The 57,671-nt window shown below is 45.1% G+C and carries 44 protein-coding genes, 1 other RNA gene and 3 other annotated features (1 of these 48 cut by a window edge); of the genes, 36 read left to right on the top strand and 9 right to left on the bottom strand.

Going from position 1 to position 57,671, the window contains the following annotated elements:
- From BLHYD_RS10725 to BLHYD_RS10710, 4 genes are all read left to right on the top strand, one after another.
- Positions 1 to 747 carry the 3' end of an N-acyl-D-amino-acid deacylase family protein gene (locus tag BLHYD_RS10725; RefSeq protein ID WP_005948471.1) on the top strand. Its footprint begins 819 nt before the window's first position, so only the last 747 of its 1,566 coding nucleotides appear in the window; its start codon lies off the left edge, out of view; it ends in the stop codon at positions 745 to 747.
- Between the two features lie 130 nt (positions 748 to 877).
- Positions 878 to 1,621, top strand: a complete 744-nt coding sequence (locus BLHYD_RS10720) for a GntR family transcriptional regulator (protein WP_172676801.1) — start codon at positions 878 to 880, stop codon at positions 1,619 to 1,621.
- Between the two features lie 69 nt (positions 1,622 to 1,690).
- Positions 1,691 to 2,422 carry a sugar isomerase domain-containing protein gene (locus tag BLHYD_RS10715; protein WP_005948480.1) on the top strand — a complete coding sequence of 244 codons (732 nt, stop codon included), beginning with the start codon at positions 1,691 to 1,693 and terminating at the stop codon, positions 2,420 to 2,422.
- Between the two features lie 16 nt (positions 2,423 to 2,438).
- Positions 2,439 to 3,374 (top strand): ribokinase, encoded by a 936-nt coding sequence (locus BLHYD_RS10710; RefSeq protein WP_005948481.1) that lies wholly within the window; start codon positions 2,439 to 2,441, stop codon positions 3,372 to 3,374.
- A gap of 210 nt (positions 3,375 to 3,584) precedes the next feature.
- Here BLHYD_RS10710 and BLHYD_RS10705 read toward each other — a convergent pair whose 3' ends face one another.
- The 5 genes from BLHYD_RS10705 to BLHYD_RS10685 all read right to left on the bottom strand — a co-directional run bounded on the left by BLHYD_RS10705 (position 3,585) and on the right by BLHYD_RS10685 (position 11,056).
- Positions 3,585 to 4,886 carry a putative ABC transporter permease gene (locus BLHYD_RS10705; RefSeq protein ID WP_005948482.1) on the bottom strand — a complete coding sequence of 434 codons (1,302 nt, stop codon included), beginning with the start codon at positions 4,884 to 4,886 and terminating at the stop codon, positions 3,585 to 3,587.
- Positions 4,887 to 4,985: 99 nt separating this feature from the next.
- Positions 4,986 to 6,089: a ComEC/Rec2 family competence protein gene (locus tag BLHYD_RS10700; protein ID WP_005948483.1), complete on the bottom strand. Its 1,104-nt coding sequence runs from the start codon at positions 6,087 to 6,089 to the stop codon at positions 4,986 to 4,988.
- A 76-nt stretch (positions 6,090 to 6,165) separates the two neighbouring features.
- Positions 6,166 to 8,352 carry a YhgE/Pip domain-containing protein gene (locus BLHYD_RS10695; RefSeq protein WP_005948484.1) on the bottom strand — a complete coding sequence of 729 codons (2,187 nt, stop codon included), beginning with the start codon at positions 8,350 to 8,352 and terminating at the stop codon, positions 6,166 to 6,168.
- Positions 8,336 to 8,860, bottom strand: coding sequence for a hypothetical protein (locus BLHYD_RS10690; protein ID WP_005948485.1), 525 nt, complete (start codon positions 8,858 to 8,860; stop codon positions 8,336 to 8,338). Before BLHYD_RS10690 ends, BLHYD_RS10695 begins: the two co-directional genes overlap by 17 nt.
- Before the next feature lie 30 nt (positions 8,861 to 8,890).
- Positions 8,891 to 11,056: a YhgE/Pip domain-containing protein gene (locus tag BLHYD_RS10685; protein ID WP_005948486.1), complete on the bottom strand. Its 2,166-nt coding sequence runs from the start codon at positions 11,054 to 11,056 to the stop codon at positions 8,891 to 8,893.
- A 159-nt stretch (positions 11,057 to 11,215) separates the two neighbouring features.
- Positions 11,216 to 11,473: a binding site (T-box leader), on the top strand.
- Positions 11,474 to 11,746: 273 nt separating this feature from the next.
- On the opposite strand from BLHYD_RS10685, the gene BLHYD_RS10680 reads away from it, so the two are divergent.
- The 22 genes from BLHYD_RS10680 (at position 11,747) to BLHYD_RS10575 (ending at position 41,167) form a co-directional block, all read left to right on the top strand.
- Entirely contained in the window at positions 11,747 to 13,402 is a 1,656-nt protein-coding gene (locus tag BLHYD_RS10680) for a 2-isopropylmalate synthase (protein WP_005948488.1), read from the top strand.
- A gap of 166 nt (positions 13,403 to 13,568) precedes the next feature.
- Positions 13,569 to 14,444 carry a cell wall hydrolase gene (locus BLHYD_RS10675; RefSeq protein WP_005948492.1) on the top strand — a complete coding sequence of 292 codons (876 nt, stop codon included), beginning with the start codon at positions 13,569 to 13,571 and terminating at the stop codon, positions 14,442 to 14,444.
- A gap of 375 nt (positions 14,445 to 14,819) precedes the next feature.
- Positions 14,820 to 16,316, top strand: a complete 1,497-nt coding sequence (gene thrC, locus BLHYD_RS10670) for a threonine synthase (protein ID WP_040350593.1) — start codon at positions 14,820 to 14,822, stop codon at positions 16,314 to 16,316.
- Between the two features lie 86 nt (positions 16,317 to 16,402).
- Positions 16,403 to 17,848, top strand: a complete 1,446-nt coding sequence (locus BLHYD_RS10665) for a deoxyguanosinetriphosphate triphosphohydrolase (RefSeq protein WP_005948639.1) — start codon at positions 16,403 to 16,405, stop codon at positions 17,846 to 17,848.
- A 96-nt stretch (positions 17,849 to 17,944) separates the two neighbouring features.
- The gene (locus BLHYD_RS10660; RefSeq protein ID WP_021844810.1) at positions 17,945 to 19,642 is read left to right on the top strand and encodes a phosphoenolpyruvate carboxykinase (ATP); all 1,698 of its coding nucleotides are present in this window, start codon (positions 17,945 to 17,947) and stop codon (positions 19,640 to 19,642) included.
- Between the two features lie 190 nt (positions 19,643 to 19,832).
- A non-coding RNA gene (ssrS, locus tag BLHYD_RS10655) (6S RNA) lies at positions 19,833 to 20,010 on the top strand.
- A 415-nt stretch (positions 20,011 to 20,425) separates the two neighbouring features.
- Positions 20,426 to 21,397: a YihY/virulence factor BrkB family protein gene (locus BLHYD_RS10650; protein WP_005948642.1), complete on the top strand. Its 972-nt coding sequence runs from the start codon at positions 20,426 to 20,428 to the stop codon at positions 21,395 to 21,397.
- 46 nt (positions 21,398 to 21,443) lie between these two features.
- Positions 21,444 to 21,662: a binding site (T-box leader), on the top strand.
- A 140-nt stretch (positions 21,663 to 21,802) separates the two neighbouring features.
- Complete coding sequence (gene pheS / locus BLHYD_RS10645; RefSeq protein ID WP_040350596.1) at positions 21,803 to 22,822, top strand: phenylalanine--tRNA ligase subunit alpha; 1,020 nt, start codon at positions 21,803 to 21,805, stop codon at positions 22,820 to 22,822.
- A 77-nt stretch (positions 22,823 to 22,899) separates the two neighbouring features.
- Positions 22,900 to 25,314 carry a phenylalanine--tRNA ligase subunit beta gene (gene pheT / locus BLHYD_RS10640; protein WP_040350566.1) on the top strand — a complete coding sequence of 805 codons (2,415 nt, stop codon included), beginning with the start codon at positions 22,900 to 22,902 and terminating at the stop codon, positions 25,312 to 25,314.
- 1 nt (position 25,315) lies between these two features.
- Complete coding sequence (locus tag BLHYD_RS10635; protein ID WP_005948645.1) at positions 25,316 to 25,921, top strand: histidine phosphatase family protein; 606 nt, start codon at positions 25,316 to 25,318, stop codon at positions 25,919 to 25,921.
- 12 nt (positions 25,922 to 25,933) lie between these two features.
- Positions 25,934 to 26,959, top strand: coding sequence for a tRNA preQ1(34) S-adenosylmethionine ribosyltransferase-isomerase QueA (gene queA, locus BLHYD_RS10630; protein WP_005948646.1), 1,026 nt, complete (start codon positions 25,934 to 25,936; stop codon positions 26,957 to 26,959).
- Between the two features lie 309 nt (positions 26,960 to 27,268).
- Positions 27,269 to 28,756, top strand: coding sequence for a TIGR02677 family protein (locus BLHYD_RS10625; RefSeq protein WP_040350567.1), 1,488 nt, complete (start codon positions 27,269 to 27,271; stop codon positions 28,754 to 28,756).
- On the top strand, positions 28,743 to 29,879 hold the full coding sequence (locus tag BLHYD_RS10620) for a TIGR02678 family protein (protein ID WP_005948648.1): 1,137 nt from the start codon (positions 28,743 to 28,745) through the stop codon (positions 29,877 to 29,879). Before BLHYD_RS10625 ends, BLHYD_RS10620 begins: the two co-directional genes overlap by 14 nt.
- On the top strand, positions 29,872 to 33,336 hold the full coding sequence (locus tag BLHYD_RS10615; protein ID WP_260784843.1) for a hypothetical protein: 3,465 nt from the start codon (positions 29,872 to 29,874) through the stop codon (positions 33,334 to 33,336). Before BLHYD_RS10620 ends, BLHYD_RS10615 begins: the two co-directional genes overlap by 8 nt.
- Entirely contained in the window at positions 33,231 to 33,923 is a 693-nt protein-coding gene (locus tag BLHYD_RS10610) for an SbcC/MukB-like Walker B domain-containing protein (protein ID WP_005948650.1), read from the top strand. Before BLHYD_RS10615 ends, BLHYD_RS10610 begins: the two co-directional genes overlap by 106 nt.
- Before the next feature lie 801 nt (positions 33,924 to 34,724).
- Positions 34,725 to 35,888 (top strand): ABC transporter substrate-binding protein, encoded by a 1,164-nt coding sequence (locus BLHYD_RS10605; protein ID WP_005948652.1) that lies wholly within the window; start codon positions 34,725 to 34,727, stop codon positions 35,886 to 35,888.
- Positions 35,889 to 36,074: 186 nt separating this feature from the next.
- Positions 36,075 to 36,959 carry a branched-chain amino acid ABC transporter permease gene (locus BLHYD_RS10600; RefSeq protein ID WP_040350568.1) on the top strand — a complete coding sequence of 295 codons (885 nt, stop codon included), beginning with the start codon at positions 36,075 to 36,077 and terminating at the stop codon, positions 36,957 to 36,959.
- Positions 36,960 to 36,968: 9 nt separating this feature from the next.
- Entirely contained in the window at positions 36,969 to 38,033 is a 1,065-nt protein-coding gene (locus BLHYD_RS10595) for a branched-chain amino acid ABC transporter permease (RefSeq protein ID WP_005948654.1), read from the top strand.
- Positions 38,030 to 38,791: an ABC transporter ATP-binding protein gene (locus BLHYD_RS10590; RefSeq protein WP_021844481.1), complete on the top strand. Its 762-nt coding sequence runs from the start codon at positions 38,030 to 38,032 to the stop codon at positions 38,789 to 38,791. Before BLHYD_RS10595 ends, BLHYD_RS10590 begins: the two co-directional genes overlap by 4 nt.
- A gap of 12 nt (positions 38,792 to 38,803) precedes the next feature.
- Positions 38,804 to 39,514, top strand: a complete 711-nt coding sequence (locus BLHYD_RS10585) for an ABC transporter ATP-binding protein (RefSeq protein WP_005948656.1) — start codon at positions 38,804 to 38,806, stop codon at positions 39,512 to 39,514.
- 11 nt (positions 39,515 to 39,525) lie between these two features.
- Positions 39,526 to 40,149 carry a cytidylate kinase-like family protein gene (locus tag BLHYD_RS10580; RefSeq protein WP_005948657.1) on the top strand — a complete coding sequence of 208 codons (624 nt, stop codon included), beginning with the start codon at positions 39,526 to 39,528 and terminating at the stop codon, positions 40,147 to 40,149.
- A gap of 283 nt (positions 40,150 to 40,432) precedes the next feature.
- The gene (locus tag BLHYD_RS10575) at positions 40,433 to 41,167 is read left to right on the top strand and encodes an alpha/beta fold hydrolase (protein WP_172676800.1); all 735 of its coding nucleotides are present in this window, start codon (positions 40,433 to 40,435) and stop codon (positions 41,165 to 41,167) included.
- Between the two features lie 21 nt (positions 41,168 to 41,188).
- Here BLHYD_RS10575 and BLHYD_RS10570 read toward each other — a convergent pair whose 3' ends face one another.
- Positions 41,189 to 42,379 carry a CapA family protein gene (locus BLHYD_RS10570; protein WP_005948660.1) on the bottom strand — a complete coding sequence of 397 codons (1,191 nt, stop codon included), beginning with the start codon at positions 42,377 to 42,379 and terminating at the stop codon, positions 41,189 to 41,191.
- 242 nt (positions 42,380 to 42,621) lie between these two features.
- Between BLHYD_RS10570 and BLHYD_RS10565 the strand changes: the two genes are divergently transcribed.
- A complete protein-coding gene (locus tag BLHYD_RS10565; RefSeq protein WP_005948661.1) occupies positions 42,622 to 42,906 on the top strand; it encodes a barstar family protein in 285 nt (94 codons plus the stop codon).
- Positions 42,907 to 42,984: 78 nt separating this feature from the next.
- Here the strand turns inward: BLHYD_RS10565 and BLHYD_RS10560 are convergent, their stop codons facing one another.
- Positions 42,985 to 43,821 (bottom strand): prephenate dehydrogenase, encoded by an 837-nt coding sequence (locus BLHYD_RS10560; RefSeq protein ID WP_021844485.1) that lies wholly within the window; start codon positions 43,819 to 43,821, stop codon positions 42,985 to 42,987.
- 301 nt (positions 43,822 to 44,122) lie between these two features.
- On the opposite strand from BLHYD_RS10560, the gene BLHYD_RS10555 reads away from it, so the two are divergent.
- The 3 genes from BLHYD_RS10555 (at position 44,123) to leuS (ending at position 51,351) form a co-directional block, all read left to right on the top strand.
- Positions 44,123 to 46,210 (top strand): elongation factor G, encoded by a 2,088-nt coding sequence (locus tag BLHYD_RS10555; protein ID WP_021844486.1) that lies wholly within the window; start codon positions 44,123 to 44,125, stop codon positions 46,208 to 46,210.
- A gap of 340 nt (positions 46,211 to 46,550) precedes the next feature.
- Positions 46,551 to 48,197 carry a hypothetical protein gene (locus BLHYD_RS10550; RefSeq protein ID WP_005948666.1) on the top strand — a complete coding sequence of 549 codons (1,647 nt, stop codon included), beginning with the start codon at positions 46,551 to 46,553 and terminating at the stop codon, positions 48,195 to 48,197.
- Between the two features lie 56 nt (positions 48,198 to 48,253).
- Positions 48,254 to 48,483: a binding site (T-box leader), on the top strand.
- A 453-nt stretch (positions 48,484 to 48,936) separates the two neighbouring features.
- A complete protein-coding gene (leuS, locus tag BLHYD_RS10545; RefSeq protein WP_021845601.1) occupies positions 48,937 to 51,351 on the top strand; it encodes a leucine--tRNA ligase in 2,415 nt (804 codons plus the stop codon).
- A 163-nt stretch (positions 51,352 to 51,514) separates the two neighbouring features.
- On the opposite strand, the gene BLHYD_RS10540 is transcribed toward leuS, so the two are convergent.
- Positions 51,515 to 51,985 (bottom strand): pyridoxamine 5'-phosphate oxidase family protein, encoded by a 471-nt coding sequence (locus tag BLHYD_RS10540; protein ID WP_005948669.1) that lies wholly within the window; start codon positions 51,983 to 51,985, stop codon positions 51,515 to 51,517.
- A gap of 356 nt (positions 51,986 to 52,341) precedes the next feature.
- On the opposite strand from BLHYD_RS10540, the gene BLHYD_RS10535 reads away from it, so the two are divergent.
- Together BLHYD_RS10535 and BLHYD_RS10530 are read left to right on the top strand one after the other, a co-directional pair.
- Positions 52,342 to 52,698, top strand: a complete 357-nt coding sequence (locus BLHYD_RS10535) for an arsenate reductase family protein (protein WP_021845602.1) — start codon at positions 52,342 to 52,344, stop codon at positions 52,696 to 52,698.
- A gap of 62 nt (positions 52,699 to 52,760) precedes the next feature.
- The gene (locus BLHYD_RS10530) at positions 52,761 to 53,342 is read left to right on the top strand and encodes a hydrolase (RefSeq protein ID WP_040350570.1); all 582 of its coding nucleotides are present in this window, start codon (positions 52,761 to 52,763) and stop codon (positions 53,340 to 53,342) included.
- A 68-nt stretch (positions 53,343 to 53,410) separates the two neighbouring features.
- On the opposite strand, the gene BLHYD_RS10525 is transcribed toward BLHYD_RS10530, so the two are convergent.
- On the bottom strand, positions 53,411 to 55,156 hold the full coding sequence (locus tag BLHYD_RS10525) for an Rqc2 family fibronectin-binding protein (protein ID WP_005948672.1): 1,746 nt from the start codon (positions 55,154 to 55,156) through the stop codon (positions 53,411 to 53,413).
- A 336-nt stretch (positions 55,157 to 55,492) separates the two neighbouring features.
- Between BLHYD_RS10525 and BLHYD_RS10520 the strand changes: the two genes are divergently transcribed.
- From BLHYD_RS10520 to rpoZ, 4 genes are read left to right on the top strand one after another with little or no spacing between them, the layout of a single operon-like run.
- Positions 55,493 to 56,377, top strand: coding sequence for a YicC/YloC family endoribonuclease (locus BLHYD_RS10520; RefSeq protein ID WP_040350571.1), 885 nt, complete (start codon positions 55,493 to 55,495; stop codon positions 56,375 to 56,377).
- A gap of 14 nt (positions 56,378 to 56,391) precedes the next feature.
- Complete coding sequence (locus BLHYD_RS10515) at positions 56,392 to 56,664, top strand: DUF370 domain-containing protein (protein WP_021845605.1); 273 nt, start codon at positions 56,392 to 56,394, stop codon at positions 56,662 to 56,664.
- Entirely contained in the window at positions 56,657 to 57,292 is a 636-nt protein-coding gene (gene gmk / locus BLHYD_RS10510) for a guanylate kinase (RefSeq protein WP_005948675.1), read from the top strand. The genes BLHYD_RS10515 and gmk overlap by 8 nt, the downstream gene beginning before the upstream one ends.
- Positions 57,289 to 57,543, top strand: coding sequence for a DNA-directed RNA polymerase subunit omega (gene rpoZ / locus BLHYD_RS10505; RefSeq protein ID WP_005948676.1), 255 nt, complete (start codon positions 57,289 to 57,291; stop codon positions 57,541 to 57,543). The genes gmk and rpoZ overlap by 4 nt, the downstream gene beginning before the upstream one ends.
- The last annotated feature ends 128 nt before the right edge of the window (positions 57,544 to 57,671 follow it).

Raw genomic sequence — 57,671 nt, 5'->3', positions numbered from 1 at the left:
CGGGTGTTTTTGGATGTCTATCCCTATACTGCGGCCTGCTCCACGGCGATGGTTTTACTGCCGCCCTGGGTGCTGGAACACGGAACGCAGGAGGCGATGGAGATTTTGCAGCAGGAGGCGGCATACGAAAGGATTGCAGGAGATCTCCAGGATGGGATTCTTGGCTGGGAAAATCTGGTGAAATCCTGTGGCTACGATCGGTTGGTTGTGGTGAGGACTGGTTCGAGAGATGGGACTGTCCAGGGAAAGACGCTCCGTCAGGTCGCTAAGGAGAGAGGAACCGAGCCGCTGAGAAGTCTACTAGAGCTGCTGGTCCGGGAACAAGGGGAAGTGAATGTGAAGATCATGGGTATGTGTGCGCAAGATGTGCAGCGAATTCTGCTAGACGAGGCCGCGGTGATCGGTTCCGACGGCTTGTACGCGCCGGGAGCCACACATCCCAGGAAAAATGGGACTTTCGGGAGAATCATCCGGGATTTCGTGGGAGAACAAAAGCTTCTTCCGATGGAAAAAGCGATCTGGAAGATGACGGGCAGGACGGCGGAAATTTTCGGAATTTCCCACAGAGGCGTGCTGAAAACGGGAAATTTCGCGGATGTCCTGGCCTTTCATCCGGAAAAATTCCGGGACCGGGCAGATTATGAACATCCAGAACGGTTTGCCGTGGGGATGGACGAGGTTATCCTGAATGGGAAACTGGCAATCCGGGAGGGCATTTTATCGAATAACAAGTATGGTTGTGTATAAAATTCGCGATCTCACAGGAAAGAGAATCTGAAATCCTTGTTTTCTATTATTTGAGAAAGTATAATAAGACAAAATGGAAAAATATAGATCTCAAATATCGAGTAGAGAAAGCAAGCGTTTAGGAGGAGTTGTGGGAGAGGAAATGGCAAATGGGAGAAAAATGTTGAAATACCAGACGTTAAAGGAAAATCTGAGAGAGAGAATCGAGAGCGGCCGGTACCTGGAAAATAACTGTCTGCCGGCGGAACGGGAGTTATGCGAGGAGTTTTCCGCAAGTCGGATGACGGTGCGCAAAGCTGTGAATGAGCTGGAACAGGAGGGGATTCTGTACAAGGTCCGGGGAAAGGGAACCTTTGTGAAAAATACTGGGAAGATCAACCAGAATTTATCCAAGCTCACCAGTTTTTCCGAGGATATGCGCACAAGGGGAATGGTTCCGGGGGCAAAGATTCTGCTGCTGGACGTGCTCATGGCCAACGAGGTGGTTGCGGACAAGCTGGGAATTCCAGTGGGAGATGATGTAATCATGCTTCGGAGACTTCGTCTGGCGGACGGGGAGCCGATCGCCATCGAGACCACCTATCTGAGATACGCCCTGTTTTCCGGTGTCTTTGACAAGCTGGCGGACGGTAATTCTCTCTACCAGTTTATGAAAGAAGAGCTGGGGATTTTTCCTAAGAAGGCCATTCAGAGTGTAGAGGTGTCCTCTTTGATGGAGTGGGAGGCCAGCCTGCTGGGAAATGAATCGCTGAATGTCTCTTTGCTGATACACAGACAGACCTTTGACGCAGATGGAATGCCGCTGGAATATGTCGAGTCCAAATATCGCAGTGACAAGTACAAATTTTACATTGAACTGTATGACAACGAATAGAAGACAGAGACGGGGGAGACGGCGGTGAAAGCCGCCGGCAGACTCCGAGACGGTATTTGAGGTGATGAGTTGTTTGTCAGAGAATATTATAAGAGCGTACGGGACCTTCTTGAGACAGTCTATGTGAGAGAGTTTGACAAGATTCAGACGGCTGGCCGGATGCTTGCAGAGGTCATGGAGCAGGATGGACTCATCCATGTCTTTGGGTGCGGTCATTCACATATGATTGCGGAGGAGATGTTTTACCGGGCAGGAGGTCTGGTGGCCATTGACCCAATCTTTGAGGAGAGCACAATGTTGCACGACGGGGCTTATAAGAGCAGCCAGATCGAACGGATGTCAGGCTACGCGCCGAAGGTTCTGGAACGGTATCCGTTGGAGAAGGGCGATGTTCTGATCATATCTTCCAGCTCCGGGATTAATCCGTTTCCCATCGAGATGGCGGAGTGCGCCAGGAAAAAAGGAGTGAAGGTGATCGGAATCACGTCCGGGAACTATAAGGATAAGCCTAGCCGGGATAGAAGAGGGCTGCATCTGGAGGACGTGTGTGATCTGTACATTGATAACTATGTACCCCATGGAGATGCGGTGGTAGAGATTGAGGACGGTGGTGTGAAGGCCGGCCCAGTCTCTAGTATCGCAGCCTTTTTTATCGCCAATTCCATGACATTGGCTGCCTGTGAACATATGAGGGCACGGGGGGAACAGCCGCCGGTATATAAGAGTGGAAATGTAGACGGAGGAGACGGTTATAACGAGGACATTGTAAAGAAGTATATCTGTCGTATCAAGCATCTGTGAAAATGGAGAATGTGCGATGGGTAAAGTAGTAGTTGCTGGTTTGTATGGGATGTCGGCCCTGTTTCAGGTCAGGCGCTTTCCGAAAGAGGGGGAGACGGTATCTGCGGTCGGGCTGATCTATGAGCCGGGAGGAAAAGGATATAATCAGGCAGTCGCGGCGAAGCGTGCAGGGGTAGAGGTGTATTTTGCCACAGCAGTGGGCAGGGATTTTTACGGAGAGCAGGCGGCTGGGAGTATGAAACGGGATGGACTTGAACGGTTCGGACTCTTTTCAGATGAAAGGTGGACGACAGCGTTTGCCGCAGTCATCACTGATGAAGAAGGGGAAAATGAAGTTATTGTCCATTCGGGAGCATGTTCAGCCATAGGCGAGGAATTTGCCAATGCCATAGAAGAGGAGATTGCTGAGGCAAATGTGTTGCTGCTTCAGCTGGAGGTGCCGTTGGCTGTGACTGCCAGACTGCTGAAAGCCGCAAAAGCCGCGGGGACGTACACGATTCTGAACCCGGCCCCTGCCTGCTCGCTGCCCCGGGAGATTTTACAAAACGTAAATCTGCTCACCCCCAACTGCGGGGAGGCGCGGATGATCGCGGGGGCGGCAAAAGGAGCGCCGGTGACCGAAATCAGCCAGAGACTCCAGGAGCTGGGATGTGGTGATTTGGTGATCACCATGGGCAGTCAGGGGGCTTTTCTCAGAGAACGCACAGGAGCGTGCAGTCACCAGAAGCCCTTTCCGGTCCAAAGCGTGAATTCGGCTGGAGCAGGAGATACCTTTAACGGTGCTCTGGCAGCCAGGATTGCAGAAGGAATCGGACTTCGGGAGAGCGTGAGATACGCAGCTGCGGCCAGTGCGTTGGCAGTCAGCCGGGACGGGGTGGTCGCTGCCATCCCAAAGAAATGGGAAGTGGAACAGTTTTTGAGAGAGTGGGAGGAATCACCGTGGAGGCGGTGATTCCTTTTTTATATTCCGGGAAAGACATTGTCACGCTAATGCGTGAAAGTTCTTTCCTGGACATAAACGCTCCGTTAAGGATGCGCACACCACAATGAGGAATTTCACCGCAAAGCGGTGTTGTGGCGGTGCGCAAAGTGGGACGCGCCCCTTAAAGATGAAGGGAAAAGGGGAGTTGAAACGGGCATGCCCACTTTGTTTCTAGCATTTCTATCTTTCTATTGCATTTGGATAGATTTTCTCCATCCGGTTGTCGTCAAAATGTTCATCCATGATTCGTTCCCAGGCGCTATCAGCCAGATCGCCGGCTGCCCTTCTCTCATAGCGCACTAAAGCCATCACGGATACAGCCATGTTTACGGCCAGGAATACTGCCAGAGTCCATGTGAGAACATATCCCCATAAGACTGGTATTTTTTCAATCCATCGGGAAAAGTGCGGATAGAGTAGCTTTATCCATAGGACTGCGGCTATTCCCCAGAAAAAGCAGTATAAGAGGTTAATTCTGCCTCCAAGGTTAAAAGGAATTTTGCTGTAATCCCAAAACACTTTACCGAATGCGATCTCCGTGAAAACGCTGCATATGTATTCATAGGCGCCGCCGAGAAGTGTTCCAGCGATAAAGATATGTCTGTCAGGTTTTTCTCGGTCCTTATATAGCAGCACTGTGGCGAAGACGAGCGCCAGCCCCCAGACAATGCTGAAAGGCCCCCAGACAAGGCTGCTGCGGCTCATCCATTCTCCTGCCGTTATCCGACAAAAAATAGTTTCTGTGAAATCGCCTAGAACAGCTCCGATGAAGAATAGCCAGAATAACTTATAAAAACAGCATCCTTCGGCGAAAGTCCCCTGCTTTGCGATTTGCTCCGTCGCTTCAAAAATGACTGGGTATGCCTTTTCCATACGCCGTTCTACTCGGCTTATAATCCATCTGGAAAACCGTTGTGTCCAGACCGCGACACGGTGATTCCACTGCCTTGTCGCAGCCGGTATCTGCCGGCGAATATTGAAAACCGCTGCCAATGACACCGACAGGTCCAATGCCATCAAGACCAACAGAGAAGTCATCAGGATGGTACGAAAGAGTTCTGGAATCCAATCATAAATTTGTACCAGCCATCGGTCTGCAAAACGAACAGTCAGCACACCTAAAATTCCCCACAGGATAGAATATTGTAAACATATGTAGCCGTCGAAATTCCATTTTTTTTCAGAGTAATCCCACCATTTATGTTGGTTTAATCGCTCTAGCAGTTTTCCAGCAAACCATTCGATTATAGTGGCTAGGATTGCACATCCTAGGAACAGGAAAAAAGGGTATTCGATTAATTCCTGCATTGTGGTGGTCATCATCACCGCAGCGATACCATAGATCAGACAAAAGGGACCACTGGAAAAACCACGGTTGACGAATTTTTTCTTTTTTATTGTTCCGGCAATGGTCTCGATGACCCAACCGAAAAACGAATAGGCCAGCAGTAGCCAGACCAGTTCCATTCCTGCGTACTTCATGACATCCTCCTATGAATTCAGGTACTGTGTGACCGTTTCTGCTTTAACAGAATATCGCTCAGTCATCCGAATAGATGGTTGAGCGATATTTGTATGAGATCAGAAACATTTTTTACACGCCTCGTATCCCTGTGTCTGAGCCTCCGTCTGGGAGATCTGTCTTGCGGTGTCTGGATTCATGTTTCCGCAGTCAGGGACACGATGGTATTTTGATCCGGTTGCAGACAGCCAGACGTTGTTTGACTGTGCGGGTGCTTCTGTGACTACAGGAGCGGTAGCGTTTGGAGATGCTGTCTGAGGCTGAGTTCCAGTATCCTGCGAGTCGCCCGGGGTGTAATCGTTGCAGGGCTTGGTATTCCAGTCAATTTTTGTTCCGTCTGAGACGGCAATGACCGTTCCTTGTTTGTCTGTGCGGAAAACTTCGATATCCATATTCTGAAGCTTATCCATGGTGTCCTTGTCAGGATGTCCATATTGGTTCTCCTCGCCGCAGGATATGACTGCATACTCTGGGACGGTTTCTTTTAGAAATTCCCAGCTAGTGGCAGTTGCAGAGCCGTGATGTCCAGGTACTAAGACATCACAGTCCAAGGTGACATCCAAGGCACACATATCGGACTCACTCCCATGTTCGGCATCTCCTGTAAAAATAAAAGAGTTGTCACCGTTGTCGAGTTTGATTGCCACAGAGTTGTCATTGCTGTTGTCCTCGTCAGTAGTCTCCGGCGAGAGAATTGTGAAATCTCCGGTGCCGAAGCTAAATTCAGTCCCGACTTTTGGATGCTGGACAGTCAGTTCCTGAGCAGAAACCGCGTCCATGAAAGAGCGATAGAGTTTTGAATTGTGTTCATAGTCGGAACCGATTACGTTTTTTACATCAAAGGCATTCAGACATCCGATCAGACCGGCTAAGTGGTCAGAGTCGTAATGGGATGAGATTAAGTAGTCGATGGACTCCACCTTTTGCTTTTTGAGATAAGAGACGACATAGCTGGAGGTCTCCTTATCGCCGCCGTCGTAGACCAGGTTTTTTCCACCTGATTGGACGAGGATGGACAGACCTTGTCCCACATCCATGAAGTGGACGGCCATTTCTTTGGCAGTGGATTTGCCAGCTGCTGAGTGTGGAAAAGCGAAGGCTTCTCCGGTGAAAATAAGTGCCCAGATAAGGAGGCAAGTAAAAATACATTTTGTTTTTCTCATTAGTGGTCCCCTTTTCTTAATTTACCATTCATTATACCATGTCTGTCTCTTAAAAGACAACAGGAAAAGGGAGTCCTTACATAACCTGAGTGCTCTCCAATTTTTGATTAAACTTTGCCATAGCTTTGATCAGAGGGCGGCGGAAGATAAGTCCCAAGGCCAGAGCGAGAAGATAGTAGATCATTAGCTTGCCAAGGTCGAGCCAATAGCTGTTTTGGTAAATTCCGGCCACACATTCACGCAGTGCGTTGACACTGTAAGTAAATGGTAGGGCAGGGTAGACGTTCTGAAAGAATGCAGGCTCCACCTCGATGGGAAAAAGACCGCCCGAGGCGGCAATCTGGATGACAAGGAGGATGACGCAGATCGCCTTGCCGATATCGCCGAAGGATACGGTGAGAGTGTAGATGATGTTGACGTAGACAAAGCTGGAAATCCAACCTGCCAACAGAAAATAGAAGGGATGAAGGCATTGAATTTCCAGGAACCAGAGGTCGCCCATACAGATGATGGTTGCTTGAAGTAGGCCTGCCAGTAAAAATATCAGGTAGCGGCCTAGGTATTTCTGAAAAGGCTTTAGATTTTTCAGAGTCTCGTCCTCGTCCACCTCCACTTTCAGGAGGGCGACCATGACGACGCCACCTACCCAGAATGCCAGGCTGGAATAAAAACAGGCCATGGCAGAGCCGTAGTTTTCTATGGGATAGAGCCGGTGGGTATCTAGCTGAACCGGAGAAGCCAAAAAAGTACCCATTGTGGAAGGACTTGTCTTTAACAGCTCTGAGACTGTCGAATCAGGGTTTTCGTTCTGTGCCCTTTGAAGCTTGGTCAGTGTGTTTTCGATCTGTTCTTGGGTATGGGACAGGAGTGAGCCAGTCTGTTCTAGAGCAGCCTGGGCATCGGACAGGGAGGAATCGGCATTGACCAGCAGGTCACTTAGTTGAGTGAAATTTTCACCAGTGCGGTTTAGGATGGAAGACAGATTATCAGAGGCAGTCTGGATAGAGGTTGAAAGCTCGTCCAACTGGGGCTGAATGGTGTTGTGATAGTCTTCTTTCACATCGCTTAGATCGCTGTTGGTATTTTGTATTAGCGCCTGAAGATCTTTTCTGGTCTGGGAAGAGATTTCAGCTCCGTCTAAGACAGAAGTTGAGAGATCAGTCAGCCTCTGAGACAGAGAATTTTCCCTGTCGATTGCCTGCTGAAGCTTTGCGATCATAGAGTCAATCAGAGAAGTATCCGGAGGCAGAGGCAAGGCTTCCAATTCAACTTTCAATTGTCTTAAGGCGGTCTGATATTCTGCCAGCTTTTCGGTATCTGCCTGGATATCCTCAGAGATATCGCTGAAATGTTCGGCGGCCAGGCTGCTGTCAGAATCTATGGTATCCAATGCGGTGTTGACAGCGGTCAGAACAGAATCAGAGAAGTGACCACTTTGCTCTGCCACGCTAGAGAGGGTGTCTGAGACCAGCTCCATAGAGGCCTGGGCACTGTCCAGGAAAGAGGCATTTTCCAGAGCTGCCTTTCCTTCTTCGCTGACTTGCCCGATGGTAGGGAGCGTTGTCTGGGCAGAGACTAAGAGAGAATCTAACGTTCCAGCCATATGGGAGAAAGCAGTCACTGTGCTTTGGAGGGTTTCTAGATCGCCGGCAGCAGTGTCCAGGGAATCGGTTAGTTTAGAGAGGAATTCCTTACTTGTCTCACCATCCAGATTTTCAGTTAAGATTTCCAATGCTCCTGAGGCAGCTTTTGCAACTGTCTGGGTGAAAGTTTCGTTGATTTGTTGTTGGACGGCGTCTGCACCTTTGTCCGTGATTTTCGGAGCAATTGCATTTTCTTTTTCATTTATGTAATATTCCAATTTTGCGTTGTTGGCGTCCTTAGTAAAGACGCTGAGTAGTTTTTGAGAAAAATCTTCTGGTATGACAATGGCAGCATAGTATTTGCCGGATTTCACCCCATTTTTGGCGTTTTTTACAGAAGTGAATTTCCAGCCGATCTGATCATTTTCTTTTAAAGAGTGAACGATCTGTTCACCGAGATTGAGATTTAGCTGGACGATATTGCTGTCATATCCAGCATCAGCGTTGGCGACTGCTACAGTTAATCCTTCCGTGTTACCGTAGGGGTCCCAGTTTGCAGCGATATTAAACCAGGCATAGCAGGCAGGGACTATGATAATGCCGACCATCACGATGATGGCAATCACATTTTTTCGGATGCGTTTTAGATCTCTGATGAATATTTTAAATATGGTCCGCATGATGGGGTTCCTCCTCAGAAGTAGCAGTTTCTACAATGTTGTTCGTATGCTGGGGTCCAGCATTAGGGCCGCTTGAATTTAGCCGGTCGTGAATGTAGTCGATTACGATCAGAAAGGCGGCGATGAGTATGATGGATATAATCCATAAGGTCAGGTAGACAAGCTTAGAATTCATGCTGAACATCAGACAGAGAAAAACCAGTGGAATAAGAAAAATGGCCCACAGTCCGATTCGAATCAGCTTAGGGTAATATCTCTCAAATTTTAGGGCCTTCCGGTTTAGGGTATAGTTCCATGTTTCGTTTTCCACCAGTTGGTTCATACCAATCCTGATCAGTGCGTGACAGGCGGCTTCTTCGTGGGAGTGGCCTTCTAGTAGCTCTTTGCGGTACAGGCAGTCCAGGCGTTCTAACAGAGCGTTTTTGGATTCCTGAAATCCGGGTAAGCGGGTATCTCCACTGTAAGTACGTTCAAAATAGTCATTTACATAATTTATGAAATCCTTCATTTTAGTTCCTCCAAAACGTAGTATGACAATTTACATAAGATGAGTCTCAGAGAGCCTGCGGTCGAAAAAACTGTTCAGTGACAGCAGTGGTTTTCTCAAGATTAGTCCGATAAAAAGGGCTATGGGGAGAAAACAAAGCAGGTGCAGCAGGTTTTGCGCGTAAGCGTTTTGGTAGATACCGCCGATGGTCTCGCGCATGGCGTTGACCCCATAGGTAAACGGCAAAAATGGATGCAGATACTGGAAAAAAGCCGGAGTGACTTCGATAGGGTATGAACCGGCTGAGCCGGGAATCTGAATTACGAGCAGCAGTACAGCCATTGCTTTGCCGATATGCTTCCAGGTGATGGACAGCGCGTATATGATGTTTACGTAGATGAAGGAGCATACGAGCCCCGCAAAGACGAACAGGACAGGGGCCTGGCATTGAATATGGATGAGATATAAGTCTCCCAAACAGATGATAAAAGCTTGTAAAAGGCCTATCGCCATAAAAAGCAGATATCTTCCGAAGTATGCAGCTGTGGGAGAAATGCGAGGCTGTCCTTTTTCGGGCTTTACTTCGAATTTGAGGATGGCGATCAGTACAATGCCGCCGACCCAGATAGCCAGGTTGGTATAAAAAGCAGCCATTGCTGAACCATAAGTGTCTATTTCGTAGTAAGTTTTCTTCTCCAGCTGGACCGGAGAGGACATAAAAGCGCTTGTCTGTTCCGGGTCGGAAGTGAGTGCTGACAAAAGTTTCTGGTAAAGTTCGCTGCTGCTAGCAGTAGTAATTTCAGTCTCGATTTTTTCCAAGTGTTCTTTTGCCGAGGCGAGAACTTGGGAGGTATCAGCCATTGCTTCACTGATACTGGCAAGGCTGTCCTGCATCTCATCCAGAACAGCGGGCAGGCTGTTCAGAGAAGTTTCGGAGGCTGTCAAAATTCCAGTCAGATTTCCGGCAGTCAGATTAAAATTGTCCAAAGTATTGTTTAGTTGAGGGCTGAGGTTTTCCTGAAGGGTGGAATGCAGTTCTTCTATTTTGCTTTGGCCTTCGCTGGCAAGAGAAGAAAGCTTTTCCCGTGTCTCCTTGGAAGTCTGGGCAGTTGTCTCGACTGCCAGACAGGTCTCTGTGAGATTGTCTAAGATACCTTGTTGACGTTCAGCCTGGGCGGAGAATTCCTCCAGAAGAGTGTCGATAGAATCCAGAGGGATAGGAAGACTGCTGTTTAGCTGTTCTAGTAGGTTGATACATTCTTGATTGATATCCAGGAGGCTTTGAACGGAAGCTAGAATATTCTCGGCCTTTCCGGCAGCAGACATGGAGCCGCTTTCCAACTGGGAGAGTGCAGAGGAGGAGGTCTGGGACAGCCTTCCGAGCAATGAGCTGCTTTGTTCCACGGAAGCGCCAAGGGTTCCGGTAAGAGAAGCGGTAGCGCTGCGGCTGTCTTTCAAAAGGCTCTGTGTATTTGAGACAGCTTCTTTTCCAGAGGAAAGGACTGTTCTAGCTTCGACCAGAACCTGTCTTTGACTATCAACATTCTCGTTTGCATTTTCACAGAGAAGCTGAAAATCTTGAATCGCTGTCTGGTAATCCAGGAGATTTTGTTGCGTTTCCTGTAAAGCAGTAGTGATTGAACCGGAGAGGGAGCCTGTGTTCCTAGACAGGTTGTCTGCTGTAGAATTTAAAGTATCGGATACTGTGCGGGCGACAATTTCTGAGAAGGTGCTGTTTACCTGGGTTTGTAGGGTATCTGCTCCTGTGTTTGTGATCTTAGGTGCAATCGCATTTTTCTTTTCGTTGACGTAGTATTGTATCTTGGGGCTTTGAATTTCTCCAGAGAGAATGGATGCCATATTACTGCTAAAATCTTCCGGAATGATAATGGCAGAATAGTATTTTCCTGAGCGAACTCCATTTATGGCTGTATTTTCATCTGTGAAAGTCCAGCCTAATTGGCTGTCTTTCTGCAAGTTTTGAATGATTTCTTCTCCGGCGTTCAAGGTTATGAAGCTACTGTTGTAACCTTTGTCTTTATTTGAGACAGCCACTTTGATGCCGCTGGTATTGCTGTATGGATCGAAATTGGCAGCAATGTTAAACCAGGCGTAGAGAGCTGGAATAATGCTGATTCCAATGATGACGATGACGGCAACAAAATTGTGTGATAAGCGTTTGACATCCCTTGAAAAGATTTGAAAAATCGTTTTCATTTGGACTGTGAACCTCCTTTGAATTTTGATCAAATACTATCACATTTCTATAATAGACACAATAAACAATAATGAATACTGTGTCTATTAATATGAGAGGAGGAAAAAAGGATTGACAAAAATATTTGAGAATGGTAAGCTTATTCTCAACAATATAAGTAAAATGCGTTGATGAGGAAGAGTACATATGATTTCGGAGCACAGAGAGCTGCTGGTCGGTGGAAAGCAGCGGAAGAGATGTGTGGAACTGCCCTCGGAGCGGCTGCCTGAAATCTCAATGGGAGAGTAGGCGCAGACGGGGTCCCGCCGTTAAAAGGGAAGGATATAAGGTTCTTTTAGAATCCGTATCCCTGAGTGTATGAATAAATTCATAAACAAGAGTGGTACCGCGCAGGCTGTTTGCCTTTCGTCTCTTGCAGTGTAAGCTGTGATAGAGTCGAAAGGTTTTTTTATTTATTGAGAAATTTCTTTGGATTTCCTAGTAAATAAAAAACCTCCGGGCAAGATGCACACGCTGCAATAAGGAATTTTACCGCAAAGTAGTTTAGCAGCGGCGTGCAAAGTGGGACGCACCCCTCAAGGATTGAGGGGATGAGAAGTTGAAGTGAGATTGCCCATTTTGTTCTGTTAAAGGAGATTTATGCCAAGGCAGCTTAATAAAAACTATTTAAAATTAGGAGGATTGGGAAGATGATGAATGCAGGCAAATATCGGCGTCAGTATTTTATGCCGCCGGAAAGATGTATGGATTGGACAGAGAAAGAGTATGTGGATAAAGCTCCGATCTGGTGCAGCGTGGATTTAAGAGATGGCAACCAGGCTTTGGTAATTCCGATGAGTTTAGAACAAAAAGTAGAGTTTTTCAAACTGCTGGTGAAAATTGGCTTTAAGGAGATAGAAGTTGGTTTTCCAGCGGCATCGGAGACAGAGTATAATTTTTTGCGCACATTGATTGATCAGAATCTAATTCCTGAGGATGTGACCATTCAAGTATTGACTCAGGCGAGAGAGCATATTATTAAGAAGACTTTTGAGGCGGTGAAGGGTGCTCCAAGGGCAATCATCCATCTGTATAATTCTACTTCCCTGTCACAGCGGGAGCAGGTATTTCAGAAATCAAAAGAAGAGATCAAACAGCTGGCCGTGGATGGCGCAATTCTTTTAAAACGGTTGGCCTCGGAGACGGAGGGGAATTTTCTGTTTGAGTACAGTCCGGAGAGTTTCACTGGGACAGAGCCCGAGTACGCTTTGGAGGTGTGTAATGCCGTTTTAGATGTGTGGAATCCGACAGAAGATAAGAAGGCGATTATCAACCTGCCGGTTACGGTACAGCATTCGATGCCCCATGTCTATGCGAGTCAGATAGAGTACATGTGTAAACATATGCGGTATAGAGAGAATGTTTTGGTCTCTCTTCATCCTCACAATGACCGGGGCTGCGGCGTAGCAGACGCAGAGATGGGAATTTTGGCGGGAGCTGACCGTATCGAGGGTACTTTGTTTGGAAATGGAGAGCGCACAGGAAATGTGGATATTGTAACTCTGGCCATGAATATGTATTCCCAGGGAGTGGATCCTGAATTGGATTTCTCGGATATGCCGGAAATCTGTGAAAAATATGAAGAGTATACAGGAATGAATATAGATGAGAGAAGTCCATACAGCGGTGCGCTGGTATTTGCAGCTTTTTCTGGTTCTCATCAGGATGCGATCGCGAAGGGGATGCATTATCGGGATGAGCGTGACCCGGATCATTGGACGGTTCCTTATCTTCCCATTGATCCGACGGATATCGGAAGAAATTACGACGCGGATGTCATCCGAATCAACAGTCAGTCTGGAAAAGGTGGCGTAGGCTACATCCTGGAGACCAAGTATGGCTTGAATCTGCCTGCAAAGATGAGAGAAGCGATGGGATATGTGGCAAAGGGTGTATCAGATCATGTGCATAAAGAACTGATGCCGGAAGAGATCTTTGAACTGTTCAAGAAGAATTTTGAGAATGTGGTGAAGCCTCTGAGCATCAATGAAGTACACTTCCAACAGACTGGTGAGGGTATCACGACTCAGGTGACTTCCACATTTAAAGGAAAGAAAATTGTGACAGAGGCAAAAGGAAATGGTCGTCTCAATGCAGTCAGCAATGCTCTGAAAAAAGCGTATGGCATGAAATACGATCTAATTACTTACCAGGAGCACGCATTGGAACAGAGCTCTAGTTCAAGAGCGATTGCTTATGTGGGAATCCGCAAGCCAGACGGGGGCCTGTCCTGGGGAGCAGGTGTAGATCAGGATATTATCCGTGCCTCTATTGACGCGCTGGTTACAGCGATTAACAATCGTTGATTTTCGGTTAATTGTTACAAAAAGTTACAGGGTGTGTCGAGAAAAAAATAGGAAATCCAACTAAAAAAAGCGAAAATCGCTTGACGAATCCTCAAATATTGAATATAATTTTCTTATATGTTTCAGAAATGTTACAGAAACTTTAAGCATAAGAAAGGATTTCATTATGAAGGGGAAGAGAAGTCAGCGAAAGCGAAAAATTTGCCTTTTCAAAAGAGCAGTTAGAATTTTGCTGAATGAGCTGTACTGCTTTTTGCGGAAATGGAAAAGAAGATATCCTCACGGATTTGCGGTCATATGTAGTTGTGTGATTGTGGCTTTGGCTGTAGTTGCAGGATGCAGGATTTTTATGGGGGTGAACCACAGTAAGGTTTATGCGGCCGAGGAGAGACAGGCTGTGAATGTCCAGCAGAATGTGATGCCCAGTGGTCTGGCAGGTGTGATCAGTGGAGTCTGGGAGTCAGAATATCAGCCGGACGCAGTTGCCAGAATTGGCACATCCTGTGAAGAAGTAATTGTTGGGCAAAGGCTAAGTAAAATTCACAATGAAACTCAGAAAGTGGACATGAGTGCGTTTGCACAGAGTGCTGCGGAGAATTTGAACAGTCAGTCCATGACAATGGCAGCGGCTCCGAAAATGATGAGCGACACGGATTATGATACGCTGCTTCACATTGTGGAGGCAGAGGCAGGAGGAGAAGACATCAAGGGCAGAATTATGGTGGCAAATGTGATTATGAACCGTGTGGAGAGCCCGCAATTTCCAGATAGCGTGACAGAGGTGGTCTGGGATACAGAGGGCGGATACCAGTTTTCACCAACTTATGACGGCAGAATCGGGACTGTAGAGATATCGCCGGAGACAGAGGATGCTGTGCGGCAGGCTTTGGAAGGAACCGATTACTCCCAGGGAGCATTGTTCTTTGTGGCAAAAGATCAAGCTGCGAAAGAGAATGTAGACTGGTTTGAACGAGATCTGAAAAAATTATTTGAACATGGTGTACACACTTTTTACACTTATCCTGACGGAGCGAAAGAGTGATAGAGAAGACCTGAGAGCAAAAGAGTGGCTTTCAGGTCTTTTTTACTGCATAGGAAACTTCGTTCCCTATGCAGTAAAAAAGACCTTCAGGCAGGATGCACACGCCGCAATCAGGTAGTACACCGCTAGGCGGTGTTGCGGCGACGCGCAAAGTGGGACTGCGCCCCTCAAGATTGAGGGGCAGGGGAGCTGAAGTGGGCGTGCCCACTTTGTTCTGTAATAGGAAAGACCTTGTCACGCTAATGCGCGAAAGCTTTTTCCGATAACATAAGTGCTCTGCTATGGACTTATATGTTTTTTTATGCTATCATGATATTTGGCAAAATATATGGGAAGAGTCTTCCCAGAAAATATATAAAAGAGAGGAATAAGACCATGGAGATCTTATATAAAAGTACGCGGGGTGACAGCACTCCGGTGACAGCGTCAATGGCTATTTTAAAAGGGCTTTCCGAAGACGGGGGATTATTTGTGCCTACTCAGATTCCTGCTTTGGATATCGACTATGCCAAGCTGGCGAAGATGAGTTATCAGGAAGTGGCTTATGTAGTGATGAGCAAATTCTTGACGGATTTTTCTGAAGAGGAGTTGAAAACTTGCATTGCGAGGGCCTATGATTCCAAATTTGATACAGAAAAGATAGCGCCAGTAAAAGAAGTGAACGGCATTTATTATCTGGAACTGTTTCATGGAGCTACGATTGCATTTAAAGATATGGCGTTGTCTATTCTGCCCCATTTGATGACGACAGCAGCAAAGAAAAACCAGGTTAAAAATGAGATTGTAATTTTGACGGCTACTTCCGGAGATACTGGCAAAGCTGCGATGGCAGGATTTGCGGATGTGCCAGGCACAAAAATTATTGTCTTTTATCCTAAACATGGAGTCAGCGCGATTCAAGAAAAACAGATGGTGACTCAGAGAGGGGAGAATACCTATGTAGTAGGTATCACTGGTAACTTTGACGACGCGCAGACTGCTGTGAAAAAGATGTTTAACGACAAAGAGATGGCGGCTGAATTGGATAGTGCTGGTTATCAGTTTTCTTCAGCGAATTCCATCAACATAGGACGTCTGGTTCCTCAGATTGTGTATTACGTATATGCCTACGCAACTTTGTTGGGCGAAGGAAAAATAAAAGAAGGAGAGAAGATGAATGTGGTGGTGCCGACAGGAAACTTCGGCAATATCTTAGCCGCCTACTATGCGAAAAAGATGGGTCTGCCAATTCAAAAACTGATCTGTGCGTCCAATGAGAATAGAGTTCTCTATGACTTTTTCAGTACCGGTACCTATGACAGAAGAAGAGAGTTTAAATTGACTTCTTCCCCGTCCATGGATATTTTGATTTCCAGTAATCTAGAACGATTGATTTATGCACTGACCGGTGAGGATGCCGGGAAGTGCCGGGGTCTGATGGAGGCTTTGAGCAGAGATGGAAATTATACGATTACCGAAGAGATGAGAGAAGGTTTGAGTGATTTCTATGGAAATTACTGTAGTGAAGGAGAAACATCTGAGGCGATCAGCGCCACATACTACGGTGGGAATTATGTGATGGACACACATACAGCGGTGGCGGCTGGAGTTTATCAGAAATATCTGCGTGAGACGGGGGACAGGACAGTCACTGTGATCGCGTCGACAGCCAGTCCTTATAAGTTTGCGAGAAGTGTAATGCAGGCGATCGACAATACTCGATATGAGGGGCTAGAGGATTTCCAACTGATTGATACGATGTCACGTCTTTCTGGGGTACCGGTTCCGAAGGCAGTAGATGAGATTCGGACTGCACCGGTTTTGCATGACCGTGTTGTGGATGCCTGTGATATGCCAAAGACGGTGAAAGAGATCTTGAATATTACCTGCTGATATAGATGAAATTTCCACTGGCCGCTTTGAGAAGACAAAATGAGAAAAAGCGGCCGGTGGTGAACAGTAGCCTAAGAGGTATGTGAATGAATTGGAATCAACTGTTATCAGAACAAAGAATCGTTCCTTGTGATGTACACAGGCGGCCGGCGGCCGCTTTTCTGTTATCAGAGGGAAGGCGCGAAACTGCGGATTTGCGCACGGAATTTGAGAAGGACTACCATAGAATTGTCGGTAGCGCATCTTTTCGGAGACTTCAGGATAAGACCCAGGTATTTGCACTTGACAAAAGTGATTTTATCCGCACTCGTCTGACACATTCTTTGGAGGTGTCATCTTTTGCCAAATCTTTAGGACAAAACATTTCTCAGCATCTGCTTCAGACGAAAAAAGACCGTTCCTTTACAATAAGAAATAAAGAAGATATTTGCAATATTCTTCAATGTGCCGGGTTTATCCACGATATTGGAAACCCTCCCTTTGGACATTTTGGGGAGGAGGCAATTCGCGATTGGTTTGTCCGAAAACTTCCAGAAATGAAGTATCAGGGAAAGGCAGTCTGTGAGTTTCTCGCTCCTGTGATGTTTCAAGATCTTTGCCATTTTGAAGGAAATGCACAGGCACTTAGGCAGGTGAGTAAGCTCTATTTTTTGGAAAATGAGTATGGGATGAACCTCACATTGGGAGTTTTGAGTGCTGTGATAAAATATCCGGTTTCTTCTTTGAAAATCTGTCCTGATGGTTCCGATGTGAAGAAGAAAAAGATGGGATATTTTTACGCAGAAGAAAACCTGTATCGGGATATTGCAAGGGCCACAGGAACAAACGGCGAGAGAAATCCTCTGGCTTACATCTTAGAGGCGGCAGATGACATTGCCTATCTGACGGCGGATATTGAAGACGCTTTTAAGAAAAGTTTTGTATCCTACGACGAACTGGTTCGGGAGTTGGACTGTGATTATGAGGAGAATTTGAGAAGTGGAATGGATGTCGCGTCTATGCTGCGGCAGCAGTATGAACATGCCAAGAAGGGGCAAGTGCCAAATACACAGCTCTATGCGGTTCAAAATTGGATAGCCGGGCTGCAAAGCGCCCTGATCTTTGGTGTGACAGACAGTTTTCTCTTACATTATGAAGAGATTATGGCAGGGGAATTTCGGAAGGATTTGTTTCAGGGGACAACGGCTGAGTGGGTTGTCGAAGCTCTGCGGCGAATCGCCCATAAATATGCATTCTCATCCAGGCAGATACTTCAGAACGAAGTCTCGGCCTGGACAATTTTGAATTTCCTTCTGGACAGATTTGTTCCGGCAGCGCTCTATTACGATACGGAAGTGCCCATGAACATGATGGAAAAGAAGCTAATGAACCTGGTTTCGGAGAATTATAAACAGACTTATCACACTTATTCGAAGGGAAAATCTTTGGCAGAAAAGCTGTATTTGCGATTGTTGCTTATCACGGACTTTGTCAGTGGGATGACTGACAGTTATGCCAAAGATTTGTACCAAAAGTTGAACGGAATCAGCTAAGTGACCAATAATTTTTTTTAACTCTTCAATGCATTGACAATTTTTTTTGAAAATGTCATAATATTCGTGATTGCTAGAATAGAAGGAGGAAATGACATGTCAACAAAAGCGAATTATCCAATTAGTGAAATTGGAAAAGGAAAAGTTGGTTTTTCCAAGACACGTTCCATCATTGAAGCAGCTTTCTATGGTAATAATGTTGTCAAGGTAAACACTCTGAAAGAAGCGTACAATCTTGCTAAGAATTCTCCGGGCACTGTTGTTACTGATATGCCGGTATATAGAGGAGAAGAATTCGGACTGGACGCGGATGCGAAAGTTCTGTTGTTCAATGACGGAGCCATCACTGGACGTTATGCGACTGCACGCCGTATTGCAGGAGAACCGGGTGTGGACTGCGAAGCGCTGGACAAGGTAGCTATGGACGCGATCTATACCTCTCGTTATAAAAAAATGTATCATGCTACTGTATATGCGGGTCTGGATCCAGAATTCATGGTAAAAGCTCATCTTCTGATTCCAGAAGGAGAGGAAAATATCATGTATAACTGGATGCTGAACTTCCAGTACATGTCTGATGATTACGTAAAAATGTACAAAGAGTCAAAGCCAGTAGGAGACGGAAAAGAGCCAGATATCTATATTTTCTCTGATCCTCAGTGGGCACCTTCCGAGAATCCGGGAGTGAGCTATGACTGTCTGAGCGACCCGGCTAAGAAGACTCTGTGCTATTTCAATACAGAGACAAACTGTGCTTGTATCCTTGGTATGAGATACTTTGGCGAGCATAAAAAAGGAACTTTGACCATGGTATGGGCAATTGCAAACCGTAACGGTTATGCATCCTGCCACGGTGGACAAAAAGAGTATCTGCTTTCAGACGGCTCAAAATATGTAGCTTCCGTATATGGTCTGTCAGGTTCTGGAAAATCTACTCTGACTCACGCAAAACATGACGGAAAATATGAAATCAAAGTTCTGCACGACGATGCGTTTATTATCAATACAGATACCTGTGCATCCATCGCGATCGAGCCTACTTACTTTGATAAGACAGCGGATTATCCGACTGGCTGTGAGGACAATAAGTATCTTCTGACCGCACAGAATTGTTCCGCTACTCTGGATGAAGACGGAAAAGTTCAGCTGGTGACAGAGGATATCAGAAATGGAAATGGACGAGCGATTAAATCTAAGCTGTGGTCTCCGAACCGCGTAGACAAGATTGATGCGCCTGTAAATGCTATTTTCTGGATTATGAAAGATCCTACCATTCCGCCAATTGTAAAACTGAAAGGTGCTTCTTTGGCCTCTGTGATGGGTGCGACTCTGGCGACCAAGAGATCTTCCGCTGAGCGTCTGGCTCCTGGTGTAGATCCGAATAAGCTGGTTGTAGTTCCTTATGCGAACCCATTCAGAACTTACCCTCTGTCTAACGACTATGAGAAGTTCAAAAAATTGGTGGAAGAGAAAAATGTAGATTGCTATATTGTCAATACCGGAGACTTCATGGGCAAGAAGGTTCAGCCGAAAGATACTCTGGGTATTTTGGAGGCAATTGTTGAGAAGAGAGCTCAGTTCCATCAGTGGGGAAGCTTCTCTGATATCGAGATCATGGATTGGGAAGGCTTCATCCCGGATATGAATGATCCTGAATACGTGTCTCAGCTGAAAGCTCGTATGAATGATCGTCTCAATGAAATCAAAGCATTCGAGACGGAGAAAGAGGGTTATGACAAACTTCCGGACGATGCGTTGGCAGCAATCCAGAAAGTTGTAGATGAGTTGAATTAATTTTGTTGATGATGTTGTGGGACTGTGCAGGCTTTGCACAGTCCTTTTTATGTTATAGACAGATCTTGTCACGCTAATGCGTAAAAATCAGACAAAAAAATTTGTCTATATTTGTCATTTAAGATAAGGAATTTATATTGAAAATTCACATATACTAGAGTATAATAATTTATAGCAAAAGAGTGTATGTGTTTTCCTGGGATGCTCGACAATCCTATTATTTTGAACCTACATCTATTTTTAAGGGATTCCAAGATCGCAAGTTGGATGTCAGACCTCTCGTCGTGGTAGGCAGAATACTTGTTGAGGAAACCCACCTAGCTTCAGTGCTAGGCGTCAAAAGATAGGACCGGCATTTTGGGACACTCAGAAAAAGAAGGGAGTCGTGAGACTCCCTTTTTTTCTGGAACTCTAGAGCGTTTTATCCATCTGTTTTATCCTGAGGGATTATTTTACGGATTTATAATTCATTCGTTTTAAGGGGGAATGAAAGTCTGTATACGACATATATTAATAGTATGAATCAAAATAGCGTTACTGTTCACTCACTTGCAGTTCGTGCGCAGTAACACGCTTCGCGATGCACACAAATTGCTGTTTACAGCAGTTTGGCGCGAGTAGTTCTAGGATTTTTGTACAAATGTATAAAAACACCTCGTGGGATATTGAAGACCTGAACTGTAACAAAATAGTGATTCAAGAATGGGCAGACAAGGGGCTGAAACTTGTCAGTCTTTAAAAACCGTGGTATGATGTAACAAAAACAGGCGAAGAGGGAGGAAAATGAAGAAAAAATTAGGTCCGGTGTTGTCTTCTCTGTCCGGATTTATCCGGCGGACTCAAAAAGATCATGTTGGCGCATATGCGGCACAGGCAGCATATTTTATTATTTTATCATTTATTCCCTTTATGCTGTTTTTGATGACGCTGGTGCAATATACACCTTTGACTTATAACGCTGTCCGGTCTGCGATTGTAAGCTTTTTGCCAAGAGAGATACAGTCTTTTGTTCTGGGAATTGTGGCAGAGGTTTTTAGCAAGAGTGGGGCTGTGCTTCCTGTGACTTTGGTGACAGCAATCTGGTCAGCAGGAAAAGGAATACAGGCACTCACCAACGGGTTGAATACCATTTATCATGTCAAAGAGACGAGAAATTGGCTTACTACCCGTCTTTGGTCAATGCTGTATACGGTGCTCTTTGTATTTGCATTGATCGGAAGCTTGATCTTATTGGTATTTGGCAATTCTATTCAGCAGACGCTGATGAGATATGTGCCCTTTTTAGGGGAGATGGTTGCCAGGTTTTTAGGTGCGAAAAACTTTCTTGTGTTTATTGTCTTGGTTTTGCTGTTTTTATTTTTGTATAAAGCACTCCCTAACCGGCGTGCCAGTTTGAAAAGTCAGGTTCCGGGAGCTGTTTTGACGGCAATTGCGTGGTCTGTTTTTTCCTTTGGATTTTCTATTTATTTTACCTTTTTTCCAAATTTTTCAAATATGTATGGCAGTCTGACCACCATCATTTTGATTATGCTGTGGATGTATATCTGTATGAATATCGTGTTGTTTGGAGCGGAGATCAATGCCTATTATGAGATGGAATTTCGACAAGCGCACGCATTTGCAAAAGAGCTGTTTGAACGGGAGGAAGAAGAGCTTAAGGAGAAAGAGAAAATTTTGTTAGAAAAGGAAGAGGAACTGCGGGTTAAAGAGGAGCATTTAAAAGAAAGAGAAAAAAATGTGGAAAAGAAAAGTTAACTCTTGACAGATTTGGCTTTTATGATACAATAACATTTATAAATTGAGAAAGGCTTTGAAGGTGTAAGTAGAGAGATATTTTCTTTCAGAGAGAGGAGGCCACCGGCTGTAAACCTCCTTAAGTTCAGATATTTCTTGAAATTCTCACTGGAGCTGCTGCTTTGAACAGAGTAGAAGCAGACGTACTGTGCGTTAAACAGTTGAGTGCCTGCATGCGTTTTTGCAGGAATCAGGGTGGTACCGCGGATTCAGCTTCGTCCCTATGAGGACGGAGCTTTTTTTATTCTGTAGTAAAGTTTGAGGGACTTTCCTGTAGAATAAAAAGCCCTTTGGGCAGGATATGCCCCGCCGCAGGCAGAGTATGTGATTGTAATATGAAAAATAAAGGAGAAATAAAAGATGGATATGAAACAAAAACTGCAGGAAATCCATGAAGAAGCCATTCAGAAGATTCAGCAGATCGATGCTCTGGACAAGCTTCAGGAGATCAGGGTGTCATACCTGGGGAAGAAAGGACAACTGACATCTTTACTGAAGGGAATGAAAGATGTCGCGAAAGAAGAAAGGCCAGTTGTGGGACAGATGGTCCATGAGACTCAGTCCCAAATCGAGGAGCTTTTGGACAGGACAAAGAAGAGGTTGGAAGAGGTAGCTCTGAATGCTAAGCTCGAGGCTGAGGAGATTGATGTGACTCTGCCGGCAAAAAAATCTAAGATTGGTCACCGCCATCCCAATATGATCGCGTTGGAAGAGGTGGAAAATATTTTTATCGGGATGGGCTATGAGGTAGTGAGTGGCCCGGAAATTGAGTATGACGAGTATAACTTTAGAAAATTAAATATCCCTGACGGCCATCCAGCCAAGGATGAGCAGGATACATTCTGGATTACCGATGAGATTGTATTGCGCACACAGACTTCTCCGTGTCAGGCGCGTACGATGGAGAGAGGGCCTCTGCCGATCCGAATGATTGCTCCCGGGCGTGTCTATCGTTCCGACGAGGTGGATGCGACGCACTCCCCATGCTTTAATCAGGTGGAAGGCATGGTCATCGACAAGAACATTACGATGGCGGATTTGAAAGGTACGCTGGATGAATTCGCGAAGCAGTTGTTTGGACCGGAGACGAAGACGAAATTCCGTCCTCATCATTTCCCATTTACCGAGCCGAGTGCAGAGATGGATGTGTCTTGTTTCAAATGCGGTGGAAAGGGCTGCCGTTTCTGTCAGGGAACCGGTTGGATAGAGATTTTAGGGTGTGGAATGGTTCATCCTGATGTGTTGGAGATGTGCGGAATTGACTCGAAGGAATACACAGGTTTTGCCCTGGGAATGGGATTGGAGCGTATCGCGCTTTTGAAATATGAGATTGACGATCTGCGTCGTCTGTATGAGAACGATGTGCGCTTCTTAAAACAGTTCTGATTGCCCAGAGGTGAACAGAGCGTGAAAACGGACGCAGAGAGATAGAATATAATTGTTGGAGATAGAGAGGAAAAGCTATGAATACTTCATTATCATGGATGAAAATGTATGTGCCGGATTTGGATGTGGACCCGCAGGAGTACACAGATGCGATGACCCTGACCGGAACGAAGGTAGAAGGTTATGAGAGAACAGATGCGGATTTAGATAAGATTGTGATTGGTCAGATTGATAAAATTGAGCAGCACCCAGATGCGGATAAGCTGGTGGTATGTCAGGTGAATATCGGCACAGAGACGATTCAGATTGTGACGGGAGCTCCGAACATTAAAGAGGGCGACAAAGTACCGGTTGTCCTGGACGGTGGCCGTGTAGCTGGAAGTCATGACGGAAAGATGACACCGGGAGGAATCGAGATTAGAAAAGGAAAATTAAGAGGAGTAGAGTCTAACGGCATGATGTGCTCCATCGAAGAGCTAGGCAGCACGCGTGACATGTATCCGGAGGCTCCGGAGTATGGAATCTACATTTTCCCGGAAGACGCGCAGGTAGGCGAAGATGCCGTCGAAGCATTGGGGCTTAGGGATGTGATTTTTGAATATGAAATCACTTCGAATCGAGTAGACTGTTATAGTGCGCTGGGAATTGCGAGGGAGGCGGCTGCGACTTTCAATAAGAAATTTTGTCCTCCTAAGATTGTTGAGACTGGAAACGATGAGAAGACTTCTGACTATGTGAAAGTCACAGTGGAAGATCCAGATTTGTGTCCAAGGTATGCTGCCCGAGTGGTGAAGAATGTCAAGATTGGTCCATCTCCTAAGTGGATGCAAAGAGCCTTGGCTAGCAATGGAATTCGTTCCATCAATAATCTGGTCGATATTACCAACTATATCATGGAAGAATATGGACAGCCGATGCATGCCTATGATTTGGACAAGATTGATGGAAGTCACATTGTCGTAAAGCGAGCAAAGCAGGGAGAGAAATTTGTGACCTTGGACGGGCAGGAGCATGTGTTAGATGATTCCATATTGATGATCTGTGATGAGAATAAGCCAGTAGGTATCGCCGGCATCATGGGTGGTGAGAACTCGATGATTACGGATGAAGTGAAGACGGTATTGTTTGAGGGCGCCTGCTTCAACGGAGTAAATATCAGAAAGTCTTCTAAAAAGCTGGGACATGTGACGGATGCTTCCAGTAAGTTTGAGAAAGGTCTGGACCCGAATACTGCATTGGAGGCGGTAAACCGTGCGTGCCAATTGATGGAAGAGCTGGGTGCAGGAGAGGTAATCGGCGGAGTTGTGGACGTATGTTACGAGCACAAAGAGCCATGGAAGGTGCCATTTGAGCCGGATAAAATCAATGCACTCATTGGTATTGATATCAGCGCGGAGGAAATGCTGGGATATCTGGAAAGAGTAGAACTTTATCCAGATGAGACGAAAGAGAATATCATTGTTCCTACCTTCCGTCAGGATGTGCACTGTACGGCGGACTTAGCGGAGGAAGTGGCCAGATTTTACGGATATGACAAAATTCCGTCAACGATTCCAAGTTCCGAACTGACTGGTTTTCTGCCGTTTTGTAGAAAGATTGAGAAGGTGGCTCAGGATGTGGCGGAGTACTGTGGATTTTCCCAGGCAATGACCTATTCTTTTGAGAGTCCGAAGGTATTTGACAAACTGCGCCTGGACGCGGATGATCCGTTGAGACAGGCCGTGAAAATCCGTAATCCGTTGGGAGAAGACTTTAGTATTATGAAGACGCTTCCGTTGAATGGAATGCTGTCTTCCTTGGAGACGAATTACAGAAGACGTAATAAAGATGTGCGGCTGTATGAGCTGGCGAAGGTGTATCTGCCGAAATCTTTGCCTTTGACAGAATTGGCAGATGAGAGAGTGGAATTGACTCTGGGCATGTACGGCGAGGGAGATTTCTACACGATGAAAGGTGTGTGTGAGGAGTTCTTTGAGAAAGTAGGAATGAAGAAAAAGGTATCTTACGCTCCGAATTCCGGAAAGAATTATCTCCATCCAGGACGTCAGGCGAATGTTTATTATGATGGCAGACTTTTGGGGTATCTAGGAGAGGTGCATCCGCTGGTCGCTGAGAGTTATGGGATGAAAACAAGGGTTTATGTAGCAGTGATAGACATTCCGACAGTGATAGAACTGGCTACTTTTGACTATAAGTTTGAAGATTTGACCAAGTATCCGGCTGTACTGCGCGATATCAGTATGGTGGTTCCTAAGAATGTGATGGCTGGGGATATTGAGAAGATTCTGGAAGAACGAGGTGGAAAGATTCTGGAGAGCTATGAGCTGTTTGATATCTATGAAGGAAATCAGATTAAAGAAGGCTTTAAATCTATGGCTTACAGTATCGTATTCCGTTCTAAAGACCGTACATTAGAGGACGCGGATGTGACAGCAGCTATGAAGAAAATATTGAACGGACTGGAAGGTCTGGGAATTGAGCTGAGAAGTTAAGATGAGACTGTATATCATGAGACATGGTGAGACGTCGTGGAATGCCCTGAAAAAAATTCAGGGCATTGCCGATATCCCCTTAAACGAAAAGGGAAGGGCTTTAGCCAAGGTGACTGGCGAAGCTCTAAAAGAGATAAAATTTGACTTGGTGATTACCAGTCCTTTGTGCCGTGCGAAGGAGACTGCCAGGTTAGTGATTGGAGATAGGCAGGTTCCGTGGATAGAGGAACCGAGAATTCAGGAGATCTGTTTCGGTATTATGGAGGGAACCCAGGAGTCGGCGAGTGATCGGCCTCAGTACTCTGAAAACCTGCATAGATTTTATGCCGACCCGTGGAATTATACGGCTCCGCAGGATGGAGAGAGTATCATGGATGTCTGTAAGAGGACAAAAGAATTTTGGGAAGAGCTTGTGAAGAAACAGGAATATGAGAACTATACGATTCTGATCTCCTCTCACGGCTGTGCTTCCCGGGCTATCATGCAGAACGTCTACGGGGACCATGATTTTTGGCATGGTGAGGTTCCGCCGAACTGCAGTGTCAACATTGTGGATGTGAAAGACGGCGAGAGTGTCGTTGTGGAAGCGGACAGAGTCTACTATTAGAAGGAGAAAGTGATGAAAACATCCGATTTTTACTACGAACTTCCCCAGGAGCTGATTGCGCAGGACCCCTTAGAGGACAGAAGCAGCTCTCGTCTGCTGCATCTAGACCGGCGGACCGGGGAGATTTCCCATGGAACATTTCAGGATATTCTAACGTATCTAAAACCGGGAGACTGTCTGGTCATCAATGACACAAAAGTGATACCGGCCAGACTGTTCGGCCGCAAAGAGGACACAGGAGCAGTCATTGAGCTGCTGCTGTTAAAGAGAAGGGAAAACGATGTCTGGGAGACTCTGGTAAAACCCGGGAAGAAGGCGAAAGTGGGTACAAAGCTGATTTTTGGAGACGGGATTTTATGCGGAGAGATTTTGGATGTGGTTGAGGAAGGGAATCGTTTGATACAATTCCAATATGAAGGAATTTTTGAGGAGATTTTAGATCAGTTGGGCGAGATGCCTTTGCCTCCATATATTACTCATAAATTGAAAGATAAGAATCGCTATCAGACCGTCTATGCCAAACACGAAGGTTCAGCAGCGGCGCCCACGGCAGGGCTGCATTTCACTCCTGAGCTGTTGCAGAGAGTGAAGGAAATGGGGGTGAAAATTGCCCATGTGACGCTTCATGTGGGGTTGGGAACGTTTCGCCCGGTGAAGGTGGAGGATGTTGCCGAGCATCATATGCATTCAGAGTTCTATGTGGTTGAACAGGAGCAGGCTGCGCTTGTCAATGAGACGAAGAGAAACGGTGGCAGGGTGATCTGCGTGGGCACCACAAGCTGTAGGACTTTGGAGTCAGCTACGGATGAAGAAGGAAAGCTTCAGGCAGGAAGTGGCTGGACAGAGATTTTTATCTATCCAGGTTATCAGTTTAAAATTATGGATGGGCTGATTACAAATTTCCACCTTCCGGAATCCACCTTGCTGATGCTGGTATCGGCATTTGCGGGGAAAGAGAAGATTATGGCTGCCTATAAGGAGGCAGTCCGCGAGCGGTATCGTTTTTTTTCATTCGGCGACGCGATGTTCATCGTGTAGAGGCTAGATGCTGTTCAACAAGATAGAGATTGAGATAAAACCTGACAGTTAAGGAGATTTGGCTGTCAGGTTTTTATATGCAACTATTCAGCCACGTGAGTTTAGATTCGCAGTAGTAGCTTTTTCGCTGCATATGCGTCGGAATCTTCGCTCATAGTTAAGCCCGATATGGATGAGTAGTTACTTTTATATTACAGGATTCATACCTGGAAATTGACAGAAATTTCGCTCTAATATATAATATTTTCGTGTGGAAATATCGGTGAAAGTGAATTTTTTTGACTAAAACACAGAGAAGGGAGGAGAAAGTTGAAACGTTTAGAAGCGATACAGGAAGCGGCTTACCTTTCCACTGGAAATACCTTGCAGTACAGAAGAATCATGAGAATTTTTTATCGTGAATATGAGAAAATGCATTTTCAGCTCTATGAAAGAGAGGTGCTGAGCCTGCTGCGTGCCTGTCCGGGGTTTGAAGAATATCCTGCACAGAAGCTGAAACAGGATTTGAGAATGCTGGTGGAGTGGAAGAATCTGATTGCCGTCCAGGAGCTGAAGCATGTACGCACGATCGCAGAGTATAAGAACAGGCAATTTCGCTATTCCATGACGGAGAACGCTGTGGAGATTGAGAGACTGACAGTGAAATTGGAAAACAGGTATCGGGAAAGTGGGAATCTCTCATCTTGTTATCTGATGAGAATCGAGGAGGCGCTTATGGATATGGAAAGGATAAAGAGTGCTTCAACGAGAGAGACCGGCCAATGGTGGAGGAATCTTCAGGAAGACTTTCAGCGTCTGAATCAGAACTACCAGGATTATCTGAGTGAATTTTATTCGGAAAATTCAGATAAAATCTTAAAATCTGTGGAGTTTATTTTGCATAAAGACCGGCTTGTCACTTATCTGAAGGAGTTTGTTCAGGAGCTTCGGGTAAATGCGTCGAGGATTGAAGCTGTGCTCAAGGAAATATCCGGGGAACAGGCAGCTGAAATCTTAGAACGGGTGGTATTGTGTGAGAGGGATATCCTATTTCCAGGTTCAAAGGACAAAGAGGCCGTCAAAGAATCTGTGAGGGAAAATGTATTTGGAGGATGGGCAGCTTTGCGGCAATGGTTTTTGAGTGAGACAGAGCCAAGTGAGTGTAGCCGCGTTCTGGAGATTACAGATGAGATCATCAGAAAAATCATACAGAACGCGGCTCTCATTGTTCAGGCCCAGAGTTGGAGTGTCAGCCGAAAAAATGATTATCAGAAATTTATCCGGCTGTTTAGGGAGTGTGAGGATTTGGAAGAGGCACACTGCCTGGCTGCTCACCTCTTTGGAATTCAACAAGTCAGACATTTTAGAGTTTGCAAAGATAGGTCGACAGAAAGCATCTATAGCAGTACTTATGAGGAAGAGGCTATGGAGTTTTGGCTGAGGCCGCGCAGGAGAAGGCACGGTTCTAGATTGGAGAGAACTGGCTTTGAGGATAAAGGAGAGAGAAAGAAAAGTCAAAGGAGAGAGTATCTTAAAAGAAGCGAGGAAGAATTGTATACAGTAACACAGTATATCCAGGGAGGTTGTCTAGAGCTGTCCAAGATCGAGGGAAAAATCTCAAAAGAGACGAGAGCATTGTTGCTGCGGTGGATTGAGACGGCGATGCTGTCCGGTTCTGGTAGAGGAGTGACGGAGAGCGGGAAGTTCTATCAGCTACAACGTACGGACAGCAGGTGTACTTTGCACTGTGAGGATGGCGATTTCAGTATGCCGAACTATATTCTGATGTTTGGGGCAAGAGAAGATGGAGACATTTAGAGCGTTGATAGAAAGATTTTGGATTGAAAAGAAAAAAGACAGAGAACTGTACAGAAAAATTCAAAGGGAAGCAGAAAAAATCCGCGGATTTGTCACAGAACAGCTAGGATGGAAGCTGATTGCCAATGAGAAGATCATAAAGCTGGAAAAAATACCTACCCATGCGAAAGGCTTTATGGGAGTTACTCAGTTTACTCGAATTCAAGATTATATTATTTTTTGTGCACTGCTGATTTATTTGGAGGAGCGGGAGGAAGGAGAGCAATTTCTTCTGTCAGAGATGCTGGAAGTACTGGAAACACAGCTTCAGGAATATATGGAAGTGGATTGGACGATGTATGCTCAGCGCAGATCGCTGGTGAGGGTTTTGCAGGTTGCAGAAAACAGGGGCCTGTTGAAAGTGAACGATGGGAACAGTGAGCGGGTGGCCGATGGGACGGAGCGAGAAGTGCTCTATGAGAATACGGGTTTATCCCGATATTTTGCAGTGAATTTTGGGCGCAGTATCGAAACATTTTCGTCGTGTCGGGATTTTGAGGCTGCTGCTTGTTTCGAGACGGATACGGAACAGAGCAAGACCCAGAGGGTATATAGACAATTGGTGACTGCACCGGCGTTTTACTGGATATCTACAGAAAACAAGGATGCGTCGTATTTGAAGGCGGAGAGAATGCGGATACAAAGAGTGTTGGGAGAAAAGTTGGGAGGTAGCCTTCATCTCCATCGAAATGCGGCCTTTTACGTGTATGAAGAAGAGCGTATGGGAGAGCTGCACCCTGAGGAGAGTATGCTCAGTGAGGTCGTCCTGACTGTCTGTAAAGAAATACGCAAAGAGGTGGAGAATCGGCATCTGGAAAGAGACGCCGGAGACTGTGTCAGTATTTTTAGAAGAGAGTTTCAAGGGCTGGTACGAAGGTGTCAGGAAAGAGAAAAAGCGGTCTGGAACAAAGAGTTTGGGGAGATGGAAATCTCAAAATTGGAGCGAGGCATTTTGGAATATATGAAATCCTGGATGTTGGCGGAACTTCAAGGGGAGAGAGTGATTTTCTATCCGGCCTGCGGAAAATTTATAGGCTCCTATCTCACCGATTTCGTTGGAGAGGAGGATAAAACGGATGAGTAACCGCTGGCATATGCACCGAATGGGATTCATAAATTTTTGGTTGTATGATGAGGAGACTTTTTTATTTGCAGATGGAAGGCTGCTGCTGCGTGGTCAGAATGGATCGGGAAAATCTGTCACAACTCAGAGCTTGATTCCCTTTATTTTAGATGGAGACCGTTCTCCAGGTCGTCTGGACCCTTTTGGCTCAAATTCGCGAAAGATGGAGTACTATCTTTTAGGGGATGGTGAGAAAGAAGAAGCCACAGGCTATCTATTTTTGGAATTTAAGAGGGAAAATAGGCAGCAGTACCGGACCATCGGAATTGGGCAGAAAGCGCAAAGAGGAAAGCCCATGGCTTTTTGGGGGTTCCTTCTGTTGGATGGACGCAGAGTGGGTTATGAGATAAAGCTGTGTCGGGATGTGGGCGGAAGAAAGATTCCCTGCACGAAGAGGGAACTGAGGCAGAAGCTGGAAGGAATCAATTTTTTTACGGAGACACAGAGGGAGTATATGGAGCTGGTGAATCGCTATCTTTTTGGATTCCCTTGCGTGGAGCAGTATCAGCAGATGATACGCTTGTTGGTCAAAGTACGTGCTCCTAAGTTGTCTAAGGAATTGAGTCCATCGAAGGTGTATGAGGTTTTGGAAGAATCTCTTTGGCCTTTGTCCAATGAAGATCTGCGCCCAATGGCTGAGACTATGGAGAATATGGATGATATTCAAGACCGGCTGATGAGTCTAAAAAGAGCTTTTGAGGACTTGACGGCACTTCGAAAGGAGTATCTTCGCTATAATCTCTATATGCTAGGGAAAAAAGCGAAGGCCTATGAGGAGGCGAAAGAAAAGGCATGTCAGGCGGCCGGGCTCTTGGAACAAAAGGAGCGAGAGTTAAAGGAGAAAAAAGAAAACCAAAGAGCCAAGGAACGAAAAAGCAGAAAGCTAGAAGAGAAAATTCAGCTTTTGGAGCGAGAAAAGAGTACGTTTTATCTGGATGAGGTCGAGGCTTCCATAGACAGACTGAATGGCATCCGAGAGCAGAAAAAGCAGGAGGAAAAAGAACGAGACCGGTTACTGGAACAGATAGAATGGGGAAAGAAAAGACAGTTATCTCTTAGCAGAGAATTTCAGTTTAGCCGGCTGAAAAAGGAAGAGTACCGGTCAAATGCCGAAAGACTGTTTCGTGATCTAGAGCAGAGAAACGGTATCATTGAGATTCCCTGCCATGAAAAGTTAAAAGAATCTGGGCCTACAGGTGGTGAGAGTGCCAAAGTGCAGGAGGTATACCGGGAACTCACAGAGTTGAAGTGTCAGGTGGAAGGCGTACAGCAGGTCTTGGGAGAGTCAAGAGGCGCGCAAAAAAAATGGAGTGAACAAGAGGAACGGTATCAGAAAATTCTAGCAGAAGTGCAAGAGGCTCAAAAAAGTTGGCGAGAGGCTGACCGGCAGGTGGAGGCGTGTAGGGAATGGCTGGCAGAACGACTTCTGATGGCGGCTGAAGACAATCAGGAGCTGGAAATCGGAAAGAAGGATTTGAAAAAGATACTGGGAAAAATAGAGCAGTATCAGGGGCCTGGTGACTATGAAGACATACGAAGCGTGCTGAGGGCAATCTGGTGGAAAAAGAAAGAAGTCTTGGAACGGGAACGACGAAGCCTCAAAGAACAGCAGATAGAGGGCCGCATAAAGATTCAAGGTTTGAAAGAAGAGCGAGACAGGAGGGTCTCTGACAGACAAGAACAGGCTAGGGAGTTTTTGGAGAAGAAGGGGATTTCCTGTCTGTTTTTTTATGAGACAGTGGAGTTTGCGGAAAATTTGGACTCGGAGACGAGAAAGAGGGTGGAGGGACAACTGGCGGCGTCAGGACTGCTGGATGCATTGGTGATAGCTGAGGAAGATTATAAAAGGGCAGTCCGGGAGCTTCGGGGAATTGCTGTTGTATTGTTAAATCCAGGAGGATTCAAAGAAGAAAGCTCTCTAAAAGAAGAGAGATTCCCCTATTTGATTCCCGCTGATGTGGGAAGCCAGACGCTAAGACAGGCGGTAGGACGCCTGTTAAGCTGTCTGTCCCGGCAGAAGGTAAAATTGGATGAGAAAGGCTTCGACGGTCGTCTGGTTCTGTATGACAATGGCTATTTTGAACAGGGGATTTTGGAGGGCTATGGTACCTGGGAGAAGGCGCGGTATATAGGAGAGAAGACCAGAGAAGAGGAAAAGCAAAAAATTCTGAGAGAGAGAAAATGCGAGCTGGCCGAGGCAGAAAAAGAGCTGGAGAATTGGGATACCCGGTTAAAATACGTGGAACAAAGACTTTTTAGGCTGGATGAAGAATATAAAGCGGTTCCGACATTTGCAGAATTGGAGAAGGCGATTGGAAGGGCACAGGTGCGTCGAGAAGCTTTGGAATGGTGGGAGGCAGAGGCACAGCCCCAGGAGAGGGCAGCCGCTCAGGCAAAAAGAATCTATGATGAGTGCGAAAAGGTAGCGACAAAGCTGTGCAGACTTCTGCCTTATGGGAGAAAGCTGGAAGATTATATTAGAGTCAAAGAAGAAATTTCCTTGTATATTGCGCAGTTAGGCGAATGGGAGCGCGCGAAGCTCCGGCAGGAGATGGAAGAAAATCGGTGTTTTCATGTTCAGGAGCTTTTGGAGCGAGAGGAACAGGAGATAAGGAAAAATTCTGATTGTCTAAGAAGAAGCGAGTGTATACTTCAAGAGCTGGACGTTTTGGCCTTGGGAATGGAAGAACATTTGAAAAAAACTGGGGCTCGAGAAAAAGTTAGGCGATTGAAACAGATCAAGGAGGAGCTGTTCGACCAGGAGGAGCAGAGGCAGGATACTTTGATCAGTCTGGCGGTTCTCGAAAGTGAGGGGGCAGCTTTGGAAAAAGAAAAGGGGCAGCTTTGGCTGGAAGCTAAGGAGTGGGCAGAGACGGAAAAGAGAGAGAAGGAATGTTTTGAGGCAGAGCTGGCTTTGGGGCTGGTAAAGGAGATGGATGAGGTTCCAAAGTGTGAGAGAATTCAAAAGGCAGTTCAATGGATGCGGAGTGCCGATGAGAATCGGTCAGCTGCGGAGATGCTGGCCGCTCTGATGAAGAGTTTTCACGAGCATCTCGGTACGCTTTGTGGATATGGAATTTGCATGGAGGAGTCCTCACAGAGACGTGTAGACGGTTTTTGGGGCAAAAGACAGGTGCTTATGGCCACATGGAAGGGAAAGAAGGTATCCTTAGAAGTATTTTACAGGCTTTTGAAAGAGACTGTGGAGAGTACAGAGCTGTTGATACGGCAGAGGGACAGGGAGCTTTTTGAGGAAATTCTATCGGATTCTCTGGGAAGAAAATTGAGCAGGCGTATTCAGGAGAGCCAAAGATGGGTGAGAGCGATGTCGTCTTTGATGAGGGAAATGGATACTTCTATGGGACTGACTTTTCCTTGGAGTGGAAACCTAGACCGGCGGAAGGTGCTTATGAATTAGAAGTTCAACAGTTGAATGAACTGCTGCTAAAAGAAAAAGGACGGTTGATGGCGGAAGATATGGAAAAAATCACCAGGCACTTCAGAGCAAAAATTTATGCAGAAAAGCAGAAGCTTCAGGACAGTGGACAGGTGGTCAACTATATGGATTTAATCAGGGGAGCCCTGGATTACCGCCAGTGGTTTGAATTTCACATGTATTATTACAGGGGTCAAGAGCGCAGAAAAGAACTTACGAACAGCGCGTTTCACCGTTTTAGCGGAGGGGAGAAGGCGATGGCAATGTATGTGCCATTGTTTGCCGCTGTCAATGCGCAGTATCAGAAGGCGCAGAATGTAGACCATCCCAGAATTCTTGCGCTGGACGAGGCTTTTGCCGGAGTGGACGACAAGAATATCGAGAGTATCTTTCAATTAATGCAGAAAATGGGATTTGATTACATCATGAATTCTCAAATTCTCTGGGGCTGCTACAGATCGGTGAAAAATTTAAATATTTCAGAACTGTATCGGCCAGGAAATTCAGGGACGGTGACTGTGATTTCCTATCACTGGAACGGATGCGAGAGGCTTTTAGAGGAACAGTAATACAGATAAGAACAGGAGAAAAGATGATGGAATTTGTGCTGAAATAACTTCCTATGTTAAAGTAGTGATTGGTTTTTGTTATTAGCAGTTTTGTTTTTGTGGCAAGGACAGTCCTCATGGCTTTGATTTTTCCAGAGGTGGAAAAAGAACTAACAGAATCATGAACTAAGACCACAGTATGCTCGCCTATACTTTTTATAACAGGCCTAAATTTATACTTCGGCTGTTTCAAATACGAATGAGAGAAGTTATAAAAATCAATTTATTGCCAGCGTCTGTGATCGGTGCCGACTTGGTTTTTCTGGTGTATGTGACGGGAGATACAGACAACATGCTGAAATATGGGGTGTTATTTGTCTCAGTTTTGTGCTTGAGTGTGCTTTTCCCCGTGCATTATCTGATTATTTCCTATCTTCCTCAACCCTACAACGTTGGTACAGAGGTGAAGAGTGCTACTTATAAGATCGTAATATTTAGTATTTATTTGACATGTTTTTATGATGAAACTGACAATACCCACGGTGGTTTTTGGAGGATGCCGATTTCTTTCTGCTATTGTGTTGAGTCGTGGTCTGTATTTTCGTCTACTGTTTGGCTCTGAAAACGTTTCATCTAAGACTTTGAAATGTCCGTGATACAAAGACAAAACTTTCTGATAGACGGAAGAAATTTATGGGAATTTTATATTTTGAAGCTTTGAAAAGTGGGTTTGTGTAAGCAAAAATTGAGGTTTTTAGTTGACAAAATGTCTCTGCAAGGGTAAGATATCACCATTAGATTCAATTGAAGGAGGAGAGAACGATGAAAATGTTTAAACGAGTGGTTAGCTTGGCTATGGTATCTGCATTAGCGATCACTTCGCTTACCGCATGTGGTGGGAGCAGTGAAGAGACAGCTAGTTCTGATACCTTTAAAATTGGGGGAATCGGGCCTACTACAGGAGATGCAGCAGCATATGGTACAGCTGTTCAAAACGGAATACAGCTAGCAGTCGATGAGATCAACGAAGCCGGCGGTATTAACGGCAAGCAGATTGAATTCAAGTTTGAAGACGATCAGTCTGATTCTGAGAAATCTGTCAATGCATACAATACATTGAAGGACTGGGGAATGCAGATGTTGGTCGGAACTGTCACTTCCGCACCGTGTACGGCGGTTGTGAAGGAAACTCACAACGATAATATGTTTCAGCTGACACCTTCTGCTACGGCAGTAGAGAGTATACAGTATGACAATGCATTCCGTATCTGTTTCTCTGACCCAAACCAAGGTAAAGCATCAGCGGATTATATTGCCGACAACAAACTGGCTACGAAAGTAGCGGTGATTTACAATAGCTCTGATGTGTACTCTACCGGTATTTATCAGAAATTCACCGAAGAGGCACAGGCAAAAAATTTGGAGATCGTTGCAGCTGAAGCTTTTACAGCTGACAGTAAGACTGACTTCTCAGTGCAGATTCAAAAAGCAAAAGATTCAGGTGCGGATTTAGTGTTCCTGCCGATCTACTATCAGGAGGCATCTCTGATTCTGACCCAGGCGAACAAGATGGGATACAAACCGACATTCTTTGGATGTGACGGGTTAGACGGACTTTTAGCAGTGGAAGGTTTTGACACAGAGCTGGCAGAGGGTGTTATGCTGTTGACTCCATTTACAGCAGATGCTGAGGATGAGAAGACGCAGACTTTTGTAAAGGATTATGAGGAAGCTTTTGATATCACGCCAATTCAGTTTGCGGCAGACGCGTATGACTGTATTTATGCCATCAAAGAGGCGGCAGAGAAAGCAGAGGTTACTCCTGATATGAGCGTGTCAGATATCTGCGATGCAATGAAGACTTCTATGACTGAGATTACAATTGACGGATTGACCGGAAGCGGTATCACTTGGGAATCCGATGGTGAACCTTCCAAGGAAGCGAAAGCGGTTATCATTTCAGATGGTTCCTATAAGGCAATGTAAGACAGAGATTGCTGTATAGTTGAAAACTTGGTGAAGGAGTTGCAGATTGGCGGCTCCTTCTTTTTACATTACAGCGGAGATGTTTAGAACGTGTTTTGGCATTTGAGCATCCATTACTGGCAAATGAAAAAGCAGTTATGTTACAAGTATTTAGCATTGTTACAAGAAAAGATGAGAGGGATGTATATGAGCTTTATTTCTTACTTAATTAACGGGCTGAGCCTAGGAAGCGTATACGCGATCATTGCTCTGGGGTATACCATGGTCTATGGTATAGCAAAGATGTTAAATTTTGCCCATGGAGATGTGATCATGATCGGCGCCTACGTGACTTTGATGGGGATGACGAAGTCGGGATTGTCACCAATTGTCAGTGTTTTGATTGCGGTGGTTGTCTGTACGGCACTGGGAATGGTGATTGAACGGGTCGCATACAAGCCTCTTCGAAATGCGGCATCACCTTTGGCCGTTTTGATTACGGCAATTGGTGTCAGTTATCTGCTGCAGAATGTGGCTCTGTTGATCTTTGGGGCCAATGCCCAGTCTTTTCCGTCAGCGGTGAAATGGGAAGGAATTTCTCTAGCAGACGGAGCTTTGAATGTTTCAGGAGAGACAATTGTGACGATCGTAATCTGTGTGGTTATCATGGTTGTTTTGATGACTTTTATCAAAAAATCTAAGGCCGGACAAGCCATGAGAGCTGTATCTGAGGACAAAGGAGCGGCCCAGCTGATGGGAATCAATGTGAACGGGACGATTGCACTAACTTTTGCGATTGGTTCCGCTCTTGCTGCAATCGCAGGAGTTCTGCTGTGCTCCGCATATCCAAGTTTGACTCCTTACACGGGAGCGATGCCTGGAATCAAAGCGTTTGTCGCAGCGGTTTTTGGTGGAATCGGTTCAATTCCAGGAGCTTTTATCGGCGGTATCTTGCTGGGAATCATTGAAATTTTAGGTAAGGCGTATATATCATCTCAAATGGCGGATGCAATTGTATTTGCCGTTCTGATTATTGTATTGCTTGTGAAACCCACAGGTCTTCTTGGCAAAAACATTCAGGAGAAAGTGTAGGGGGATGAGATGATGAGAAAAATGAAAAAAAATACAAAGCAGAATCTGATTACTTACGGAATTGTCATCGTAGCCTTCGTCGTTGTTCAATGTCTAATAGCCACAGGCAGTATCTCCAGTTTGATGCAAGGATTGATGGTTCCATTGTGTACTTACGTGATTTTGGCAGTATCGTTAAACCTCGTGGTAGGAATTCTCGGTGAACTAAGTCTTGGCCATGCTGGTTTTATGTGCGTAGGAGCTTTTAGCAGTGCATTTTTTTCCATGTGCACACAGGACACGATTACAGTGGCATCTCTGCGGTTTTTCTTGGCTCTGATTGTAGGTGTGGCTACTGCCGCTGTCTTTGGGATTCTGATTGGAATTCCTGTATTGCGTTTAAAAGGCGACTATCTTGCTATTGTGACTTTGGCTTTTGGAGAGATCATTAAGAACCTGGTGAATGTTCTGTATATAGGGAAAGATAAAAATGGATTTCATTTTTCAATGAAAGATATGATGTCCTTGAATATGGAACCGGATGGGAAGGTGATTGTCAATGGCCCGCAGGGAATCACAGGGGCTCCGAGTGACTCTACATTTTTGATTGGCGTCATTTTGGTACTGGTTTCTTTGTTTATTATTTTGAATTTAACAGATTCTAGAGATGGACGTGCGATTATGGCAATTCGTGATAACCGTATTGCGGCGGAATCGGTGGGAATCAATATTACAAAGTATAAATTGATGGCTTTTACGGTCTCAGCAGCGTTAGCAGGTGCAGCCGGTGTGCTCTATGCACATAATCTGTCGTCCTTGACTGCAACCACCAATAATTTCGGATATAATATGTCAATTATGATACTGGTATTTGTAGTGCTAGGAGGGATCGGAAATATCCGTGGTTCTATGATTGCGGCGGTGATTTTGACTTTGCTCCCAGAACTGTTGAGAGGGTTGTCCGATTATAGAATGTTGATCTATGCGATTGTCTTAATCGTTATGATGTTGTTTAACTGGTCACCGAAATCCATTGAGTGGAGAGAAAAACACTTTTCTTTCCTGAAAAAGAAAAAGGAGGCGAAGGAAGTATGACAGCACTGTTGGAAGTAAAGAATCTCGGGATTTCCTTCGGAGGCCTCAGGGCAGTGAATAATTTTGAGATTCAGATTGAAAAGGAACAGCTCTACGGTTTGATTGGACCAAACGGGGCAGGAAAGACGACGATTTTTAATTTACTGACTGGTGTGTATCGGCCGGACAACGGCAAAGTTTTGCTGGATGGGAAGGATATTACTGGAAAGAGTACCATAGAGATCAATAAGGCAGGAATTGCTAGAACTTTTCAGAATATTCGTTTGTTTAAAGATTTGACAGTTCTGGATAATGTAAAAGTAGGCTTGCATAACAATCACCACTATAATACGGTCTCCGGTATTTTCCGCCTGCCTAGATTTCGGACAGTAGAAAAAGAGATGAATGAGAAGGCAATGGAGCTTTTGAAAGTTTTTGGATTGGACGGGGAAGCAGATGTTCAGGCAGCGAATTTGCCTTACGGAAAACAGAGGAAGCTGGAGATTGCCAGGGCTTTGGCTACAAATCCGAAGCTTTTGCTCTTAGATGAGCCGGCGGCGGGCATGAATCCCAACGAGACTGGAGAGCTGATGGACACGATTCGTTTTGTGAGAGAGAACTTTCATATGACCATTCTTCTGATTGAACACGACATGAAATTGGTCAGTGGAATTTGTGAGAAACTGACGGTTCTGAATTTTGGGGAAGTGTTAACTCAAGGTGGGACCGGTGAGGTACTAAATGATCCGCAGGTTATCACAGCATATCTGGGAGAATAGGAGGAGACAGTAATGGCAATGCTGGAAGTCAAGGATTTGGAGGTATATTATGGAATGATTCAGGCTATTAAGGGTGTCTCATTCCATGTGGACCAAGGTGAAGTCATCGCTTTGATAGGAGCTAACGGGGCAGGAAAAACGACAATTCTGCACACAGTTACTGGCCTGCTCTCTCCGAAAAAGGGCAGTGTGGTTTTTGAAGGTCAGGAGGTTACGAAAATTCCGGCCCATAAAATCGTATCTCTGGGAATGGCTCATGTGCCGGAGGGGAGGCGTGTGTTTGCAGAATTAAGCGTATATGAAAATTTGAAGATGGGTGCCTATACCAGAAAAGATAAATCTGAGATTGAAGAGAATCTGCAAAAAATTTATGAGCGCTTTCCGAGGCTGAAAGAGAGAAAAAATCAGATGGCGGGAACACTCAGCGGAGGGGAACAGCAGATGTTGGCTATGGGACGTGCGCTGATGTCACAGCCTAAGATTATCCTGATGGATGAGCCTTCTATGGGGCTTTCGCCGATTTTGGTCAATGAGATATTTGATATTATACAGGAAGTGAGCAAGAGTGGGACAACGGTGCTTCTGGTTGAACAGAATGCCAAAAAAGCTCTGTCAATCGCAGATAGGGCATATGTTCTTGAGACAGGAAGGATTGCTCTGGAAGGCAGAGCAGAAGATCTGCTGAGAGATGACTCTATAAAGAAAGCATATCTAGGTGAGTAGGAGGATGTCTTATGAAAAACGCAGTGATAACGATCGCAAGGCAGTATGGAAGCGGTGGTAAGACGATAGCAGCGATGCTAGCCAAAGATTTAGGTATAAATTGCTATGGCAGGGAAATTTTGAAGATGGCGTCCGAGGAAAGCGGAATCAATGAGAGGCTGTTTGGAATGTCAGATGAGAAATTGAAGCATTCTGTCCTGATGAAATTATTGAAGCGTCCCTATGAAGGTGACCTTATTCCACCTGAGAGCAGCGGATTTGTGTCAGATGATAATTTGTTCAATTACCAGGCCAAGGTGATCAAAGAGTTGGCAGAGTCAGAGTCCTGTGTGATTGTCGGAAGGTGTGCGGACTACGTTTTGAGAGATTTTCCTAATGTCATCAGTGTGTTTATTCATGCAGACAGGGAATTCTGCTTGGAACAAGCGATGGAGAGAAATAGCATGTCGTTAAAAGAGATGCAACGCTTCATAGAAAAGACAGATAAGTATCGGGGTGACTTTTATAAGTATTATACAGGTCATGAATGGAGTGATGCCAGAAATTATGATTTATGTCTCAACAGTGGAAAGCTGGGCTTCAAAAAATGTGTAGAAGAGATCAAGGCATATATGAAAGTCAGATTTGAAGATTGATGAAAAGAAAATCAAAAAAGAATCTCGCTGGGCGGGATTCTTTTTTTGTAATAGGAAGACCTGTAGAGGGAATGGGTGTCGAAGTGGGGTTTCCCATTTTGCTCTTTACTAGGAATTTCGCTTTGTTTTGTTTGAAAACTCCTAGGGCTTTCGGAATTATTTATTGACTATTCTGAGAATAAATATTATGTTATTGGTGAGGGACTGTAGAAACGGAGAAATTCACAGAAAAGTTAACAAAGTTTATAAAAATTATGATTTTTATATTGACGGAGGTACAGGTATGAAAAAGAAGGAGCACTATGTGTGGGTGGAAGATGCGCATATTTTTTATCAGGTGATCGGACAGGGAAAACCATTGGTACTGCTACACGGGAATGGGGAGAATCACAAATATTTTAGAAGCCAGATTCAATTCTTTCGAAGAGAGTATCAACTGATCTTGATTGACACAAGAGGGCATGGGAAGTCTTCGCCTGGATATCGGAGATGGAATTTTGGGCTGTTAGCTAAGGATGTAGAAGCAGTTTTGGAATGCCTGGGGATAGAAAAAGCAGCTTTTTTGGGGTTTAGTGATGGCGCAAATTTGGCTTTGGAAGTGGCTTTGCGCAGTCCGAAACGGGTTACGTCTCTCATACTTGTAAGTGGTAATTTAAATCCCCAAGGTATGAAAAAGGGATTTTATTTGAGAACAAAGCTGATGTATTGGCTCTATGAAAAGATAGGAAAGATAAATCAAAGAGCTTGTTTGAAATGGCAACTGTATGGCCTTATGGCCTGCCATCCCCACATAAACGAAAGAGAATTGTCTCGTTTGAAAGTACCTGTTTTGATTATTGCCGGGGAGAAAGATTTAATCAAAGAGAACCACACGCGCCATATTCATAACCTGATTCCGAATTCAGATTTGGTGTTGGTGCCTGGAGCTGGACATATGGGAATTTATGAGAAACCTGAGACCTATAATAGAATGATAGGAAAGTTTTTGAAAAAAACTGTCGCAAAAATCGAAGAGTGATTTCGTGACAGGACATGTGAATCATTCAGTGAGGGGGAGGATCACTCCTTCCCCTTCAATCAGCTGACTTCTCTCATTGATCTTGGTCAGAATTCTTTCGGCTTCGCTTCCCTGGGCGGGAGTCGGTTGATAGTTATTATATCCTGAGGCGGAGGAGATGGAACAGGGAATTACATGGATTTGTCCGTCAGGCTGTACACCGGAAGAATCGATTGTGAAAGTCTGCTGGAAGATCATGGTGTCCATATCACTGGGGTAAGAATTTCCGCCAAAACAGAAATTTCCCAGGCTGTACACAATATACTTACCTTTGTATTTCTCAATTCCTTGGAGTACGTGGGGATGGTGGCCTACTACCAGGTCTGCGCCTTCGTCGATAGCCATTCTGCCCAACTGGGTCTGATTGCTGTCAGGAGAGATTTCTTTTTCGGTTCCCCAGTGAAAGACGGTGATGATAAGCTGAGCGCCGTCTTTTTTGACTTTTGCAATATTTTCTTTTAACTGTGTTGTTCTTTCCATGTGGTCACTGAGTTCGTAGATTCCCACAAGCCCCACCTTGACGCCTTTGATTTCTAGCACGGCTGTTTCGTCATAGCCAAAATGAGTGACTCCAGCAGAATCTAAGGCAGTTTTGGTATCTTCGTAACTTTGTTCGCCGTAGTCATGGCTGTGATTGTTGGCCAATGTGACAGCCTCCACAGAACTGGAGCTGAAAATCTGAGCATACTCAGGATCAGCCTTAAATGCAAACAGTTTATCTTCTCTGGATGTGGAAGTAGTAAACGTGCCTTCTGCGTTGGCTATGGTCAGATCATCTTTTTCGAAGACAGAGCGTACATTTTGAAAGAAGTATTCTTTTCCATTGGATTCGTAGACAGAGTTCAGACTGGTACTGTAGTCAAAATTTTCGTCGGTGCCAAGGGTACAGTCTCCCACAGTGGAGATGACAAGACGGAGTGGGTTTTTAGAAGAGTTTTTTCGCTCTGCATCTTTAAGGTCGGAAGCATTTTCTGCGCGCTGAATATTTTCTGAGGAGACAGCTTTTTTGGAAGTTGAATGGCTGTTCAGACTGATGAGAGCTACGCACAGAAGCAAGAGGGCAATCACACAGAGTTCTCCAAGCAGTAGCCATTTTTTTCGGTTTTCTTTATAAAATTTGCTTTTTTTATAAAACTCTCTTTTTTTGTTAGGCTTTTTGGAAAACGAGGACATAAGGACTCCTTTTTATCTGTTTTAGATGTGAATCAGTAGTGAATGAGATCTTTTACTGCAATCCATTATTCCTCATTTTTCTACATTAGTCAACATGAATGGGGAGGATTTTTGATTTTATTAGACATATGACTGAATAGTTACTTCAAAACGAACGTCTGAAAAATATAGGAATCTTTTTACAGCGGGTATGTCTGGAGGATTCATACATATACTGAAACAAAAAGAAGAGAGGAGTCTGAATGATGAGGGAACTTTGGGTGAGGGGAAAAGAGTTTGATTCTCTAGTGGAAGTCCATGATTTTTTGAAAAGTCAGTTGGACTTTCCAGAGCATTATGGCAAAAATTTGTCGGCGTTGTACGATTGTCTGACGGATATCGGTGAGGATACGCGGATTGTGATAGATTGGGAGCAGGTAGAGGAGGATGAGCTGTTGGATGGGTTGGAGAGAATCGCAGAGGTTATGCAGGATGCACAGGAGGAAAACGAATATCTGGAAATAGCTATCGCACAGGAGGATCTTTAGTCCGATATAAAGCAGAAAGAATTCCCCGCTTCAGAGACTCTCGACAGATCACAGAGCGTGAGGCGGGGGAGCATATTTTTAAGGTAAAGGTGGAGGGCTCTGTTCAAAGAGCTGGAAAACAGAGCGTTCGTCTTGTTGATCTAATTGACAGCGAAGCTGGATTAAGGACCGGATATACTCATCCAGGATATTGGAGATATAGGGTGCGTTTTCCATACAAGTCTGCTGCCAGCTGGATGAATTTCCGTCGAAAGACAAAGGTCTTCGGGGCATTAGATTTCGAAGCCGGTGTTCCTTGGTGTCCAATCTCTGAAGCATGGCGACATAGGCGGATTCCAGGAGATGAGGAAGATGGCTGATTCCGGCAAGGGTATAGTCATGCTCCTGCGGTGTCAAAACTAAGGGGACCGTACCCAGGGAGGAGATCAGTTCGGTAAAAACAGAAAGCTTGTGAAAAGAGACATCCTCCGATGGGGTCAGAATATAGTAAGGAGCTTGACAGATAAAATCTGGCATGGAATGGGAGTAACCGCTTAAAGCTTTGTAGAAGAGAGGATGACCTCCGATAAAATTGGCGGTCAGGCTCACGCGGTCTATTTCGCGGTGAATCGTTGCCTTTGTGTTGCCCACATCGGTCAATATACAGTCAGTGCCGATGATGTCTTCCCTCAGATATTTTAAGTAGGCACAATTGCATTCTGTAGGAGCGCATAAAAAAAGAAAGTCGCACTGGTCGAATCTCAGGTTGTTTTCATCCCAGACGGTGTCTAAGATACCTTCCTGTTGAGCCAAGATAAGAGATTCTTTTTGAAGATCGTAAGCGCTGATCAGATATTCGGGATGTGCCGCATGGATGGCCTTCGCGATGGAGCCACCAGTCAGGCCAAATCCAATAAAACCGATATTCACGGACATCTTAAATTCTTCCTTTCGAAACTTTCTGTCCATTATTTTAAGGGAGATGGAGAAAAATGTCAATCTTTGTAGGGGAGTGTCTGGGAAATGGCAACAGCTCAGTCATACAGATATCCGTTTGTGAAAGCATACAAGCATGTTTTATGCTTTTCGCACATGGTATGGCTGAACTGTTACCGAAAATGACTGGAAAAGTAAAAAAAGCCCCGTTTTATATTGTAAAGATTGTATATAATACTTGCAAGTTGCCTGATTTTTTAGTAAAATATGAACATATTATACAGACAGGGAGGTATTACATATGGACGTTTTTAGAACTGACCGAATCAGAAATGTAGTCCTGTTAGGTCATGGCGGCGCGGGAAAGACCACTTTAGTGGAGGCTATGGCTTATTTATCAGGTATGACGAACCGCCTCGGAAGAGTGGAGGATGGAAATACTGTCAGTGACTATGACAAAGAAGAGATTAAACGGGGATTCTCAATTTCCACGACAGTAGTTCCTGTCGTATGGGATAAGATTAAAGTGAATGTGTTGGATACTCCAGGATATTTTGACTTTGTGGGAGAAACCGAGGAAGCAGTAAGCGCAGCTGATGCAGCGATTATCGTAGTTTCTGGAAAGGCCGGTGTTCAGGTAGGAACTCAGAAGGCTTGGAAACTGTGTGAGAAATATAAATTGCCGAGAATGATTTTCGTTACAGGTATGGATATTGATGATGTGAGCTACCGAAAAGTTGTGGAGGATTTGACGGAGCTGTATGGTAAGAAAATTGCTCCGCTTCATTTCCCAATTCGTGAGAACGGTAAATTTGTCGGCTATGTAAATGTGGTCAAACAGGCAGGAAGGCATTACATAGATAAAGGGAAAAAAGAGGAATGCCCAATTCCGGAACACTTAAATGAATATTTGGAAAAATACCGCGAAATTCTGATTGAATCAGTAGCCGAAACCAGTGAAGAATTTATGGATCGTTATTTTGAAGGAGATGAATTCTCTCAGACAGAGATTTCAGCGACTTTGGCGATGAACGTCCAGGAGGGAAGCATTGTGCCTGTATGCATGGGAGCACCGGTAAATTTAAGAGGAGTCTCTAATTTGTTAGATGATATCTGCGGCTACTTCCCAAGTCCTGACAAGAGATCTTGCAATGGCATTGCCACAAAGACTAATGAGATTTTTGAGGCGAACTATGATTTTACAAAGGCTAAGTCAGCCTATATCTGGAAGACAATCGCAGATCCCTTCCTGGGGAAATACTCTTTGGTTAAGATTTGTTCTGGTGTTGTGAAGTCAGATGACGTACTCTATAACGTGGATAAGCAGTCTGATGAAAAACTGAATAAGCTCTATGTTTTGGAAGGCTCCAAGCCATTGGAGGTATCGGAACTTCATGCAGGAGATATTGGTGCCATAGCGAAGTTGAATGATGCCAAGACCGGCGACAGCCTGGCGACAAAGGCACACCCGATTTCTTATCCGAAAGCAGTGATCTCCACACCTTATACCTACAAGAGATATAAGGCTAAGAGTAAAGGGGATGAGGATAAGATTGCTCAGGGCCTGGCGAAGATTATGAGTGAGGATTTGACTGTGAAAAGTGTCAATGACTCGGCGAATCGTCAGACATTGATTTATGGAATGGGAGATCAGCATCTGGATATCGTGTGTAGCAAACTTCTAGAGCGCTATAAGGTTGATGTGGAATTGTCGAAACCAAAAGTTCCGTTCCGCGAGACCATTCGCAAGAATTCTGATGTGGAAGGTAAGCATAAGAAACAGTCCGGCGGACATGGGCAGTATGGTCATGTTAAGATGCGTTTTGAGCCGTCCGGTGATTTAGAAACACCATATATCTTTGAGCAAGTAGTTGTAGGCGGCGCGGTACCGAAAAACTATTTTCCGGCAGTAGAAAAAGGCCTTCAGGAGTCTGTTCAAAAAGGACCGTTGGCTTCTTATCCAGTAGTAGGAGTAAAAGCGACACTTTATGACGGTTCTTACCACACGGTGGATTCTTCGGAGATGGCCTTTAAGATGGCAACGATCTTAGCTTTTAAGAAGGGATTTATGGAGGCGTCTCCGGTACTTTTGGAGCCGATTGTGTCTATGAAGGTGACGGTTCCAGATTCCTATACAGGAGATGTCATGGGCGACTTGAATAAACGCCGTGGACGTGTACTGGGTATGAATCCAGATCATGATGGCAATACTGTCATTGAGGCCGACGTGCCTATGTTGGAGATTTATGGGTATTCCACAGATCTTAGATCTATGACAGGCGGAAGTGGAGAGTTTTCCTATGAGTTTGCACGCTACGAGCAAGCACCGAGTGATATTCAGGAAAAAGAAATCGCCGCAAGAGCAAATGCGTCGGAAGACGAGGAGTAGTCAAGGAAATATCGGCCGCTGTCTGTGAGTAAAACCACAGGCAGCGGTTTTTTATTCTATAGGAAAGTCAGGGGGACTTTTCTATAGGATAAAAAAACTCTGGGCAGAATGCACACGCAGCAGTGAGGAGTTTCACCGCAAAGAGGTGTTGCGGCGGCGCGTTAAGTGGGGTGCGTCCTATAAAGATTGAGGGGAAGTGGGGCTTGCCTACTTTGTTTTTTATAGAATTTAATTTGTACTTTTGAGAAGAAAATGTTAGTATAAGAAAAGAGAAAGCCCCAGAAGCTTTGGGAAACTTTCTCTGCCGACGAAAAATATAAAGGAATGTGTGTAAAAAGTGATGAGAAAAGGAAAAAGCAAATTTTTAGCCGTGATTATTTTGGTTCTCCTGGCGGGAATTTATTACTATGTGACAATTCCTGCCATCAATATTCACTCCAGCGGTTTTTGGACCTTTTTGCTGGCAGTGATGGTTTTGATCTTGGTTATGTACGCAGTGCGAAGAGTAAGGTCTGTGCAGGAGGCAAAAAACAATAAAGTTCTCAAGATAGGAACAGGGCTGGTCCTTTTGGTACTGGTGGTCTATGGTGCGGGAACGCTGTTGTCATCTCCGGTGGTCAATGCGAAGAAGTATCAAAAATTGCTAGAGCCAGAGACAGGAAATTTCACCGAAGATATTGAACAGATCAGTTATGATCAGATCCCTTTACTGGACAAGGATTCGGCAGAGCTTTTGGGAAACCGAAAGATGGGAAGTATGGTGGATATGGTGTCTCAGTTTGAGGTGAGCAACCTGTATTCTCAGATCAATTACCAGGGGAGGCCGGTGAGGGTGACGCCTCTGGAGTACGCCAGCTTCATCAAATGGTTTACGAATCAAAAAGATGGGATTCCTGCCTATATTATGATTGATATGGCTACGCAGGACACGGAGCTGGTGAAACTGAAGGAAGGAATTAAATACTCAGAGGCAGAGTATCTAAACCGGAATATTTATCGACACCTGAGATTCCAGTATCCCACTTACATTTTTGATCAGTTGAGTTTTGAGATCAACGAGGATGGTGTGCCTTATTGGATATGTCCCGTGAAAAAATATACGATAGGGCTGTTCGGAGGGCAAACCATCGGCAGAGTGGTTCTGTGCAATGCAGTGACCGGCGAGTGCCAGGATGTGGCAGTGGAAGATTGCCCGACTTGGGTAGACCGTGTGTATCCGGCAGATTTGCTGGTAGAACTGTACAATTATCATGGAACTTTAATCAATGGTTTTATCAATAGCGTCTTAGGGCAGAAGGGTTGCTTGAAGACTACAGAAGGATATAACTATTTGGCTTTGAATGATGACGTATGGGTTTATACAGGTGTGACTTCCGTCAGCGGGGACCGTTCTAATGTAGGATTTGTTCTGATGAATCAAAGGACCAAGGAGACAAAATACTATGAAGTCTCTGGTGCTGAAGAGTATTCAGCTATGGGTTCTGCAGAAGGCCAAGTTCAAAACTTAGGGTATAAGGCAACTTTTCCGCTGCTCTTAAACATCGCCAACGAGCCTACCTATTTCATTGCCTTGAAGGATGAGGCAGGGCTGGTGAAAAAATATGCGATGGTAAATATTCAAAAATATCAAAATGTGGCTATAGGAGATACGGTTGCTGATTGTGAGAAAGCTTACAGAAAGTTGATTGGAACTGGAGGAAACTCCCAGAATGGAGAAGTGGTTGGCGTCAACACGGTGTCCGGTAAAATTAAGCGGATTGCCCAAGCTGTGATTGAGGGAAATTCCCATTTCTATGTGGTTTTTGAGGAAGACGGATTGAAGTTAGACGGACCGGATACCAAAGCAGAAGGAGTGCTTCCAGAGCCATTGATTTTTGATGTTCCAGTTGCAGATTATCCAGAAATTGTGGCATATGATGTGGGAGATGAACTTCAGATGGAATTTTCCGCGGACACCCCAGCGTGTCAGGTGCTATCATTGAAATAGTGCTTGACAAAAATAGAAAGGCTGGGTAAAATATTTGATAGTCTATTTAATGATAGAAAAAGACAATGAGAAGGAATATTAAGAGTCCTCTGTGCTCACAGAGAGCTGTCGTGGGTGGAAGGCAGCAGTGCAAGGCTCCCAACTGGCCTTTGAGTTCCTTTTTTGAACAGGCGGTGCCTCAGTAGGAAAAGGCGGATGTTCCCGTTATAGAACCAATGAGTGCATTCTGCTAGATGGCAGGGTGAACTAGAGTGGTACCACGGAATGCAGCCCTTTCGTCTCTAGGAAAGACGAAAGGGCTTTTATTGCATAGGAAACTTCGTTCCCTATGCAATAAAAAGCCCCCTAGGCAGGATGCACACGCCGCAATGAGGAATTTCACCGCAAAGCGGTGTTGCGGCGGCGCGCAAAGTGAGCCTGCGTCCTTCAAGATTAAGAGGCAGGGGAGCTGAAGTGGGCTTGCCCACTTTGTTATGTAACAGGAAAGACCTTGTCGCGCTAATGCGTGAAAGCCCTTTCCTATTACATAAACGCTCCGCTATGGATGCGCACGCCGCAATAAGGTCGTACACCGCGAGGCGGTGTTGCGACGGCGCGCAAAGTGGGACGCGCCCCTCAAAGATTGAGGGGATGGGGGGGGAGCTGAAGTGGGCTTGCCCACTTTGTTATTTCATATTATAGGAAAATACATCCTATTTATTTTTATTATAGGAAAATTTTAGTGCAGGAGGAGAAAATCATGGCAGTACCTTATAATCACAAGGCGATTGAGGCAAAATGGCGTGTGAACTGGGAGAAAAACCCGGTGAACGTCAACGACGGCAAAAAGCCGAAATATTATTGTCTGGATATGTTTCCATACCCATCTGGGAATGGGCTTCATGTGGGACATTGGAGAGGATATGTAATTTCAGATGTCTGGAGCCGCTATAAAATGCTACAGGGTTATTACCTGATCCATCCTATGGGATGGGATGCGTTTGGCCTGCCGGCTGAGAACTATGCGATCAAGATGGGGGTTCACCCGGCAATTTCTACGGCAGAGAATGTAAAGAACATCAAAAAGCAGATTAATGATATTGCGGCTATTTATGACTGGGATATGGAGGTAAACACTACAGACCCAGAATTTTATAAGTGGACTCAGTGGATTTTTGTAAAGATGTTCAAAGAAGGGCTGGCCTACGAAAAGGAATTCCCGATCAACTGGTGTCCTTCCTGTAAGACAGGGCTGGCAAACGAAGAGGTGGTCAATGGTTGCTGTGAGCGTTGCGGGGCTACGGTGACGAAGAAAAACCTTCGTCAGTGGATGCTCAGAATCACAAAGTACGCGGAACGTCTTTTGAACGATCTGGACAAACTGGACTGGCCGGAAAAAGTGAAGAAGATGCAGACGGATTGGATTGGAAAATCCTATGGTGCTGAGGTGGATTTCAAGGTTGAGAACAGTGATGAAGCGATCACGGTCTATACCACGAGACCAGATACGCTGTATGGGGCCACTTTTATGGTGCTGGCACCGGAGCATAAGCTGGCGGCTCAGCTGGCCACAGAGGAAAATAAGGAGGCTGTAGAGAAGTATATCTACGAGGCGTCTATGAAATCCAATGTAGACCGTATGCAGGATAAAGAGAAGACGGGCGTCTTCACGGGAAGCTATGCCATCAATCCTCTCAACGGTGCGAAAGTTCCGATTTGGCTGTCAGATTATGTATTGGCTGACTACGGAACTGGAGCGATTATGTGTGTGCCTGCTCACGATGACCGAGATTTTGAGTTTGCGAAAAAATTTGATATTCCGATTGTACAGGTAATCGCAAAAGACGGCAAAGAGATTGAGAATATGACGGAGGCTTACACAGAGGCAGCCGGTACTATGATTAACTCAGGTGAATGGAATGGCATGGAATCAGCAGTGCTGAAAAAGGAAGCTCCTCATATCATTGAAAAGAGGGGCTTTGGTAAGGCGACGGTGAACTATAAGTTGCGTGACTGGGTATTTTCCCGTCAGCGTTATTGGGGAGAACCGATTCCGATTGTGCACTGTCCAAAATGCGGAGCGGTTGCGGTTCCGGAAGAAGAGCTACCTCTGAGACTTCCAGAGGTGGAGAGCTATCAGCCTACAGGTACCGGGGAATCTCCTTTAGCGGCCATTGACGAGTGGGTAAACTGCAAGTGTCCAGAGTGCGGCGCGGATGCGAAGAGGGAGACTAACACGATGCCTCAGTGGGCTGGGTCCTCTTGGTACTTCCTGCGCTACGTGGATAATCATAACAGCGAAGCACTGGTTTCCAGAGAAAAGGCAGACAAGTATCTCCCGGTAGATATGTATATTGGCGGTGTGGAACATGCGGTTCTTCATCTTTTGTATTCCAGATTCTATACAAAATTTTTGTACGACATTGGTGCCATTGATTTTGATGAACCCTTCCATAAGCTGTTTAATCAGGGCATGATTACCGGAAAAAATGGAATTAAGATGAGCAAATCCAAAGGAAACGTAGTGTCTCCTGATGACTTGGTTGCTGATTACGGCTGTGACTCTCTGAGAATGTATGAGCTGTTTGTGGGTCCGCCAGAATTGGATGCTGAGTGGGATGACAGAGGCATTGACGGCGTATATCGTTTCCTGAAACGTTTCTGGACATTGGCTGTGGATAGCATTGAGAAAGATGTCACTGCATCAAAAGAGATGGTGAAACTGCGCAACAAACTTGTGTATGACATTACCCAGCGTCTGGAAAGCTTTAGCTTGAATACGGTAATTTCTGGCTTTATGGAGTACAACAATAAACTTACAGAGTTGGCAAAGAAGGAAGGCGGCATTGACAAGGAGACTGTGGAGACGATGACCGTTTTGCTGTCTCCGTTTGCTCCCCATATCGCTGAGGAACTCTGGGAGAAACTGGGACATACAGACTCTGTGTTCCACACACAATGGCCTTGCGCAGATGAAGAGGCGATGAAGGATGATGAGATTGAGATTCCAGTGCAGATTAACGGAAAAACAAGAGCTGTCATCAGTATATCAGCACAGATCAGCAAGGAAGAAGCGATTGCAGCCGGCAAAAACGCGGTGGCGGATAAGCTGACGGGGAATATTGTAAAAGAAATTTATGTGCCGAAGAAGATCATCAATATTGTGATGAAATAGACCAAAATAGAGTAACTGACATTGGAAAGAGGCGGGCAATGAGAGATTTCCCGCCTCTTTTTGTAAGATAAGCCCGGAAATACAAAATTTGAATTCTAGGAAACGCGGGCTGTGCTTCCCAATAGGAAGCATGAAGCCAAAGTAGATTTTCTTTGTTTGAGAGTTACAGATGGTGGCCTTTGCCAGAAAAACTGTCGGCTTCAATTTTGATGACGGCAACAAGATCAGCCATGGAATCGGTGAATTCAAATGCCTTTTCTGTCATGTGTCTCATAAGGATGGACAGAGCTTGTTTTTTTTCTTCTTTGTTATCCACAATGTGGGCAGTTCCGTTGCCTACGATGCTCTGGTATTCATAGCTGTAAGCGCAAGCAACGTCACCTTCCACCAGTTTGTGAGAACAGTCCATTTCGAAACAGACAGAACTGTTTTGGGAAAGGGCAGAGATCTTGCGCCCTTCTTTGGAGCTGTGTAGATATAAGGTGAGTTTTCCGTCCTGGTATTGATAGCCAAAATTCAGTGGAACTAGGTACAGGCCGTCTTTGTCCTGCATTGCTACACGGCAGACCTTGCATTCCTCCAATATCTGCTGAAGCTGATGGGTGTCTGTGATTTCTCTTTCTTTTCTTCTCATGGTAGAACCTCCTTTTGCGGATAATGTCAGATAAGATATTTTGTAACTATTCAGCCAATAATAGCTCGGATTAGCTGCTACGCAGCTTATACTGTCGCATATGTGGTTAAATCCTAAGCACCATATGCCTGACAAGAAAAAACTCTTCTGCAAGCAAGCTTGTTCCAGATTTTTACTCTTATCAGTCGCATGGCTGAATAGTCGCGATATTTTTGGTTTCTGAATTCATCATATTCAACGAAGAGCATCTTGTAAAGGAAAAAAGAAGAAAAGATGGAACAAGAAATGAAAACGTGATAGAATCAAAAGAACTTAAAAGATCCGAGAATATACGGAAAAAGAAGGGAGGAATTTTTATGGTGTTATTTTTGGAATATCCGAAATGCAGTACCTGCAAAAAGGCGAAGAAATGGCTTGAGGAGCATCAGGTGAATTATGATGATCGCCATATTGTGGAGGACAATCCTACAGTAGAGGAGCTGAAAGACTGGATTGGTCGTAGCGGTCTGCCGTTGAGACGTTTTTTTAATACTAGTGGAATGAAATACCGGGAGCTTCAGCTTAAAGACAGACTTCCTAAAATGAGTGAAGAAGAACAGTTGGAGCTGTTGGCCACAGACGGAATGCTGGTGAAAAGACCGCTGCTGGTTTTAGAAGACCGGGTGATACCGGGATTTAAAGAGAAGGAATGGCTGGAGGGCCTTGGACTGTAGAGATACCGCGAAGAAAAATAGAATCATGAAAAGTGTTTTTCACGGAAAGGGGTTTTGGGAATATGCAGACAAAAGTGACGAGAGAGGAAGCATGGGGCTTGCTCAGAAAGTACAACCAAGAAGAGTTTCATCTTATTCATGGGCTTACTGTGGAGGGAGCCATGCGTTGGTTTGCCAGGGAATTGGGCTATGGACAGGAAGAGGATTTCTGGGGACTGGTGGGGCTTTTGCACGATGTGGATTGGGAACAGTATCCCGAAGAACATTGCAAGAAGGCTCCGGAGTTGTTAGAGGAGATTCATGCGGAGCCTGAAATGGTGCGGGCGATCTGTAGCCACGGATATGGGCTTGTGACAGACATCGAACCGGAACATCAAATGGAGAAGGTGCTCTATGCAGTGGATGAGCTCACTGGCCTGGTGGGTGCAGCTGCTAAGATGCGCCCGTCGAAAAGTGTTCAGGACATGGAAGTGTCCTCTCTGAAAAAGAAGTTCAAAGATAAGCGTTTTGCAGCAGGATGCTCACGGGATGTGATACGCAAAGGAGCTGAGATGCTTGGTTGGGAACTCACAGAATTATTTGAGAAGACGATTTTGGCCATGCGTTCCTGTGAGGAACAGATCAATGAGACAGATTTATCCTGATGAATTTTTGATGGAGAATAGAGACCGCCATACCTGAGAGCTGTTCGTCAGATATGGCGGTCTTTGCTTTAGTCGTCGATAAGTGTCAAGGTCTGGATATCCGGTACAGCCATCAGAGAATAGTTTGTATAGTAAACGACAAAGCCAGGTTTGGAGCCGTTGGGTTTTTTGACATGTTTTTTCTGAATATAGTCGATTTCCACTTTAGGGGCGGTGCGGCCTTTGGAGTAATAGGCGGCCAGACTCCCCGCCTCTTCAAAGACGCGGTCAGGTAGTTCTTCGTCGCTGCTTTTTACGATGACATGGGAGCCGGCGGTACCTTTCGCGTGGAACCACCAGTCGTTTCCAGTGGCGAATTTGAAGGTGAGCTCATCGTTTTGATAGTTATTTTTTCCTACGTAAATATGATAACCGTCGCTGGATAAGTAGTGAAAAGGCTTGGATTTTACGGAGGTCTTCTTTTTTCCTATAGAGTGTTTTTTGATGTATCCGTACTGTGTCAGCTCTTCTTTGATCTGAACCAAATCGGATTCATTCAGGGCGATGTCTAAGGAGGCACTGATAGATTCCAGGTGCTGGATTTCTTCTTTTGTCTCCGCGATCTGTGTAGTTAAAGCGTCTTCTGTTCTTTTTAGCTTTGCATATTTTTCAAAGTATTTTTTTGCGTTCGCCTGGGGGGAAAGACTAGGGTCCAGGGGGACAGCGATTTCTTCGTTGGTGTAGTAGTTCAGTGCCTGAAAAGATTTGCAGCCGTCTTCGAGGCCATAGCCATAAGTATTGATGAGTTCACCGTAAACTTTATATTTCTCTTTTTTGCCAGTGTCTTTTAGCTGTTTCAGCTGGAGGGAGTATTTTTTGGAGTTTCGTTCCAAGGCAGTTTGGACGATTCGGCGCAGGTCTGAAGATTTCTGCCGAATGCGTGTCACAATATTTTTCTGGGCGTAATATTGCTCCAACATAGAGGAGACAGAAGGATACCCTTTTGTTGTGTGTCCGGTCTGATACTGAGACATGGGGAGTACGGAGTACTCTACGGGTATCTGGTCACGGAAAATAATGTTGGGATGAAAGTCGCCCTCTTTGACTTGGTCTAGGATTCTATTGAGAGTTCCGTACAAATGGAGCTTTGAATTTTCATCCAGGGTTTCCGTAGGCTCATCCCCGTCTAGAGAGGCACGGGTACAGATTTCATGGGCCATTACAGGGCTGATTCCAGTCAAAGAAGTATACAATGCGCGGGCAATCTGCGTAGGCTTGCTAAGAACCTGGGTGTGAAAAGTCTCCTCCGTCAGATTCCAGGGATTTAGCTTTTCCTGAGTCTGGGGAATGAAGTACTGCCGTCCAGGAAGAACTTCACGGACAGAGCTCATATGGGAAGAGACATGTTTGATACTGTCTAAAATTTTATAGTCCTCGTCACAGAAGATGATGTTGCTGTGTTTTCCCATGATTTCTATGATTAAATATTTACGGCAGAGATCTCCTAGTTCATTGAGATGTTCCAGCTCAAATCGAATGACGCGTTCAAGACTTGGTTGAGTAATGGAGAGAAAGCGAGCACTGCTCAGGTGTTTGCGCAGCAGCATACAAAAGTTAGGTGCAGTCAAAGGACTGGGTTTATTTTTTTGGGTGAAATATATCAAGGGGAGAGATGCACTGGCAGATAAAAGCAGGCGGCAGTTTCCCTTGGGGCCGCGGCAGGTGAGGAGCAGTTCGTCAGTCTCAGGCTGAGCAATTTTATTGATTCTTCCTCCTGCCAGGTAATCGTTTAATTCTTTTACCATCGCAGCGATGGTGATTCCGTCAAAAGCCATAAATATCTCCTTGTTCTATGTAAAAAAATATTTTTTGTAATTGTTCAGCCAGCGCCATTCGTAAAACCGCATTGCGTACTTATCGTGGCTAACGCTATCGTTTTGCTTATTGAATAGTGCTCAGCTCATTTAGATATCCGTTCGCAAAAACATATAAGTATGTTTTATGCTTCTCGTAGACTGTATGGTTGAACGGTTACATTTTGGTAATTCTTGCGTGGCTGAATAGTTACACATTTTCTATTATATCAGAAAAAAAGGATTTGACTAGGGTTTTGGAATGAACTATAATAAATCTATATGCAATTAATTAGACACAGAAAAAGAGTGAAAACAATGATGAAAAGTATGACAGGTTTCGGTCGGGCAGAAGCCACAGATCAAGAACAAAAGATTACAGTGGAATTAAAATCCGTGAACCATAGGTATCTGGATATGAATATCAAGATACCGAAGAAACTGAGTTATTTTGAGGCAGCTATTCGAAATCTGCTGAAGAGTTATATTCAGAGAGGAAAAGTGGATGTCTTTGTCACCTATGAGGATTATACTCAGAAAAGAGTAGTCCTGAAATACAACCAGGAATTGGCGGCGGAATATATACAGTATTTTAAACGGATGAGCGAAAACTTTGGGCTGGAGAATGATGTAAACGTCTCCCAGCTGATGCGATGCCCGGAAGTGTTGATGATGGAAGAACAGGATATTGATGAGACAGAGCTTTGGGCATCTCTGGAACCGGTGCTTTGCCAGGCATGTGAGCGGTTTGTGGAGTCGAGGACCGCGGAGGGAAAGAACCTGACCAGAGATTTGTTGTGTAAACTGGAAGGCTTAGAGGAAAAAGTAAGGCTGGTGGAAGCGCGTTCTCCAGAGGTGATTCAGGCTTATCGGGAGAAACTGACAAATAAGATGAGAGAGCTCTTGGAAGACACGCAGATTGAGGAGAATCGGATTGCTGCCGAGGTCGTGCTCTTTGCGGACAAAATCTGTAACGATGAGGAGACGGTACGTCTGCGCAGTCATATCAAGAATATGAGAACGATACTGGTAGAGGGAAATTCCCAGAGTGTCGGGCGTAAGTTAGATTTTCTAGCCCAGGAAATGAACCGGGAAGCGAACACGATACTTTCGAAATCGAACGATTTGGAGATATCAAATCTGGCAATTGATCTGAAGACAGAGATCGAGAAGATTCGTGAACAGATTCAAAATATTGAATAAGAGTGGAGATTTTTGTGACAAAATTAATTAACATAGGGTTTGGAAATTTAGTAAACGCACAGAAGATTGTGGCGATTGTCAGCCCGGATGCGGCGCCGATCAAACGGTTGGTGCAGAGCGCGAAAAACGATGGTCGAGTCATTGATGCCACCCAAGGGAGAAAGACCAAAGGGGTGATTCTTACAGATCAAAATCAAGTGATTTTGTCGGCCTTGCAGCCGGATACCATTTCGCGGCGTTTTAGTGGCAAGTCAGAATTGGAGGAGAGAGGAGAGAGTCATGAATAAAGGTGTTTTGACGGTTGTCTCTGGTTTTTCAGGTTCTGGAAAAGGAACGATTATGAAAGCTTTGTTAAAAAAGTATGACAATTATGCGCTGTCTATCTCTGCGACGACGCGCTCTCCTAGAGAAGGTGAGAGGAATGGGCGGGAGTACTTCTTTAAGACGAAGGAGGAGTTTCAGCGTCTGATTGAAGAAGACCAATTGATTGAGTATGCACAGTATGTGGAGAATTATTACGGAACACCCAGGGAATATGTGGAACGCTGCTTGGATGACGGAAAAGATGTGATCTTGGAAATTGAGGTTCAAGGGGCGAGGAAAGTAAAAGAAAAGATTCCGGAGGCAGTTTTGATCTTTGTGACACCGCCTAGCGCAGAGGAGTTGAGAGCGCGTTTGGTGGGCCGAGGAACAGAGTCTATGGAAGTGATAGAATCCCGGTTGAGCCGAGCCAACGAGGAGGCTGTAGTGATGCCGGATTATGATTATCTTCTGGTGAATGACGACCTGGAACAGTGTGTGGAAGCTATGCACGGGATAATCCAGGCTGAGCGCTGTAAGATGAGAAGAAATGAAACATTTCAGAGAAAAATAAAAGAAGAGTTGAAAGAATTTTTGAAAGGAGAAGAAGTATGATTCATCCATCATATTCAGAGCTTATCAAAGTAGTTAATCAAGGAGCAGAGGACGACGAGACTCCAGTAGTCAGCAGTCGGTACTCCATCGTGCTGGCTACCAGCAAGAGGGCCAGACAATTGATCGCTGGAGCAGAACCCAAAGTGGGAGGTACGCATGGAAAGAAACCTTTGTCTATTGCTATTGACGAGCTATATAAAGGACAGGTAAAAATTATGCCGGAGGAAGAAGAAAAAGGCGGCGAAGAATAAGTTTTGAGCGTAGAGAAAGCATTCGCGCATGAGCGTGACAAGGTCTTTTCTATGACAATGAGGAAGAGGGGGCTGTTGGAACAACATTCGCAACAGCCCCCATTGTAATATTAATAGAAAGCTTTGCA

The organism is Blautia hydrogenotrophica DSM 10507, assembly GCF_034356035.1.
Taxonomy (GTDB): Bacteria; Bacillota; Clostridia; order Lachnospirales; family Lachnospiraceae; genus Blautia_A; species Blautia_A hydrogenotrophica.
The sequence above is the reverse complement of the archived record's forward strand: the minus strand, read 5'-3'. Positions and strand labels throughout refer to the sequence as shown.

Excerpts from the sequence above, each read along its gene's own strand:
- thrC (WP_040350593.1), top strand. The coding sequence starts at position 14,820 with ATGGAGATCTTATATAAAAGTACGCGGGGTGACAGCACTCCGGTGACA.
- pheS (WP_040350596.1), top strand. The coding sequence starts at position 21,803 with ATGAAACAAAAACTGCAGGAAATCCATGAAGAAGCCATTCAGAAGATT.
- leuS (WP_021845601.1), top strand. The coding sequence starts at position 48,937 with ATGGCAGTACCTTATAATCACAAGGCGATTGAGGCAAAATGGCGTGTG.
- rpoZ (WP_005948676.1), top strand. The coding sequence starts at position 57,289 with ATGATTCATCCATCATATTCAGAGCTTATCAAAGTAGTTAATCAAGGA.
- BLHYD_RS10585 (WP_005948656.1), top strand. The coding sequence starts at position 38,804 with ATGGCAATGCTGGAAGTCAAGGATTTGGAGGTATATTATGGAATGATT.
- BLHYD_RS10565 (WP_005948661.1), top strand. The coding sequence starts at position 42,622 with ATGATGAGGGAACTTTGGGTGAGGGGAAAAGAGTTTGATTCTCTAGTG.
- BLHYD_RS10635 (WP_005948645.1), top strand. The coding sequence starts at position 25,316 with ATGAGACTGTATATCATGAGACATGGTGAGACGTCGTGGAATGCCCTG.
- BLHYD_RS10520 (WP_040350571.1), top strand. The coding sequence starts at position 55,493 with ATGATGAAAAGTATGACAGGTTTCGGTCGGGCAGAAGCCACAGATCAA.
- queA (WP_005948646.1), top strand. The coding sequence starts at position 25,934 with ATGAAAACATCCGATTTTTACTACGAACTTCCCCAGGAGCTGATTGCG.
- BLHYD_RS10575 (WP_172676800.1), top strand. The coding sequence starts at position 40,433 with ATGAAAAAGAAGGAGCACTATGTGTGGGTGGAAGATGCGCATATTTTT.
- BLHYD_RS10700 (WP_005948483.1), bottom strand. The coding sequence starts at position 6,089 with ATGAGAAAAACAAAATGTATTTTTACTTGCCTCCTTATCTGGGCACTT.
- BLHYD_RS10595 (WP_005948654.1), top strand. The coding sequence starts at position 36,969 with ATGATGAGAAAAATGAAAAAAAATACAAAGCAGAATCTGATTACTTAC.
- gmk (WP_005948675.1), top strand. The coding sequence starts at position 56,657 with ATGAATAAAGGTGTTTTGACGGTTGTCTCTGGTTTTTCAGGTTCTGGA.
- BLHYD_RS10660 (WP_021844810.1), top strand. The coding sequence starts at position 17,945 with ATGTCAACAAAAGCGAATTATCCAATTAGTGAAATTGGAAAAGGAAAA.
- BLHYD_RS10555 (WP_021844486.1), top strand. The coding sequence starts at position 44,123 with ATGGACGTTTTTAGAACTGACCGAATCAGAAATGTAGTCCTGTTAGGT.
- BLHYD_RS10605 (WP_005948652.1), top strand. The coding sequence starts at position 34,725 with ATGAAAATGTTTAAACGAGTGGTTAGCTTGGCTATGGTATCTGCATTA.
- BLHYD_RS10550 (WP_005948666.1), top strand. The coding sequence starts at position 46,551 with ATGAGAAAAGGAAAAAGCAAATTTTTAGCCGTGATTATTTTGGTTCTC.
- BLHYD_RS10650 (WP_005948642.1), top strand. The coding sequence starts at position 20,426 with ATGAAGAAAAAATTAGGTCCGGTGTTGTCTTCTCTGTCCGGATTTATC.
- BLHYD_RS10580 (WP_005948657.1), top strand. The coding sequence starts at position 39,526 with ATGAAAAACGCAGTGATAACGATCGCAAGGCAGTATGGAAGCGGTGGT.
- BLHYD_RS10525 (WP_005948672.1), bottom strand. The coding sequence starts at position 55,156 with ATGGCTTTTGACGGAATCACCATCGCTGCGATGGTAAAAGAATTAAAC.
- BLHYD_RS10600 (WP_040350568.1), top strand. The coding sequence starts at position 36,075 with ATGAGCTTTATTTCTTACTTAATTAACGGGCTGAGCCTAGGAAGCGTA.
- BLHYD_RS10530 (WP_040350570.1), top strand. The coding sequence starts at position 52,761 with ATGCAGACAAAAGTGACGAGAGAGGAAGCATGGGGCTTGCTCAGAAAG.
- pheT (WP_040350566.1), top strand. The coding sequence starts at position 22,900 with ATGAATACTTCATTATCATGGATGAAAATGTATGTGCCGGATTTGGAT.
- BLHYD_RS10570 (WP_005948660.1), bottom strand. The coding sequence starts at position 42,379 with ATGTCCTCGTTTTCCAAAAAGCCTAACAAAAAAAGAGAGTTTTATAAA.
- BLHYD_RS10665 (WP_005948639.1), top strand. The coding sequence starts at position 16,403 with ATGAATTGGAATCAACTGTTATCAGAACAAAGAATCGTTCCTTGTGAT.
- BLHYD_RS10710 (WP_005948481.1), top strand. The coding sequence starts at position 2,439 with ATGGGTAAAGTAGTAGTTGCTGGTTTGTATGGGATGTCGGCCCTGTTT.
- BLHYD_RS10535 (WP_021845602.1), top strand. The coding sequence starts at position 52,342 with ATGGTGTTATTTTTGGAATATCCGAAATGCAGTACCTGCAAAAAGGCG.
- BLHYD_RS10560 (WP_021844485.1), bottom strand. The coding sequence starts at position 43,821 with ATGTCCGTGAATATCGGTTTTATTGGATTTGGCCTGACTGGTGGCTCC.
- BLHYD_RS10590 (WP_021844481.1), top strand. The coding sequence starts at position 38,030 with ATGACAGCACTGTTGGAAGTAAAGAATCTCGGGATTTCCTTCGGAGGC.
- BLHYD_RS10705 (WP_005948482.1), bottom strand. The coding sequence starts at position 4,886 with ATGAAGTACGCAGGAATGGAACTGGTCTGGCTACTGCTGGCCTATTCG.
- BLHYD_RS10685 (WP_005948486.1), bottom strand. The coding sequence starts at position 11,056 with ATGAAAACGATTTTTCAAATCTTTTCAAGGGATGTCAAACGCTTATCA.
- BLHYD_RS10695 (WP_005948484.1), bottom strand. The coding sequence starts at position 8,352 with ATGCGGACCATATTTAAAATATTCATCAGAGATCTAAAACGCATCCGA.
- BLHYD_RS10680 (WP_005948488.1), top strand. The coding sequence starts at position 11,747 with ATGATGAATGCAGGCAAATATCGGCGTCAGTATTTTATGCCGCCGGAA.
- BLHYD_RS10690 (WP_005948485.1), bottom strand. The coding sequence starts at position 8,860 with ATGAAGGATTTCATAAATTATGTAAATGACTATTTTGAACGTACTTAC.
- BLHYD_RS10540 (WP_005948669.1), bottom strand. The coding sequence starts at position 51,985 with ATGAGAAGAAAAGAAAGAGAAATCACAGACACCCATCAGCTTCAGCAG.
- BLHYD_RS10615 (WP_260784843.1), top strand. The coding sequence starts at position 29,872 with ATGAGTAACCGCTGGCATATGCACCGAATGGGATTCATAAATTTTTGG.
- BLHYD_RS10610 (WP_005948650.1), top strand. The coding sequence starts at position 33,231 with ATGGGTGAGAGCGATGTCGTCTTTGATGAGGGAAATGGATACTTCTAT.
- BLHYD_RS10620 (WP_005948648.1), top strand. The coding sequence starts at position 28,743 with ATGGAGACATTTAGAGCGTTGATAGAAAGATTTTGGATTGAAAAGAAA.
- BLHYD_RS10675 (WP_005948492.1), top strand. The coding sequence starts at position 13,569 with ATGAAGGGGAAGAGAAGTCAGCGAAAGCGAAAAATTTGCCTTTTCAAA.